The sequence below is a fragment of the Bartonella sp. CM120XJJH genome, assembly GCF_042194715.1.
Lineage (GTDB): Bacteria > Pseudomonadota > Alphaproteobacteria > Rhizobiales > Rhizobiaceae > Bartonella.
The window spans coordinates 1-57,671 of record NZ_JBHINE010000006.1; the positions used below are offsets into that span (position 1 = coordinate 1).

Genomic DNA, 57,671 nt, shown 5'->3' on the forward strand with positions numbered 1-57,671 from the left:
AAAAGTTCTACATCATCAACCTGATCAACTTTATTAAGAAAAACAACAATTGCTGGAACACCAACCTGACGTGCAAGTAAAATATGCTCACGTGTCTGAGGCATTGGCCCATCAGCCGCTGAAACAACTAAAATAGCACCATCCATCTGTGCTGCCCCTGTGATCATGTTCTTAACATAATCAGCGTGTCCTGGACAATCAACGTGCGCATAGTGACGATTTTCCGTTTCATACTCAACGTGTGCTGTAGAAATAGTAATCCCACGTGCGCGTTCCTCTGGGGCAGCGTCAATTTGGTCATAGGCTTTAAATTCACCAAAATATTTCGTAATCGCTGCTGTCAACGAGGTCTTCCCATGATCAACGTGACCAATCGTACCAATATTAACATGCGGTTTTGTTCGTTCAAACTTGCTCTTCGCCATTGCTATTAATCTCTTGTTTTATTCCCTATTTTTGTTAGCACCTAGGGACAGTTCTGCAAAACCTAAGTCTGACTAGACTGTAAACAGCCCAATCACCACAACTCTTAGACGGAAAACCCCACCCAATTTATAAATGGAATATCCTCCATCATACCTATTTGCCCAATCATCAACAACCATTTGGAGCGGGTAGCGGGAATCGAACCCGCATATTCAGCTTGGAAGGCTGCTGCTCTACCATTGAGCTATACCCGCATGACCCACGTACTAACTCTCCTTCGATGGATGGTGGAGGGGGTTGGATTCGAACCAACGTAGCATACGCAACGGATTTACAGTCCGCCCCCTTTAACCACTCGGGCACCCCTCCATTACACCGATAAAGTCGCGCAATGAGACATCACGACAACCATCTTGAATACCCATTCAATTCAATCTGATTGCGAAGTCGTTATGACGATTACTATTGTATCTGTCAACAGTATAAATACAATTCTGTACAAATTTCCTGCTCATAATTTTAAATCATAGATTTTTTCTCTCTATTTTTCTTATTAACACGCTATAAAGAAGCTATGAAAGAAAAAACATCACAAAATTCTCATTATGCTCGTTTGCGTCGCCGATATCGCGATACAAAAGGCTCTCCTTCTCGATCTTTTACACACCCAAAGAAGAAAGCTGTTTCTTTACAGCAAGGGTTCATTCATCTTTACGGCATTCATTCTGTTCAGGCCGCTTTAGAAAACCCAAAAAGAATTTTAAAATGTCTTTACGTTACACAAAATGCCTTAAAACGATTGAATATATCCGAATCAGATTATCCTTGCTCTGTTACATTATGCACCCCCAAATATCTTGATTCGCTTGTTGGAAGTGAGGCTGTTCATCAAGGTATTGTTTTGGAAACTCTCCCCCTCAAACCATGCAAACTATCGGAACTAACTAATACTGATCTGGTCATTGTCATGGATCAAATTACCGATCCACATAATGTTGGCGCTATTATGCGCTCTGCAGTTGCATTGAAAGCTAAAGCACTTATTACAACTTGCCGTCACTCTCCCCACGAAAGCGGTGTTCTTGCGAAAGCGGCATCTGGAGCTCTGGAAATGATTCATTATATTACCGTACGAAACCTCGCTGAAGCTCTGCAAGAACTTCATCAAACAGGTTTTACAAGCTTTGGTCTCGATTCAGAAGGTGACCAACCTTTAGAAACAGCATTAACAGGGAATAAAATTGCTCTTGTTTTAGGAGCAGAAGGTAAAGGTTTACGTAAAAAAACACGCGAAACTGTTTGCGCTTTAACACGCCTTGATATGCCTGGAAATATTAAATCATTAAATGTTTCAAATGCAGCAACAATAGCGCTTTATGTGGCACATAAATATCTTAGATTCTAGTTTTTATTTTTTTGTGAAGCATCAAAAAAACCAACAAACAAAAAACCCGCAAGAAACCCGCCAATATGAGCTTCCCATGCTATTGAGGTGCCATTTTCTTCAAACAAAATAGAAGAAATACCTATGATAAAATCAGCCGTCAGCCATACACTCATATAAACAAGGACGCCCTTAGAACACAGAGCTTTTTTGACGGACAATAAAGGTCCCAAAAAATTTTCGTTCTGCGCATTAACAGCTGGATAGCCACTAGAAAAACCGTAACGTGCAATAGCTCCCATCATTCCAGATACGGCACCTGACGCCCCAATAAGTGATATGGTACTTTCTTGATGAAATGTAAAATAAGTCAAAACAGAAATAACTGCCGTTAACACCCAGAAAATTAAAAAACGTAAAGCACCAAAATGTCTTGCTAAAGGAGAGCCAAAAACCACAAGCCAAACCATATTAAGAGCAACATGTTTAAAACTACTATGCATAAACGAATAACTCACCATGGTATAACAGAGTGCTACAGGATCCCTCTTAAACAATGCTGGTATAAATGAAAAAAACTCAAGACTTTCAACATAAAGCTGATGAGAAAAAAAATATTGAGAAATGCAATAAAGACAAAAACAAAATGCTATCAAAATAACTATAATAAATGGAACATTCAACAAGGGTTCTTTAGGTTGTTTCGGCAATCGTGAAACATCATTATGTTGGTGACTAGAAACTTTCATTGTATAAAATCTCATATTCTTTAGAGAGTGGGATATTCTTTATACAAAATAAATATACCACTCCCAGTGATGCAGAATCTTTTTAACGCCTCTTCGGAGCCCCTTTTTAAATTTTCAATAGCTCTACATGAAAACACGTGTATTTTATACAAAAGATTTTAAAAAGCATGGATATCAAGCATATGATTTACAAACTGATGGGTATCCGCTTATTTAAATGTGAAGTTATCATGCACTACACAAGAACTTGCGAATAGATAAACTCATTTATGAGGTGGTGTATAATAAAAATATACAAACATTGTTTTCTTACTAGAAATATATTGATCATTGCATTTTTTAACTAAGCTATACTTCGATTGATAAACTTGAAATAATCTTAAATCTCAATTTTTCTATTAATATAGCTTGTATTGCTTCTACTCTTTGAATGAAAAACGACATCTCTATAAGAAAAGAACTACCAACAGCATTCTCTAGATATACTCATTGGTGTTTCATGATGAACTACTCTCTTGATAGTCTGTTTTCCCTATAAATGCAAAAGCGTCTGTCTATCTCTTTAACAAATATAAACAAACCTTTCATTTCAATCTCTAACAGATAAATTCAAGAACTGTCTCCTATGAAACACTGGAAAAAATTATTGATTTTAATGATGCATTTTTGAATTTAAACAGCTCATGAAGGAAATTTTTATTCCTTATCTTAGACAGTCTTATCTACACATCCGCCACTTGTAATGCGCAAGAGAATAGTTTGGATTAATTCAATATAAAAAAAATTTAAAGGAGGAAATCATAGGGATTTGAACCTCTTATTAAGTTGTAAAATGATAAAGGACCATTATAAATCAATATATAATAAATAGATAATACATTCATCATTGAAGAGGAAGATCTTGAGAATCCTGCTTGCAATCTTTTAACCATACATCATAAATAGGATGCTCAACAGCGTTCAAACCAGGACTATCTGCAAACATCCATCCTGTAAAAATACGCCGTATTTTTTTATCTAATGTCACTTCATTGACTTCAACAAAACCAGTTGTACGCGTTGGTTCATCTTTAGAGCTCGTATAACACGCACGTGGTGTTACCTGTAATGCACCGTACTGATAAATTTTACCAAGAGGAACTTCAAAACGTGTGGTCCGCCCCGTGATTTTGTCAAGACCTGCAAAAACAGCAACTCCATTGCTAATACGCTCAGCCCGCACCCCACTATTTAAGGATAAAAACACTAAAATTCCCATAAAAAAAATATAAAAAAAATGCCTCACCCCTAACAATAAAAAAAATCTCATCATATCAAAATCAATCGTACCTAAAAAAATAATTCTTTCCATAACATAGAGTCAAACAAGACAAAAATATACGAGCGCATTAAAACATTTTATTTTTTAGGTGACCACGCATCATAATCTTCATGCACACAAGAACGCTCTCCACTGGCGGTGATAGCTCCCTTTGGTCGATAGCTCTCACTTGTTCCTGTCATATTTGCAACATGGGGCTTTTCCCATTCATAAGAACGATAATCCTCCTGTGTTGGTGGACACTCACAACGATGATGAATCCAGCCGTGCCAACCTGGTGGAATAGTAGAGGCCTCAGAATAGTCTTTATAGATAACCCAACGGTGCGGATAACCATCCTTATGAAGTCCTCCTTCATAATATATATTTCCAAATTGATCTTCCCCTATCCGCTTACCTTTGCGCCATGTGAAAAAACGCGTACCAATGGTATTGCCATTCCACCATGTGAAGATTTGCTTAAAAAAACGAGCCATCTGCTATTCCATTCATTTAGTGCGCTCATGAAATTCATTGTTGGAATAAAAATGCTAACGATTGAAATTATCGAAAAAGTTACTAGTAAATTCAACTACAATTCCAATTGATAGGATAACGTGCTATCCCTTAATTTCAAGAAGATATCATATGTATGGCTTCTTCTCCACCCCATAAAATTAATCTATGCCAAGTTTCATCTTAACCAATTCATTAACAGCTTGGGGATTTGCCTTACCACCTGTTGCTTTCATTACCTGTCCAACAAACCAACCAGCTAAAGCAGGTTTATGCTTTGCTTGCGCAGCTTTATCAGAATTATTGGCAACGATCTCATCAACAGCTCTTTCAATAGCCTTTGTATCCGTTACCTGCTTCATATTTCGCTCTTCTACAATTTGGCGCGCATCCCCTCCCTCATTCCAAATAATCTCAAAAAGATCTTTGGCAATTTTTCCAGAAATAACTCCTTCTTTTATGAGATCAATAATGCTTCCCAATTGACTTGGCGATACTGGTGACTCTTCAATCTCACGATTATCCTTATTTAAAGCCCCTAAAAGGTCATTAATCACCCAATTGGCAACTATTTTTCCATCACGCCCACGCGCTACTTCTTCAAAATAATCAGCAATAGCCTTTTCTGTCACAAGAATGGAAGCATCATACACTGTCAATCCCATTTCCTTAACAAAACGTGCTTTTATAGCGTCAGGTAATTCTGGTAAGTCTGCTGCCAAAGCATCTACAAATGCTTGATCAAACTCTAATGGTAAAAGATCAGGATCAGGAAAATAACGATAGTCATGCGCTTCTTCCTTTGAGCGCATAGAGCGCGTTTCACCTTTAGCGGCATCAAAAAGCCGAGTCTCTTGATCTATGACGCCTCCATCTTCTAAAATTGCAATCTGACGACGCGCTTCATACTCAATTGCTTGACCAATAAAGCGAATAGAATTAACATTTTTAATTTCACAGCGCGTTCCAAAATCTTCACCAGGACGACGAACAGATACATTGACATCTGCACGCATAGAACCTTCATCCATATTGCCATCGCAAGTGCCCAAATAACGAACAATCGTACGCAATTTTGTCATATAGGCTTTGGCTTCATCTGATGAGCGCATATCAGGTTTGGAAACAATTTCCATAAGAGCAATACCAGAACGATTAAGATCTACAAAAGACATCGTTGGATGTTGATCGTGCATCGATTTTCCAGCATCCTGTTCAAGATGCAATCTTTCAATTCCCACTTCAATATCCTCAAATTGGCCATTCGAATCTGGACCAACAGATATGATAATCTTTCCCTCTCCCACAATGGGATAGCGAAATTGAGAAATCTGATACCCCTGCGGTAAATCTGGATAAAAATAATTTTTGCGATCAAAAATAGATTTTAAATTAATATGCGCCTTTAATCCTAACCCCGTTCGAACCGCTTGACGAACACACTCTTGATTAAGAACAGGCAACATACCCGGCATGGCTGCATCAATAAGTGATACATGATTGTTCGGCTCTGCACCAAATTTGGTTGATGCTCCTGAAAAAAGTTTCGAATTTGATATGATTTGCGCATGAACCTCCATGCCAATGATGACTTCCCAATCACCTGTAACGCCAGAAATAAAACGCTTAGAATCAGGAGTACGCGTATCAATGATGCTCATTGCCAATCCACTACCAATATTTTAAAATATACTCATGGCTTATCTAAAACCATTCTCTTAAGTGCAATCCTAGGATATAAATCTTACAAAAAGCCCGATTCTATCGGGCTTTTTCTGTTTGCATAAATATTAAGCTTTTTTAGGAGCCTTTTTCTTAGCTGATGTTTTCTCTGTAGACGTTTCTTTCACTGCAGATTTTTTCTTTGCCGGCTTTTCTTCAGGGACATCTGATTCGTCATATTCTTTCATCAACTCTTCAACCGTCACTTCTTTATCTGTGACTTTTATCTGTGCTAATAAATGATCAATGACCTTTTCTTCAAAAATCGGAGCACGTAGATTTTCAACAGCTTCCGGAGTCCTACGGAAAAAATCCATAATCTCTTTCTCTTGTCCAGGATACTGGCGAACCTGATCAAAAACGGCTGCTTTTAGCTCATCCTCACTAACTTTAACACCAACCTTCATTCCAATTTCAGAAAGCACCAAACCAAGACGAACACGACGTTGCGCAAGAACACGATATTCCTCCCGTGCCTTTTCTTCTGTAATACCTTCATCTTCAAAACTGCGCCCAGCCTTTTTCAAATCATCATTAACCTGAGCCCATATATTATTAAACTCAATCTCTAAAAGTTCTTCAGGAATCTCAAAATTATAATCAGCATCTAAAGCATCAAGAATTTGACGCTTAACTTTTTGACGTGTCACTGAACCATATTGGCTTTCAATCTGCCCACGAACGACCTCACGTAAGCGATCTAGAGACTCTAAACCAACTTTTTGCGCTGCTTCATCATCAATTTTTAATTCATCTGGTTTAAAGACAGCTTTGACAGTAATGTCAAACTCTGCTTCCCGTCCCGCCAAATGTGCCGCACTGTAATTATCTGGAAATTTAACAAAAATCGTTTTTGCATCCCCAGCTTTCACACCAACCAATTGTTCTTCAAAACCAGGAATAAATTGTTTTGACCCAAGAATCAGTTGTGCATCACTATCTGCCCCACCTTCAAATGGAACGCCTTCAAGCTTACCTTGATAATCTATGGTAATACGATCACCTTCTTCAGAATCCCCCTCTTTTAGGGAATAATTACGCGTAGAAGAAAGGACGCGTTTGACTTGATCATCAATATCCTGTTCAGGAACAGTTGCAATTTCACGGATAACCGTAATATGTTCAAAATCTTTAATTTCAATTTTTGGTAAAACTTCATACTTTAAACTAAAAGTAAAATCGGCGTTACCATCTAGAATTTTTTCATCTTCATCTATATCAATTTTTGGCTGCATCGCTGCACGTTCATTGCGGTCTGCTAAAATAGAACGTGGTGCATCACTAATTATCTCATTGAGAATCTCCGCCATAAAGGATTTACCATACATTTTTCGCAAATGCCCACTAGGCACTTTACCGGGACGAAAGCCATTAAGCTTGATTTTTCCCTTGGTATCATCCAATCGTTCATTCAACTTTTCTTCTAAATCTTTCGCTGGGACCACGATCTTAATTTCGCGCTTCAGTCCTTCATTAAGCGTCTCGGTAACCTGCATTAAACACCTTCATTTTTCTAAGGAGAGGGATAAACCCACTCTAATAATCATTACATTCTAACACTTCGAGTGTTACATTTACCATGAAGCGGAATTTCAGACACGTAGAAATCCGTAGCACTTAAGGGATTGCTTTGGTGCGGATGGAGGGACTCGAACCCCCACGGTCTCCCGCCAGAACCTAAATCTGGTGCGTCTACCAATTTCGCCACATCCGCTCAAACTTACAAGCTAATAACCTTATACAAGCGGCGTTTCTATACCATTAATTACAGAAAAAAAGCAAACAAATATATTAAAAAAAACAAAATCTATGCTTTTCATACATAACTGCTTACGCTAAAAGCCAATTATGTTAAAGACATTTGATATCCCAATTCATATCATCGGTGGCGGTCTTGCGGGGTGTGAAGCAAGCTGGCAAATCGCTCAGTCAGGAATTCCTGTTGTTTTGCATGAAATGCGACCCGAAAAAAAATCAGATGCCCATAAAACCGATAAATTGGCAGAACTGGTTTGTTCAAATTCATTCCGTTCTGATGATTCATTAACAAATGCCGTAGGGCTTTTACATGCTGAAATGCGATTAGCAAAATCGTTAATTATGAAAGCTGCTGATGCCAATAAAGTTCCCGCAGGTAGTGCCCTTGCTGTTGACCGTGATGGATTTTCAAAAACTGTCACGACAGCACTCGAAAACCACCCTCTTATAACAATCCAACGTGAAGAAGTTCAAGAAATTCCTAAAGCCTGGAAACATGTTGTCATTGCAACAGGCCCCCTTACATCGCCTGCACTTGCTCAAGAATTACAAGCAATAACCGGTATAAAAGCTCTTTCTTTTTTTGATGCGATTGCACCTATTATCCACACCGATAGTATTGATATCAACATTTGTTGGTATCAGTCTCGCTATGATAAAATTGGTCCTGAGGGAACAGGTAAAGATTATCTTAATTGCCCCCTCAACAAAGAACAATATGAAACATTCGTTGCAGCATTAAAAAATGCTGAAAAAACAGAGTTTCGTGACTTTGAAAAAACACCCTATTTTGATGGATGCCTCCCCATTGAAATTATGGCTGAGCGCGGACTTGAAACGTTAAGACATGGTCCTATGAAACCTATGGGCTTAACCAATGCCCATAACCCTACAGTTAAACCCTATGCTGTCGTTCAATTACGCCAAGATAATAAACTTGGAACGCTTTACAATATGGTTGGCTTTCAAACAAAACTGAAATATGGAGAACAAATTCGCATTTTTAGAATGATTCCCGGTCTTGAAAAAGCAGAGTTTGCGCGCCTTGGGGGGCTTCACCGTAATACCTACCTCAACTCGCCAATCATTCTTGATCAAACCCTTCGTTTAAAACAAAAAAAACAACTACGCTTTGCAGGACAAATTACCGGATGTGAAGGTTATGTAGAATCAGCGGCAATAGGGCTTCTTGCTGGACGTTTTGCTGCTGCCGAATATCATCATATTTCTCCTTGCCTGCCCCCACAAACTACAGCATTCGGAGCCCTTTTGAATCATATTACGGGGGGACACATCATAGATGAAAAAGCAGAAACACTGTCTTTTCAACCAATGAATATCAATTTCGGACTCTTTCCCCCTATTGCTTCTATTAAACATTCAGGAAAACGCTTACCAAGTAAAGAAAAAAAATTAGTAAAAAAACAAGCCATAACAGCGAGAGCTCTCAATGATTGTACTCAGTGGTTAGCAGATAAAGAATCAAAGAATTCCTGTTTATAAAAAGCACACGATTCGCCTCTCACCTACTGAATAGATCTTTATGACTCTCGTGAAAAAATCATTCCAAAGCCTTTTAAAGACTGCCTTCCCCTAGCAATAAATATTATCCTACGTTTCATCATTTATTCAATTATGTAGGTGCTGTGAAATAACTTTTGGCTATAAAAAACCTTTACCGCTATAAACAATGTAATATGATTTAATGACTAAAAATAAAATAAATCATATAAATAATCAAAAAAATTAAATAGATGAAAAATACATAAGCAATACTGTATTATTTCTATTAATAGTTTTTATATTACGTAATACATATTATTTTATAAGAATAATTTTTCTGTTTTTTAACTTCCTCCCTTAAAATTTATGATATTCTCTCATTTTAACTCTTGTGTGATGAAAAAAAGCGCTCGCTTGCATATCAGAAAGTGAAATAAAGATATGGAAAAAATATTTGTAGAATAGAGCTGGATCTATCTCTCCCCTCTCAAATGCTAAGAAAAATCACAATACTGAAAGCGAAATCTGAATATCATAAGATTCTTTCATTTTAGTCCCTCTTATAATAAACCAATAAAAATTATCCTCTTGGTACGTCACAAGCAAGGTTGGTGTATAAGTAAAAGAATAAAACTACCCCTTATGCACTCGTCTCAGACATCGAGGGCTAGTCGCAACATTATAGGCAATGAGAAAAACAGTGCGGTGGCACCAACATATGCTTTTATTAAGCGTAAATGGCAATATATAATACCTTTTATACACTTCATAGAGTTTTTCGCATCATACTATTTACGGGTCTTATTTTGAAATAAACACCGTAACACTTCAGTGTAATAAAAGTTAACATTATATTTAATAAGCCATACCAGTACTTCATTAATACAGTGCGATATTCTATTGAAAAGAGTAAAAAGAATATATTTTAAGCTGACAGTACTTTATACAACACTTAAAATCATTTTCAAAAATATCAGCAATGCATGAAAATAAAAAATATAGCAAAGATGTCAAAGTTTTATATGAAAAACACACATAATACATGTGTTAAAAAAACCCGCTTATAAATAAACCGGGTTTTTTTAATGTAACTTAAATTATTTTTTATTAACTGCTTCTTTAAGGCTTTTTCCTGCAGAAAATTTGGGTACAGAACGTGCTGGAATATCGATTTCAGCACCAGTTGAAGGATTACGCCCCTTTGTTGCAGCACGATGAGAAACTTCAAAAGAGCCAAAACCTGGAAGACGAACATCTCCCCCTGAAGCCAAAGCTTCTGTTACAGAAGCCATAAAAGCATCAACAACAGCACCAGCTTGCGCTTTTGAAACACCTGCCTTTTCAGCAACGGAGCTAACCAATTCACTTTTATTCATAAAATATTTCCTTTCCCTATATTACCTGAACATGACTTAATCATGTTATTGGTCAGTTTATTGAAAAGTACAGCAAACAGAAGTCTTATTTTTATCCAAAACATTGTTTTTTTAGTAATAATCACAGTTATTCACGGAATTTTTCACTTTTTCCAACAAAAAACAGAATAATAACCTCACCAACGCCTTCTGCCACCTAAAAAATGCCGTTATAAATGAGATACGTGAATCAGTGCGCAATCTGTATTCCTTCACTATCACTGCTCTCTGACCGGATTGGGACAGCCACTGTAGAGGGTTCTTTCCATTCAATAGTGTCTGGAAAACGAACCAAAGCGTGCTTCAAAACTTCACTCACATGATTTACCGGAATAATTTCCATATTATTTTTGACATCGTCAGGAATATCAACCAAATCTTTTGCGTTTTCTTCAGGAATAAGTACCTTTTTTATCCCTCCTCGAAGAGCTGCTAGGAGTTTTTCTTTTAATCCACCAATTGGTAAAACGCGTCCACGTAAAGTAATTTCACCAGTCATTGCAATATCTTTATGCACAGCCACTCCTGTAAGGACCGAAACAATTGCTGTCACCATTGCAATCCCAGCAGATGGTCCATCTTTTGGCGTCGCCCCCTCTGGAACATGAACATGGATATCGCGTTTTTCAAAAAGTGGAGGTTCAATACCAAAATCAACAGCACGAGAACGCACATAAGATGCTGCCGCTGAAATGGACTCTTTCATAATATCACGTAAATTTCCAGTTACAGTCATCTTACCTTTGCCGGGCATCATAACTCCTTCAATGGTCAATAACTCTCCACCAACTTCTGTCCACGCAAGTCCTGTCACAACACCAATTTGATTTTCTCCTTCAATCTGATTGTAATGATAACGTTTAACACCCAAGAAATCATGAATATTATTTTCTGTAACTTTTACAGATTTTTGATGCGTTTTGAGAATTTTTGTAACAGATTTGCGGGAAATTTTCATGAGTTCACGCTCAAGGTTACGAACGCCTGCCTCACGTGTGTAAAACTGAATAATTGACCGTAGTGCTCCATCAGAAATACTGAGTTCTTTTTTAGACAAACAATGATCTTTTAGTGCCTTTGGTAAAAGATGCTGTTTAACAATTTCCATTTTCTCACATTCAGTATAACCAGCAATACGAATAATTTCCATACGATCCATTAACGGACCTGGAATATTAAGCGTATTGGCAGTTGTGATAAACATGACATCAGAAAGATCATATTCAACTTCCAAATAGTGATCAATGAATGTACTGTTTTGTTCAGGATCAAGAACTTCTAATAAAGCGGATGAAGGATCTCCACGAAAATCTTGTCCCATTTTATCAATTTCATCAAGCAAAAAAAGCGGATTAGATTTTTTTGCTTTTTTCATAGACTGGATAATTTTTCCAGGCATCGAACCAATATATGTTCGACGATGTCCGCGAATTTCTGCTTCATCCCGCACGCCTCCCAATGAGATACGAACATACTCGCGCCCCGTCGCCTTTGCAATAGAGCGCGCTAATGATGTTTTCCCTACTCCAGGAGGACCTAACAAACAAATAATAGGACCTTTTATCTTTGACGCGCGACTTTGTACAGCCAAATATTCAATAATTCGCTCCTTAACTTTTTCAAGACCGAAATGTTCATTATTCATGACCTTTTCAGCAAAATCTAAATTGTTCTTAATTTTAGATTTTTTACCCCAAGGCATTGCTAATAACCAATCAAGATAGTTACGGACAACTGTCGCTTCTGCAGACATAGGAGACATATTCCGTAATTTTCTCAATTCTGCCCCAGCTTTTTCCTGTGCTTCCTTGGATAGTTTTGTATTCTTGATACGTTCTTCTAATTCAGAGAGTTCATCTCGGCTATCATCACCTGCTCCTAACTCTTTTTGAATAGCCTTCATCTGCTCATTGAGATAATATTCTCGTTGGTTTTTTTCCATTTGCCGTTTAACATGCGAACGAATACGTTTTTCAACCTGCAAAACAGAAATTTCCCCTTCCATGAAGGACAGAACACGTTCAAGACGGGCCCGTACAGGTAAGAGCTCTAATATTTCCTGTTTTTCTGCAAGTTTAATCATCAAATGAGAAGCAATCGTATCGGCAAGCTTAGAAGAATTATCAATCTGGCCAATCGCATTGACAACTTCAGGAGAGATTTTTTTATTAAGCTTTACATAGTTTTCAAAATAAGCAATCACTGACCTTGAAAGAGCTTCAATCTCAACATCACTCTCTCTAGGTTCTTCTGTAACAGTTGCAAAAGCCTGATGATAACCTTCACTTAAAGAAAATTGACTAATTTTTGCACGTGCAGTTCCTTCAACCAAAACCTTTACAGTACCATCCGGAAGCTTTAAAAGTTGAAGGATATTAGCAAATGTACCAATATGATAAATATCCTCTGATTTTGGATCGTCATCAGAAGCATTTTTTTGTGTCACCAATAGTATTTGCTTGTCAACCGCCATCGTCTCTTCAAGAGCACGAATTGATTTTTCGCGGCCCACAAAAAGTGGAACAATCATATGGGGGAAGACAACAATATCACGAAGAGGTAAAACAGCATAAACCCCATCTCTTACTTCATCTGTCTTTTCATCAATATATTGCATAACTCTCCTTTCTGGAGCCTATGAGCTATCTACAACAACCAGCCCACCTTTAGAAAACATCAGCTCTTCACAGTACATGAAGTGGTAATTACTCATACATAAATCAAGCATTATAATGATATTATTAGAAACACCCATCAAATACCATTCATTACCACCTTTTATATTGTGCATCGCACAATGTCATGCTGATACATTTTCTTTATCTTCTGCTCGTTCTGAGTAAATATAAAGAGGACGCGCTTTCCCATCAGCGACATCACTCGAAATAACCACTTTTTGAACGCCTTCAAGAGCCGGTAGCTCAAACATCGTCTCAAGAAGAATCTTCTCCATAATGGAACGTAAACCACGAGCACCAGTTTTACGTTCAATTGCTTTCTTTGCAATAACACGTAAAGCATCTTCATGGAATGCTAATTCAACATTCTCCATTTCAAAAAGACGCTGATATTGCTTTACTAACGCATTTTTAGGTTGTGATAAAATTTGCATGAGGGCATTAACATCTAAATCTTCTAAGGTAGCAACTATAGGAAGGCGCCCAATAAATTCTGGTATTAAACCAAATTTTATAAGATCTTCAGGTTCTAAATCACGAAAAATTTCACCGACACAACGCTCATCAGGAGCCTTAACGGTCGCAGAAAAACCAATAGAAGTTTTTTCACCACGTCCTGAAATAATCCGTTCTAAACCTGCAAAAGCTCCCCCACAAATGAATAAGATGTTTGTGGTATCAACCTGAAGAAACTCTTGTTGCGGATGCTTACGTCCACCTTGAGGAGGAACAGAAGCAATCGTTCCTTCCATAATTTTTAATAACGCTTGCTGAACTCCTTCTCCCGAAACATCCCTTGTAATAGAAGGATTATCTGCTTTACGAGAAATCTTATCAACCTCATCAATATAAACAATACCACGCTGCGCACGTTCAACATTATAATCTGCTGCTTGAAGAAGCTTAAGAATAATGTTTTCAACATCTTCCCCCACATAACCTGCTTCAGTCAAAGTGGTCGCATCTGCCATCGTAAAAGGTACATCAATAATACGTGCTAATGTTTGTGCAAGATAAGTTTTACCACAGCCCGTTGGACCAACAAGAAGAATATTTGATTTAGCTAACTCAATATCATTGCTTTTAGATTGATGCGCCAATCGTTTATAATGATTATGAACAGCAACAGAAAGAACACGCTTTGCATGCTGCTGACCAATAACATAATCATCAAGAACTGTTATAATTTCCTGTGGCGTAGGGACACCATCACGCACCTTAACCCCAGAAGACTTATTTTCTTCCCGAATAATATCCATGCAAAGCTCTACACATTCATCACAGATAAATACAGTAGGCCCCGCAATGAGCTTACGCACCTCATGCTGACTCTTGCCGCAGAACGAGCAATAGAGAGTATTTTTTGATTCGTTCCCGCTATTGCTAATTTTGCTCATTTTTCTTTCCTTTCACCACGATATATGAATACTTTGCCTTTTCAAAGGAAGCTTTTCATCATGAAAACTAAAAGACATATAGAAAACCATGCATGTCTCAATATTTTTAGGTGTTTCTCTTATTTTGCGATATTTTTTATAAAACTCTGTGATTTAAAGTAGCTGTTTTTTCTATAAAAATTCTTAATCTTTTTCTTCTTTTTCAGTTTCTGCACGATATTGTATAACATCATCAACTAAGCCAAACGCTTTGGCTTCTTCTGCTGTCATAAAATGATCGCGATCGAGAGTTCTCTCAATAACCTCATAATCTTGACCTGTATGTTGAACATAAATTTCATTTAAACGCCGTTTCATCTTTATAATATCTTGCGCATGTCGCTCAATATCTGAAGCTTGACCTTGAAAACCACCAGATGGTTGATGCACCATAATACGTGCATTTGGCAATGTAAAACGATGACCTTTTTCTCCAGCTGTTAACAATAAAGACCCCATAGATGCCGCCTGCCCCATGCAAAGCGTAGAAACAGGAGGGCGAATAAACTGCATAGTATCATAAATAGCCATACCAGATGTTACAACACCACCTGGAGAATTAATATAAAGACTAATTTCTTTTTTAGGATTTTCCGCTTCCAAGAAAAGCAATTGTGCACAAACAAGCATTGCCATACCATCTTCAACAGGACCATTAATAAAAATAATCCGCTCCTTTAAAAGACGGGAAAAAATATCATAGGCCCGTTCACCACGATTGGTTTGTTCAATAACCATAGGAACAAGGCTTAATGCTGTTTTCATTGGATCACTCATATTTTTACTTTCCGTTCATATAACAACCGCTCTTTACACATTCAATGTTTTTATCCATATGTTAACATTACTCTCTTGTGCAAGCTACAATCAAGAGCTGTTTAAGGTAGATTAAAATCTCAATAGTTAAAATAGCAATAATAACTCTACCTAAACAAATGATGAACATCAGGAATGCGAGATACCGCCCAATGGTAAAAACTTCCTTCCTGAGGTCTTTCCGTAGTCTTTGTCTTTCTGTGAATATGAAAGCCTATCAAGCGTGAATCTGTAAGCGGCTTTACGCCAAAAGCTGGTTCAAAAATACGTTCAGTTTTTCGCCCAGTCCAATAATAAAAAGTTTCCTTTTCCTTTGCTTCATGAAAAAAACCATATCGTTTTGCTAATCGTGAAATACCATCATTGCCAAATATCGTAACACCAAGACTTCCCGGTAAAATCGGCATTTTTTTTCTCTTTAACCAGAATGGTCTCCAAACACGACGCTTAAATCCAAGCCAACTCGGCACCATTTCTGTGCCTGCCCAATAATCTTCAAATGTTTTTATAATAGGGTTATTGGGCGGAAAATAAAGTGCAGAAACACCTACTCTTGTATTATTTTCTCTTGCCAACCAAACCTTATCCGCATCGGGATGAAATTGTTTAACAAGGTAAACATCTGTATCTAACCAAACACCTTGTTGATATTTCATCAGCATAACACGAAAAAAATCCGAGAATTGAACAATTGTACACCCTGGTTTATCATCAGAAAAATCGGGATCAAGGCGATAAATAGCTGAGCGTGGTAAAATTGATTCGGCTTTATGCAACTCAACACCAGCAGGGAGATTATCTATTTTTTTATCATAACTAAAAAGCTTAACGCGCTGTCCAGTTTTAACCATTGAGGACAAGCAAAGCCTATCCACCAATCTTAATTGTCCACTATACCAAAAAGTACAAATATCCATAGATAATATATCAAAAATATTCTAAACTTACGCGAAAGAGTTGTTCAACATCACGCACCCTATCAGCAAGAGCGAAAATCACTATTCTATCACCAGACAAAATACGCGTATCTGCCGAAAGCTGTATTATTGTCTTATTGCGATAAATTGCGCCAATTCTCAAACCATCTGATAAATTGAGCTCTGATAATGACTTACCAACCAATGAAGATGTTTGCATCACTTCAGCTTCAATAATTTCTGCTCGGCCATTAAAAACTGAATGAACAGAACGTATACGCCCACGGCGCATTTGTTGCAAAATTCTCGATATTGTAACACTATGGGGATTAAGATATGCATCAACACCAACAGCACGACTAAATTCTTGGTAAGCAACATTATTAATCAATACCATATTGGCTTTGCAGCCCAATCTTTTAGCAATAATAGCGCTTAAGAGATTAACCTGATCTTGATTGGTCAATGTAATCATTAAATCGGACTGATCAATTCCCGCATCTTGAAGAATCACTGGATCTAACACGTTACCGTATAAAACTGTTGTTTTTTCAAGCTGATCAGCAATTGTGAGAGCTCTTTCTCTATGCGATTCTATAATCTTCAATTTTAATTTATGAAAACGCTTTTCAATAGCCTGTGCAACATAAAGACCAATGTGACCACCCCCTGCAATAATCATGCGGTGGGCATCTTGTTCTTTATGACCAAAAAGCCCAACAGCACGACGCATCTGTTCACGAGAAACAACAAGATAGGTTATATCACCAACGCGTAATTGCGTTTCTGAATGCGCAACCAATAATTCCGCGCCACGTTTAATAGCGGTAACCGTCGTATGAAGATCTGGAAAAAGCTCTGTTAATTGACGCAAAGGTGTATTAATAACTGGACAATCTTCCATGCATTCCAAGGCTAGCGCAACAATATCATCATTACAAAAATAAAGAACATCTATTGCACCAGGTAAAGCAATACGGCGCAAAACCATTTCACCAACTTCAACTTCTGGCGAAATAACCACATCAATGGGAATATTCTCTCTGGAAAAAAGCGTCTTATAACGTGGTTCTAAATAAGATTGTGAGCGAATACGAGCAATTTTTGTGGGCACATTAAATAATGAATGTGCTACTTGGCAAGCTACCATATTGACTTCATCAAACAAAGTGACAGCAATCAACATATCAGCTTTGTCTGCATCTGCAGCCAAAAGAACTTCAGGACGTGAACCGTGACCAACAAAACCTCTCACATCCAATGTATCGCGAATCTTTTCAATTAATCTCGTTTCAATATCAATAACAGTAACATCGTGATTTTCAGCAGCAAGACGCTCTGCTATCCCATAACCAACCTGTCCTGCTCCACAAATAATAACACGCATCGCTTTAAGAAACCCCAAGCGCTTTAAGTTTACGGTGCAAAGCTGAACGCTCCATGCCTATAAATTCAGCAGTACGTGATATATTTCCACCCAAACGCCCAATCTGCGCCACTAAATATCTCTTTTCAAACAATTCTCGTGCTTCACGTAACGGCAAATCCATTATACTTTCATCTGAATCCATTTGAAGACGTGGCAAAGAATCACTTACTTCACTAGGAAGAAAGTCCGCTGTTATAGGACCATCACCATCCCGCACAAGAATAAGAAGACGCTCAATATTATTACGTAATTGCCGCACATTACCCGGCCAAGCTTGCGTTTGCAAAATAGCAATCACATCATCACTAATTGCACGTGGTTTAATCCCAACCTGCTGTGATATTGTTTTCACAAAATGATGTACAAGTTCTGGAATATCTTCACGACGCGCTGAAAGAGGCGGAACAGCAATAGGAACAACGGAAAGACGGTGGAAAAGATCTTCTCTAAAGCGCCCATCGGAAATGAGGTTTTCAAGATTTTGCGCTGTCGAAGAAATAATACGGACATCCACCTTAACACGTTTTGTGCCGCCAACTCTCTCAAATGTCTGCCCCGTTAACACCCGAAGAATCTTACCTTGAGTCTCACGTGGCATGTCAGCAATTTCATCAAGATATAATATACCGCCATGAGCTTCCTCTAAGGCACCAATCTTGCGCTCTCTTCCTTCCATTTCGCTGCCAAACAGCTCTATTTCCATTCTTTCCGGAGTAATCGTTGCAGCATTTATTGTAACAAATGGTCCATTCGAACGCGTTGAGAGCGCATGAATAGTACGTGCAACAGTCTCTTTTCCTGCCCCTGAAGGACCTGTTATCATGATTCGACTATTGGTTGGTGCTACTTTTTCTATGATTTGACGTAAATTTTTTATAACAGTCGATTTTCCGAGCAACTCTAATGTCTCGTTCGAACGCTTTCGCAATTCTAAAAGCTCACGTTTTAAATTTGAATTTTCAAGTGTTCTCTCTGCAACCAATACAAGTCTATCAGCTTTAAAAGGTTTTTCAATAAAATCATATGCCCCTCGCTTTATAGCGGAAACAGCCGTCTCAATATTACCATGCCCAGAGATCATAACGACCGGAAGAGCCGGATATTGTGTTTTAATTTCATCAAGCAGTGCTAAACCATCGAGGCGACTACCCTGTAGCCAAATATCCAAAAAAATGAGCTTTGGAATACGTTCACTAATTTGAGCCAATGCTTCATCAGAGTTACAAGCAACACGCGTTTCATAACCTTCATCATCTAAAATACCAGCAACAAGCTCACGAATATCTGCTTCATCATCAACAATCAAGATATCTGATACCATACTATTCCCCTATCTTATGATTTATGGCTTGTATAATATTACCCTGCTTACCCTCATCCGCCGGAAATATCAAACGGATCATCGCACCACGACCTTCATAAAAACTCACCGGTGCATCATGAAGCTCCATGAAACCACCGTGATCTTCAATAACTTTGCGCACAATGGCTAACCCCAGCCCTGTTCCTTTTTCCCGTGTTGTTATATAGGGTTCTAATAACTTTTGTCTTTGCTCTTTAGGAAGTCCTTTCCCGTTATCAACAACATCCACAACCAGCCATTCTTCCTGACGATAAGAACGGACAAGAATATGACCGTGAATATTTTCCTCTCGCATAACTGAATCTATGGATTCGCTCGCGTTTTTGATAACATTGCAAAAAGCCTGTACAATGAGACGGTTATCAAATGCACCCATAAGTGGTAGACTTCCTAAATCTTGCTCAAAATGAATATCATGTCGCGTTACTTCTATCAAAAAACATGCTTCGCGCAACAATTCTCGTATATCTAAAATATGCATTTGTGGTTTGGGCATACGTGCAAAAGAGGAAAACTCATCAACCATACGCCCAATATCTCCAACCTGTCGAATAATTGTCTCAATACACCGATCAAAAACCTCTCTATCTTGTGTAATAACTTTGTTATAACGTTTACGAATACGTTCAGCAGATAACTGAATGGGTGTGAGAGGATTTTTGATTTCGTGTGCAATACGCCGCGCAATATCCGCCCACGCCGCTGTACGTTGCGCTGCAACAAGGTCTGTAATATCATCAATTGTTAGAACCCAAGATTGCCCCTGTCCATCATCCTCCTCCATCGTAACTTGGACATTACAGACACGCTCTTTTCCTGCAACGTTTAAAGTGACCTGCTCACGATGATTTTTACGATCCAATGAACGCACAAACTGAAAAACCTGCCAAATTTCAGCGCTTAAAGATAAAAGACTTTGGCCAACAACGTGCTCAGAGCGAATATCAAACATCGCTTCAATAGATCGATTGATAATTGTGATATCACCATTATCATCTATACCTGCGACTCCCGCTGTTACACCCGATAACACAGCTTCAGAAAAACGCCGTCTCTCATCAATTTGATCACGCACTGCAATCAACTCATTGCGCCGACTTTTCAATTCACTGACCATGTAATTAAAAGTTTTGGATAATTGCCCAATATCTCCATCTTTTGCTCGTACTGGCACGAAAATTTCCATATTTCCAGTAGCAACATCATCAGCAGCACTAATGAGAAGACGAATAGGACGTACTAAGCGATCAGCGACAGCAATAGCAGCCCAAATGGCTGATAAGAATAAACTAAAAAAAAGACACAAATAAAGCATACCAAATGCAATTTGCGTCAGCAGGCGATTTTCATTTAAATCGCGATAACGATCTGTATTGACTTCTGTCAAACGCAAAGCAGATAAAACACCTTTATCAACGTCACGCACCAAATATAAAAATGTGTTTGGAATGTTGGTAAATTTTAAAATAATACCAAAATAATCATGAACGCCTGGTTGAAAAGAAAAAGGTCTCGCACTGGTTGCTCGTTCAATAAGATGAGAAGGAGGAATTGGCAGTTTATCTTCATCACCAAGAGCACTCGATACAAAAATAGCTCCGCTAGAACTTAACAAAAATGCACCACGCAAATTGCGTCCTATAGCATGACGTGTCAATTGCATCCTATATTCAGCTGGATTACGTTCTAAGAGTTTTTTGTTATCAAGTGCAAATGCCATCGCGTAGGATAAATTTTTTAAATTTTGAAGCATTTCATCTGCATAAGCATTTGCTAAATCAATAGAAGAACCCACAATCTGCCGCGTTGTTGTATCAAACCATCGATCAAGTCCCAAATTTAGTGCTGGACCCGATACAAGAGCTACAGCAACAGCTGGCATTGTCGCAACAAGTGCAAACAATGAAATAAGGCGCACATGAAGACGCGATCCTGCACGTCTTGAACGCCAAGCACGAATGATCGGAATCATCTCATAAAAAACGATGACAATAAGCCCTAAAACCCAAAAACTATTAATCCCTATAAGAATAAGGGTTACTGTTCTACTGGGAACAACAGGAGTTAATCCAATAAGAATAATAAAAGAAACAGAGGCCGTAAGTAAAGCCAATACAATAATTGTAATCCCTAAAAAAATATATACCTTACTTAAACGATACAACTCATCGTTATAAGTATTTTTATCTATGTCTTGAAGATACGTCACAGATGTTATATTCGTCATGAGCTTACATACCCTTATCCCATTATTCTCATATAACCTTTTGTAGCAAAAATTGACAATACTAATACTACATTTAAAATAGGGCAAATATAGTCAATGAGAAAGAACTTCTCCATTTTGCAAAATATCTTTAAAATAAACTGTGTTCGACGATACTTTACGAAGGAAATGAGATGCGATTAACAAAACAAACAAATTATGCTCTTCGAATGCTCATGTATTGTGCAGATAATCAGGGAACTCTCAGTCGTGTTCCAGAAATTGCTAAAGCATATGCCGTTTCAGAACTTTTTTTATTTAAAATCCTTCAGCCGCTTGTTCAAGCCGGTTTTATACAAACAGTGCGTGGACGCAATGGTGGTGTTAAATTGGCTAAACCCGCAGCAGAGATTTCAGTCGCTGATGTTGTAAAAGTAACAGAAGACAACTTTTCCCTCGCAGAATGTTTCGATACTGCAGAGCCGACTTGCCCATTAATCGATTTTTGTAGTTTAAATACCGCACTTCAAAAAGCATTAAATGCTTTTTTTGAGGTGTTATCCGTGATATCCCTTGCTGATCTAAAACAACCATCCTTTCAAAATCATTTCAAAATTAATGATAAAAAAGCAAACTAAGCTTATAACATAAGGAGATTAAGTATTTCTATCGCAGCAATAATATTAGCCGCTGGACGCGGTGAAAGAGCAAGATCTCCTCATAAAATTCCAAAACAGTACCGGCTTCTAGGACAAAAGCCGATTATTTATCATACAGTGAATTGTTTTTTGCAACATCCAGCTATCACAACAATTATCCTCGTTATTCATCCAAAAGATCGTCAAATCTGTGAACAAGCACTTGGCGATTTTAAAGAGCGCCTTATTATCGTTGAAGGAGGCAATACACGTCAAATCTCTACCTTACATGGACTTCAAGCACTCAAAAAAATAAATCCCCAATATGTGCATATTCATGATGGTGCACGCCCCTTTATCGAAAACAAGCTTCTTGATAACATTCACAACACGATCACGCCTCAAGAAGGTGTTCTTCCTGTTTTGCCCATCTCTGATACCCTTAAACGTGTAAATAATCAGCATGTTTTAGAAACAATTCCCCGTGCCTATCTTTATAGTGCACAAACTCCACAGTGTTTTCCCTTTGAACATATCTTAGCGGCCCATAAACAAGCAAAACAAGCTTGCAAACAAGAATTCACTGATGATTCTGCGATTGCCGAATGGTTTGGAATTCCTATGCGTACCGTCCCTGGAAATCCTAACAACATAAAAATTACATGGCATGAAGATTTTAATACTGCACATTTATATCTCCAAAAGAAAATGCAGATGTTTCCTGATATCCGCACTGGCAATGGTTATGATGTTCACTCTTTCGAGGATGGTGATTTTCTTATTTTATGTGGCATAAAAATCCCTTTTTATAAAAAATTAAACGGACACTCTGATGCGGATGTTGCTCTTCATGCATTAACAGATGCCCTGCTCGCTACACGAGGTGCTGGAGATATCGGTACACATTTTCCTCCCTCTGATCCTCAATGGAAAAATGTATCATCAGAAATTTTTCTCCGTCATGCTCTTGATATTCTAAAAAAAGCAGGTGGTCGTATCGCCAATGTTGATATCACAATTATCGCTGAAAATCCTAAAATTGGTCCCTATCGTCATGCCATGACAGAAAATCTTATGACAATACTTGCAATAACACCTGATCGAATCTCTATCAAAGCAACAACAAATGAAAGGCTTGGATTTATTGGTCGTGGTGAGGGAATTGCTGCTTTTGCAACAGCAAGCGTTCTTTATTCAGGAGAAATTCCCCAATGACATATCTTTGTGAAAAACAAGCACATGAAGTCCTTAATACCTTTCGCCAAAAAGGTTTACTATTAACAACTGTAGAGTCTTGTACAGGAGGGCTCATTGCTGCAAGCCTCACAAATATTGCAGGATCGTCAGATGTTCTCGATTGTGGATTTGTTGTTTATTCAAATGAATCCAAAACACGCCTTGTTGGCGTTTGTGCTGAACTTATAAGAACCTATGGTGCCGTTTCAAAAGAAGTTTCTCTTGCAATGGCTGAGGGTGGATTAAAACATTCACAAGCTGACATTGCAGTTTCTGTAACAGGAATTGCTGGTCCAGGAGGTGCAAGTCTTGATAAACCTGTAGGACTTGTACATTGCGCAGTTGCTTACAAAAATCACTCCCCCCTGCACAAAGAAATGCACTTTGGTCATCTTAATCGCAATGCTATTCGCCATGCAACTGTTGAAAGTGTTTTTAAAATGATTCTGGAATTGCTTCACTGAATTCCCCATACTAATTTCAAAATTCTCTATTCCACATTGAGTCTATAATCATTCACATCTTGAAAAAATAATTTATTGTATCATAACTTGAAATTGAAAGATCTGAATACCGTAAAGTTATCTCACTTCAATCCTGTGTAGGTTTAATTAATCAAATTTATTCACTTGCACGCCACAAGAGAAAAAACTGTATAAATAAAATAATTAAAGAAGGGACACTTGTACCTCTCTCAAGTGCTAAAAGCTGACGCAACATCTTGAGAGATGATCAATAAATAGTGCAAGCTTACTTCTTCATAAGTGTAAAGATGTTGATTTTATATACTTTTACGAGAATCTATACTATTTATTATGAGCACTATTATGAAATGGGTATGACGCAAGCATGTTCTATTTGGGCGTTTTGTTTAACGGATGTGCCTCCATTAAAAAGAGAGAAACAAAAGCGTGAAGCTGTGCATCATCTTCACCATTTAAAATGATATTCCTTCAATATGCTTTTGAAAGCTGAATTAAAAACAAATAGTAAAGATGGAAACCGGTTTTCATCTTCACGCTGTTATAAGCAATACGTATTATTAAAAAATAACAGAGTAGACTATGTTTCCGTAGAGCCATAAATCTGATGCGCCCGCTTCTCAAAAGCCTCGGTAAATTTACGAAATGCAATATCAAACATTGAGCCCATCACTAATCCAAGCGTTTTACTTTTAAATTCATAATCAATAAAAAACTCTACATTACATGCATTGGTATTTTCAATATCATGAAAGGCCCAACGATTTTCAAGATATTTGAATGGACCATCAATATATTTAACTTCTATAAGATTTTTTTCCGGCTGTAGAAATACTTGAGTCGTAAAAGTCTCACGGATAATCTTATAGCCAACGGTCATATCCGCAAGAAGCAATATTTTTTTTCCATATTCTTTTCGAGAACGTAATGTTAAAGACTCACACATTGGTAAAAATTCAGGATAACGCTCAATATCTGAAACCAGATCAAACATTTCACTGGCACTATGGGTGATCTGCCGATGTATTGTAAAAATCGGCATAATTATCTCTGTAAGGAAAATTTTTCTTCACGCGCTTTTTGCAAAATGGCAAAATCATCTCCAGCATGATGAGATGAACGCGTCAGAGGATTGGAGGCCATATGTAAAAATCCTTTTACTTTACCAATCTTGGCAAAAGACTCAAATTCTTCAGGAGGCACAAAACGAACAACTGGATGATGTTTTCGGGTAGGCTGCAAATATTGTCCAATTGTCATAAAGTCAACATCAGCAGAGCGCAAATCATCCATCAATTGCAAAATTTCATTTCGCTCCTCCCCAAGGCCAACCATAATTCCCGATTTTGTAAAAATTGTTGGATCAAGTTCTTTAACGCGTTGTAATAAACGAATTGAATGAAAATAACGTGCCCCTGGACGAACCTTCAAATATTTAGAAGGAACTGTTTCTAAGTTATGATTAAAAACATCAGGCTTAGCAGCAACAACAACCTCTAAGGCGCCATCCTTATGACGAAAATCAGGTGTCAGAACTTCAATTGTTGTTTTAGGAGTTTTTTGACGAATCGCATAAATAACTTTTGCAAAATGCTCAGCACCACCATCAGCAAGATCATCACGATCAACAGATGTAATGACAACATGTTTTAATTCCATCCGTGCAACAGCATCGGCTACACGTTCTGGCTCATTATCATCAACGGCAAGTGGAATACCTGTTGCAACGTTACAAAAAGCACAAGCACGCGTACATATTTCACCTAAAATCATAAAGCTAGCATGCCGCTGGCTCCAACATTCGCCAATATTAGGGCAACCAGCTTCTTCACATACAGTCACTAACTTATGCGTACGTACAATACCATGTGTTTCCTTATAAATTGGTGATGTTGGCGCTTTTACACGAATCCAATCTGGCTTTTTTTGAACGCTTGTATCAGGACGATGTGCCTTTTCAGGATGACGCAAACGTCTATTTGTAACTTTATCAACAACCGTAACCATTTAAGCCTTTGCCTTATAAATACGAAGTAACAATCAAAAATATAAAATTTTTCATATAATCCAATCATCAAGCGTTTAAAACTTGACCATAAGCATCCAACACACTTTCTTTCATCATTTCCGACAAGGTCGGATGTGGGAAGACAGTATGCATTAATTCTTCTTCTGTTGTTTCAAGATTCATGGCAATAACAAAACCCTGTATCAATTCTGTTACCTCAGCCCCTACCATATGGGCCCCAAGAAGCTGTCCTGTTTTTTTATCAAAAATTGTTTTTACCAACCCCTGATCTTCACCCAAAGCAATCGCCTTGCCATTCGCAGTAAAAGAATAACGACCAATACGTATATCATAACCTGCTTCTTTTGCTGTAGCTTCTGAAAGCCCTACAGAGGCAACCTGTGGTGTACAATATGTACACCCTGGAATTTTTCTTTTATCAAGCGGATGAGCACTTTCCAAACCTGCAAGATGCTCAATACATATCACACCTTCTTCTTCTGCTTTATGTGCTAACATAGGAGGACCTGCTACATCACCAATAGCATAAATGCCTTCCACCCCCGTCCAACTCCATTCATCAGTTACAATGCAGCCGCGATCGGTTTTTATTCCCAAAGCTTCTAAACCAAGATTCTCAATATTACCTTGCACCCCAACAGCGGAAATCAACCGGTCAACAGTCATTGACTCTATTTTACCTTGAACATCAATATGTACAGTCACAGAATCGGAAGATTTTTCAACCTTTGTTACTTTTGCTTGACGAAGAATGCGTAAACCTTTTTTCTCTAACTGTTTACAAGCAAACGTTGAAATTTCAATATCTTCAGCAGGCATGATGTGAGGCATCATTTCAACAACAGTTACTGTCGCCCCCATATCACGATAAAAAGAGGCAAATTCAATGCCAATAGCCCCAGACCCTATAACCAAAAGCGATTTTGGCATTGCTGGCGGTATCATAGCTTCAAAATAAGTCCAAATGAGTTTTCCATCTGGCTCAATACCAGGAAGGACACGAGGACGTGCACCCGTTGCAATAATGATATGCTTTGCTTGATAAGTTCCCTCCCCTAACGTCCCTTTAGGGACTGGATTTTGCGGTTGCATAATCGGTTTGGAGGATGAAGAAACCATAATTTCCGCAGGATGGCTTCCCCTCGCTTCTTTAGTAAGCTTTGCTTCACCCCAGATAATATCAATCTTGTTTTTTTTCATTAAAAAATCAACACCAGCATTTAAACGTGCTGAAACACCGCGTGAACGTGCCACAACATCTTTGATGTTTGCCTCAATTGAACCATTAATTTTTAGTCCATAATTTTTTGCATGTTCAGCAAAATGTTTCATTTCCGCTGAACGTAGAAGGGCCTTTGTTGGAATACATCCCCAATTTAAACAGATCCCTCCCAAATGTTCACGTTCAACAATCGCAGTCTTAAAGCCACATTGTGCTGCACGAATTGCGGTTACATATCCGCCTGGACCTGATCCAATCACAATTACATCATAAAGATTTGCCACAGTAATTCCTCCATGGATATATATAAAATGGATATGCATTTTTTGAACTTAAGACAGCAAAACAACGTAACAGAATTATCTTATGTCTTTTGCTTTAAGCTTCACGTAAATGCTTTACCCAAACCAGAAATGGCAATAACATTGCTCTTCAAACTCTTTAAATTTGTTTTTATTCTCTTAACACACTCTCTCACAATTTACGTGAAGAACTGTTAAACAGTTCAAACCAACATTGCTAATGGATTTTCAATCATCTTCTTAAAAGTCCGCGCAAGCTCTGCTGCTAAAGCACCATCGACAGCTCGATGATCCGCAGAAATTGTGACCGACATCACCGTCGCAATCCCTAATGCATCATTTTTAACAACGGCGCGTTGCTCCCCTGTACCAATCGCAAAAATCGTCGCATGCGGTGGATTAAGGATAGCGGAAAAACTTTTTATACCATACATCCCCATATTTGATACAGCTGTTGTTCCACCCTGATATTCTTCCATTTTTAACTTTCCTTCACGCGCACGCTTTGCAAAATCCTTCATCTCTTTAGAAATAAGTGATAACGGCTTTTCCTCTGCATGGCGAATAATCGGCGTAATTAATCCATTGGGAATAGAAACAGCAACCCCAACATCACAATGTTTATGATGAATCATCCCACCTTCAAGCCAAGAGACATTCGCATCAGGAACCGATTTCAAAGAAAGTGCAACAGCTTTGATCACCATATCATTAACAGAAAGCTTGTAAGTAGGCTGAGTTTCTTCCTGCCTTTTAACCATTGGTGCAGCAGCATTCAGTTGTGTACGCAGTGCTAATAGCGCATCAAGTTCACAATCTACCGTTACATAGAAATGTGGGACTTTCTGTTTTGATTCCACCAAACGTGTCGCGATTGTTTTACGCATATTATTATGGGGAGCGAAGCTATATTCATCCTCTTTGAAGAGTTTTAATATCTGTTTATCCGAAGCACCTGTAGCTACTAGCTCCCCTATCTGTGATGAATAAGACACTTTAGAAATATCACTGCTCGCAGCTTTTTCTACATCGCGCTTGATAATACGCCCATGCGGACCACTTCCAGAAATAAGGGATAAATCAAGACCTGCCTGAGATGCTAATCGCCGCGCTAAAGGAGAGGCAAAAAGACGCCCTTCCTTTTTATCTTGCTGTATTAATTGCTGAGCTGATGATTCATGAGACATTTTTGTACCCTTTGAGTCCGTCTGTTTCAGAGTATCTGTCTGTTTTATGCCCTCTGGTTCTTGGCTTGTAGAAGAAGAGATTTCTTCTGCAACTTTTGCAGCTTCAGCTAAATCTTCACCTTCTTCTGCTAAAACAACAATTAAAGCATTTACTTTAACGCCTTGTGTTCCAGCAGGAACAACAATTTTGGCAACCCTACCTTCATCAACGGCTTCGACTTCCATTGTCGCTTTATCCGTCTCAATCTCAGCAATAACATCACCAGAGGAAACCTTATCTCCCTCCTTAATATTCCATTTTGTTAAATTTCCCTCTTCCATCGTAGGGGAAAGCGCTGGCATTGTAATTTTAATGGGCATTATGCTTTCCTCCGTTATGCTCTGTACGTCACAGCCTTAACGGCCTCAATAATTTCAGCAGTATTAGGCAAAGCCAACTTCTCAAGATTAGCGGCATAAGGCATCGGAACATCTTTGCCAGAAATCGTAGCAATTGGCGCATCAAGATAGTCAAAAGCCTGCTGCATAACACGCGTTGCTATTTCAGTTCCCACGGATGACTGAGGAAATCCCTCTTCAATTGTTACCAAACGACCTGTTTTTTTAACTGAAGAAAGAATTGTTGGAAGATCCATCGGGCGAATGGTTCGTAAATCAATCAATTCAACATCAATACCAAGTTGTTCAATTTCCGGCAACGCTTGAACGGCATAATGCATTCCAATCCCACACGCGACAATCGTCACATCTTGTCCAGACTTATGGATGCGCGCCTTACCAATAGGCAAAACAAAATCATCCAGTTGAGGAACTTCAAATTGATGCCCATACAAAATCTCATTTTCAAGAAAAATAACAGGATTATCATCACGAATAGCAGCTTTCAGCAAACCTTTTGCATCTGCAGCACTATAAGGCATGACAACTTTCAAACCTGGCACATGACTATACCATGCAGCATAACATTGAGAATGTTGAGCACCAACACGGGCAGCCGCGCCATTGGGACCCCGAAAAACCATAGGAGCGGTCATTTGTCCACCAGACATATAACGTGTTTTGGCTGCTGAGTTAATAATTTGATCCATCGCCTGCATCGCAAAATTAAATGTCATAAACTCGACAATGGGACGTAACCCTCCAAAAGCAGCCCCGACAGCCAGCCCAGCAAAGCCGTGCTCCGTAATTGGGGTATCAATAACTCGGCGTTCTCCGAATTCTTCCAACAAACCTTGACTAACCTTATAGGCACCTTGATATTGCGCGACCTCTTCCCCCATGAGAAAAACTTTTTCATCACGCCGCATTTCTTCAGCCAAAGCCTGATTAAGCGCTTCACGAACTGTCATTGTAACCATTTGTGTTCCCGCTGGAATATCAAAATTAGGAGATGTATCAAAAGTAGGAGCAGCCTGCGGAACTGACGATGCCAGAGAAAGAGGAGATTCCTTAGTTTTTTGTGCTATATCAGTAGGTTGCGAAATATCCTCAGCACGCTCACCTTCTTCTAACAAAATCGCAATAACAGTATTAACCTTTACGCCTTCAGAACCTTCAGGCACAAAAATTTTACCAAGAGTACCTTCATCAACGGCCTCTACTTCCATTGTAGCCTTATCCGTCTCAATTTCAGCAATAACATCGCCAGAGCTAACCTTATCACCTTCTCTCTTGAGCCATTTAGACAGTTTACCTTCTTCCATAGTTGGTGAAAGCGCCGGCATCAAAATATCAATAGACATACTTGCTTCCCTCGCATCAAACTAAAATATCAGTATAGAGCTCAGAAGCATCTGGCTCTTGATCACTTTGTGCAAAATCTACCGCATCAGCAACAATTGCACGGACCTCTTTCTCAATAGATTTTAAATCATCTTCGTTCGCCCAATTTTTTTTAAGAATCCGACTTTTTACTTGATCAATCGGATCGTGCTCCTCTTTTATTTTTTGGACTTCTTCTTTTGAACGATATTTTGCTGGATCAGACATGGAATGACCACGATAGCGATAGGTCTGCATATCAAGAATGATCGGTCCTTTACCTGAGCGTGCCCAAGAAATTGCTTCATCAGCAGCTCCTTTTACTGATCGAACATCCATACCGTCAACAACAATACCTGGAATTTCAAAAGAAAGACCACGTCGGGAAAAATCAGTTTCTGCAGATGCACGTGAAACTGACGTTCCCATAGCATACTGATTATTTTCAATAATATAAACAACGGGAAGCTTCCAAAGTGAAGCCATATTAAAACTTTCGTAAACCTGCCCCTGATTTGCGGCACCATCACCAAAATAAACCAATGTCACATTATCTTTACCAAGGTACTGATTCGAAAATGCCAAACCTGAACCAATGGAAACCTGCGCACCAACAATACCGTGTCCTCCATAAAAGTTCTTTTCTTTAGAGAACATATGCATCGAGCCACCTTTCCCTTTGGAAAAGCCACCTTGACGTCCCGTTAATTCTGCCATGACACCACGCGGACTCATCCCAACGGCTAACATATGACCATGATCACGGTAAGACGTAATAACTTGATCACCTTCTTTGGCCGCTTTCAATGTTCCTATAACAACGGCTTCCTGACCAATATAAAGGTGACAAAATCCCCCAATAAGCCCCATACCATAAAGTTGTCCTGCTTTTTCTTCAAAACGGCGAATTAAAAGCATTTCACGATAAGCATCAATTTCTTCTTCTTTTGTAAAGTCTGCTATTGGTGCTTTCTTTGTGGTGCTTGATAATGCAGTGCGCGCCACCGACGCAGAATTTTTTTTAAGTCGTTCTGCCATATTAAACTCCCTTTTATGATTATTTAGGAATAACCTTTACGAACAAAAGTTACAAGCCTTATCAATCGGCTTAAACAATATCATTGCTGATTATCGTTTAAAGTAAGCGATTTTTCATTTACCTTTGGTATCATTTCAAGGTATTAAGATTGTCAGTTCATTTGGCTTAGAAAAGTTCAAATTCTTTCGGACATACTCATCCAACATATCTTTTTCTATATGCCCGTTGCGTAAAAGAGAAATACGCTTTTCCATGAATATCCGCTCAGCTTCTATTTTATGAAGCTCCTTTTCTAATTCGCTAATATGCTGATTAACTTCACTGCGTGAATACAATCCATACTCACCATGATAAATGTGATAACTGAAATAGCTTAAGACTCCCACCGTCATAAGAGGTAGTACAAAGCGTACTTTGATTGATCGACGTTTCTGCTTTGTCCACATAAAATAGCACAGTCTCTACAGCACAAATTTTTTAATATTTTGCCCAACTATGCACGATTTTGATTAACACCTCATTACTCAATCTACACATGCAAACAATTTGTTACCACCAAAGTCCCCCCCCTTAATACAATTAAAGTAAGCTGAATAACCCACTTTTTATATTATAAATATTGGATATCCTCTAATTTGTAGTTTTTTTCCTAAAATTCCCTATTAAAATAAGGATAAAATCAATCAATACCCAAGGTATAATTATAAAAATAATCCCTATAAGCCCTATCCCCATAAATAGTAGACCTATTGTACTTAGTATAGTTATAAGAAGCATTACAATGCCTGTTATAATTTTACCGACCATAAAACGATGAATCCCCAATGCACCAAAACACAAGCAAACGATTGCTAACAACATTTTTGATTGCTGTGACTGACCTTCAGTCAAGATAGGGAAAATAGATTTAATGGTATCCCCTTCACAGACAAAATCAACCATATCACCAACCTTTGGTGGCTTTTTTCCTGACCAATTCCTACTCAAGAACTGATAACGCTTACCATCACCACCTGAAACGAAATAATTTCCTTGATCCTGACTAATAATTTTACCTTTCATCTTCACCACCTATAAAATTGTTATTCATAAAGAAGCTTTTCTTCTAATATGATAATATGTTGAATAAACCTCACTGCATGAATACGATCTGTACTCACCGTGATATACGACATTTTAAAAAGCTAAAAATCCCCCAACAACTTAAAATTCCCGCATTTATAAGTGGTAATACAAAGCACGCTGTTCGATTTGCACTTTTGCTTTTCTCATATGAAATAGTACAGTCTTTTTCAATAGTTTTATTTAAATATTCATAATTTTCTTTAATATTTCACATTTAAAAACATATATCAAAGTAACTCGACATTATTAAATAAATATATTGATAAATAAATAAAATTATTTATTTATTTATATTTAAATTTTGTCGAGTTGCTATAACTTGGTAATTTTATTGCCATCTGCATCTCTAAAATATCCAGATAAAATAACTATAAAATCAATAAATGACCACAGTATATTGATAAGAATTCCTATACCTGTTACATTTATGAGAAGCATTACGATACCCGTTCCAATTTTACCAGCCATAAAGCGGTGAATACCCAACCATCCAAAAAAAAACAAATAACTGCCAGACCTAATCTTGATTGCTCTGATTCTTTTTTACTCAAAAGAGGGAGAACAGATTTAACAACATTATCTTCATATACAAAATCAACGGTATCCCCTACCTTTGGTGGTTTTTTTCCTAACCAATTCCAATCCTCAAATTGATAACGCTTATCATCACCTCCCGAAACGAGATAAACTCCTTGATCTTGACCAATAATTTTACCCTTCATCCTTGCCCACCTATAAAGCTGCTCCTCATGTGTTATTCATAAAGAGATTATTTCATTTGATGATATATCGATTAACCTCACGGCGTAAATAAAAGTAAATAAAATTTGTAGCAGCCGTGATAAACGTAAAATTAAAACAGTTCTGATCCCCCCCAATGATCTAATGTTTCTGCTGCTATAAGCAGCAATACAAAACACACCTTAGTGGATTTACGTTGTTGTTTTACCCATATAAAACAACACAGTCTTTTTCAATACTTTTATTCAACTGTGCATATATTCAACTGTGCATATTTCTCTTAATATCTCACATTAAAGAAATAGAGTACAATAATCTTGCATTATGCAACTCAATATTGATCGAAATAAAAAGTAAACTTAATTATTTTCTTTTTATTGTAAATTTTTACAAATCTGTAATTTTATTCCCATCTTTATCCGTAAATCTTCCACCAAGAATGACTATAAAATCAACAATTGCCCAAATACCGGTAATTATCAATCCAAACAATGATAAAGATAGAACCAGCATTAGAGCACCAGTCCGAACTTTACCAACCATAAAGCGATGGACACCAAAGATACCTGCACACCAACAAAGAAGTGCGAACATTATCTTTGAATTCTCTGTACCTGGTCTCAACAATGGAAAAACAGAACTGACAACACCCCCTTCACAGACAAAATCAACAGCATTACCAATCCTTGGTGGATTCTTTCCCAACCAATCCCAAGTCGCAAACTGATAACGTTTACCATCATCACCCGAAACAAGATAAGTCCCTTGATCTTGACTAATAATTACGCCTCTCATATTAATCCCTATAAATTTGAACACTTAAAAATTATTGCGTATATGCCTTTAATAAAAATCTCAATTTTATAATCTAAATGATCTTATACTTTCATATTTTGTGCTCACAACAATCAACGATATACATCACCAGCATAACGTGCTTGGGATCCTAGCATTTCTTCAATACGAATAAGTTGATTGTATTTTGCTAATCTATCCGAACGAGCAAGAGAACCTGTTTTAATTTGTCCACAATTTGTTGCAACAGCAAGATCTGCAATGAAAGAATCCTCTGTTTCGCCTGAACGATGAGATATAATGGCACGATAACCTGCTTTATGTGCTACTTCTACAGCATCAAGTGTTTCACTCAATGTACCAATTTGATTAACTTTTATGAGAATAGAATTGGCTACCCCCATTTTGATACCATCACGCAAACGCGCTGAATTCGTTACAAACAAATCATCACCAACAAGCTGACATTTTTCTCCAATTGTGTCAGTGAGAAGCTTCCAACCTTCCCAATCATCCTCTGCCATTCCATCTTCAATTGTAATAATAGGATAATTTTTCACAAGCTGCGCTAAATAATCTACCTGCTCTTGGATGTCACGGCATTTCCCCTCACCTTTATAAAAATACGAACCATTTTTATAAAATTCGGTTGAAGCACAGTCTAAACCAATGGCAATTTGTTCACTTGGTTTGTAGCCACATGTTATGATAGATTCCATAATAAAATCAATGGCTTGATCAGCACTTTTAAATTGAGGAGCAAAACCACCTTCATCACCAACATTGGTATTATAACCTGCATCTTTTAAACGCTTTTTCAATGCATGGAAAATCTCAGCGCCATAACGGATGGCTTCTCTTACAGTAGGGGCTCCTATAGGAATAATCATAAACTCTTGAAAATCAATCAAATTATCAGCATGAACGCCACCATTAATAATATTCATCATAGGAGTTGGAAGAATATGCGCTTGTGTACCACCAATATAACGATACAACGGTAAATTTAATGAATCCGCAGCTGCTTTTGCAACAGCTAATGAAACACCAAGAATCGCATTAGCTCCAAGACGGGCTTTGTTTGGCGTTCCATCCAAAGAAATCATTGCTTGATCAATAGCAATTTGATTTGTTGCATCCCGCCCACCAAGTTCTTCAAGAATTTCGCCATTAACTGCAGCAACCGCTTTTTCAACACCTTTCCCTTGATAGCGCAAACCACCATCACGAAGCTCTATAGCCTCGTGTGCTCCTGTTGAAGCTCCCGAAGGAACCAGAGCGCGACCAAAAGCTCCATTCTCCAAATGAACATCAACTTCTACCGTTGGATTACCACGGCTATCAAGAACTTCACGCCCAATGATATCGACAATTATAGTCATATGTGCTTCCTTATCCAATAAAAGTCTCGATTCATTTCTAATGTCCTATTAATGAAATGTTTTTTCTCTTCTCAATTCAACTTCTTTGACAGATAATCAAACTCCATTAGTGTCTCAAGCAATCTTTGTAAATTATCAAGTTTAACCATATTGGGTCCATCAGAAGGTGCATTATCTGGATCTTGATGTGTTTCTAAAAAAATACCAGCTACCCCAACAGAAACAGCCGCACGCGCTAAAACTTCAACAAATTGACGCTGTCCACCAGATGAAGCACCCTGCCCCCCAGGTTCTTGAACAGAATGCGTTGCATCAAAAATAACAGGAGCACCAAATGAACGTAAAATAGGCACCGAACGCATATCAGAAATAAGCCGGTTATAGCCAAATGACGTGCCTCGCTCACAAAGCATAACATTCGGATTACCACTGTAAACAACCTTTTTTAAAACATTTTCCATGTCCCAAGGCGCTAAAAACTGACCTTTTTTAATGTTAATAACACATTCTGTTTTGGCGGCTGCTACCAAAAGATCTGTTTGACGACATAAAAAAGCCGGTATTTGTAAAATATCAACCGTAGAAGAAACAATTGTACATTGCTCTTCTGTATGCACATCAGTTAGTATAGGGCAATTAAACTCCTTTTTTAAATCAGAGAAAACAGCCATTGCTTTTTCAAGACCAACACCACGTGCCGCACCCAAAGAAGTTCGGTTAGCTTTATCGTAACTCGATTTATAAACAAACCCGATACCAAGCTGATCGGTAATTGTTTTAATACGACCAGCCATTTCAAAAGCATGATCGCGACTTTCCATCTGACACGGCCCTGCAATTAATGAAAGAGGCATTTCATTTGAAAAAATAATATTTCCAACTTTCACACGGGAATTTGGTTTAGTCATTTTATCCCTCAAAAGCAAAGTAACCCAATTTATGCATTAAACTAATCGACTTTGTTCTACAGCGGCTTCAATAAAAGAAGAAAAAAGCGGGTGAGGATCAAAAGGACGAGATTTTAGTTCTGGATGATATTGAACACCAATAAACCATGGATGATCTGCATATTCTATCGTTTCTGGCAAAATACCATCAGGAGACATCCCAGAAAAAATCAAACCACACTGTTCTAACTTATCCTTATAATCAATATTGACCTCATAACGATGACGATGTCGCTCAACAATCTTGGTCATTCCATAAATTTGAGCAATATGACTCTCTTCTTTTAATTCAGCAGCAAAAGCACCAAGACGCATTGATCCGCCAAGATCACCATTTCTTGTACGTTTTTCAAGAACGTCTCCTTTAAGCCATTCTGTCATTAAACCTACAATTGGATTTTCTGTTTCGCAAAACTCGCTTGATGAAGCATTCTTAATCTGTGCAATATTGCGCGCAGCTTCTATACAAGCTAATTGCATCCCAAAACAAATCCCTAAAAATGGAACTTTACGCTCTCGTGCAAATTGAATTGCTCGAATCTTTCCTTCTGCCCCTCGTGCCCCAAAAGCACCTGGAACCAAAATTCCATGGGCTTTTTGTAAAGCTGAAACAGAATCTTCTTTTTCAAAAAGTTCCGAATCAATCCACTCAATATTAACTTTCACTTTATTCGCTAAACCACCATGCGCAATCGCTTCAATAAGAGATTTATAAGCATCCTTTAAGCCCGTATATTTTCCTACAACAGCAATCGTAACTTCTCCTTCAGGATGGTGGATACGATGCGTAATATCTTCCCACCGATCCATCTGAGGGGCAGGTGCCGAATCGATTCCAAAAGCGCAAAGAACTTCAGAATCCAAACCCTCCTTATGATATGCCATAGGAACATCATAAATTGTTGGCATATCTAATGCCTGAATGACTGCATTGGAGCGAACATTGCAAAAAAGTGATAATTTGCACCGTTCTGTTTCTGGAATAGATCGATCTGCACGTACAAGCAAAATATCAGGAGAAATACCAATTGCTTGCAATTCTTTGACAGAATGTTGTGTTGGTTTCGTTTTTAATTCACCTGCCGAAGGAATATAAGGCATTAATGTAAGATGGACATAAACGACATTTTTTCTCGGTAGCTCATTGCGAAGCTGACGAATCGCTTCTAGAAAAGGCATTGCTTCAATATCACCAACCGTTCCACCTATCTCACACAAAACAAAATCAAATTCCTCATTTCCCATCGTAATGAATCTCTTAATTTCATCCGTAACATGAGGAATAACTTGGACTGTTGCCCCCAAATAATCACCACGCCGCTCTCTTTCAATGATATTGCGATAAATACGCCCTGTTGTAATATTATCTTGGCTATTTGCAGAACGCCCAGTAAAACGCTCATAATGACCAAGATCAAGATCCGTTTCTGCACCATCATCAGTCACAAACACTTCACCATGTTGATAAGGTGACATCGTACCTGGATCAACATTTAAATAAGGATCAAGCTTGCGAAGACGTACGCGATAGCCACGAGCCTGTAATAACGCTGCTAACGCCGCCGCTGCGATGCCTTTTCCAAGGGAAGAAACCACACCACCAGTAATAAAAACATAACGTGCCATGGGCTTATGGTGATAAGCAATTTATAATGATTTTTCCAGCAAAAAATGCAAAAAGAAACAATTTTTCTTCTAAAATAAAAAAGGTGAAAAAATCACCTTTTTAAAAAGTCTATATTTTCTTAAAAAACTATTTTGTACTGTTATCCGGAACTGTATTTTCAAGAACCTGTGGAACTGGACTTTCTGCTTCAGGTTTTGTGGACTGTTTCTGTTCCTGCGGAGAATTCGAAGTGCCTCCTAGCTGTTCAAGAATAGAAGGGGAAGACTCACCATTTGATAATGGGCCATCTGATGATGGGACTGATTCTGAACCTTTATTGGTAGAATTCTTCTCTGAATTAACCGGTATACGCTTTAAAATATCAGAACTAGAATTTGATATATTACTCACCACAGTAAGTCCAATAGACACAACAAAAAAACAACAGGCTAAAATAGCAGTCAAACGTGTTAAAGGGTTTCGAGATCCACGCGTTTTCATCAACCCTGAGCTATTACTCACACCTAGCCCACCACCTTCTGAAGGTTGGATTAATATAACACCAACCAAAGTAATCACAATCAACAAATGAATAACTATAAGTACTGTTTGCATAAACCCTGCTCTTCAAATAACTTTTTAATAGCTATTTACACATAAATAGCACACAATCCAAGGGGAAACTCAAATTTCTCTGCTATAGTTTACGGCAAACAGCACAAATAGTTAAAAAATCAACCGCTTTTAAGCTTGCTCCACCTATCAAAACACCATTAACATGAGGAATGCTTAAAAGCTCAAATGCATTGGAGGGCTTTACAGATCCACCATAAAGCAAACGTATCTTCTTGCCTTCATCACCAAAACGAGAGCGCACCTTATCACGAATGAAATGATGTATTTTTGCAATATCTTCTAGAGTTGCTGTATTGCCGGTTCCTATCGCCCAAATAGGTTCATAAGCGATAATGGTATTCTCTGCTGTTGCATCATCTGGTAAAGATTCTTCAAGCTGCTGCGTGAGAATATCCAGCACTTTGTTATTATTACGCTCCTCCAATGTTTCACCAATACACACAAGAGCCACAAGACCTGCTCGCCACGCAGCTTGCACTTTGGCGCAAACAATCGCATCGTTTTCCTGATATACTGTACGACGTTCTGAATGGCCAATAATGACATGACTTGCTCCTGCGTCTTTAAGCATAAAAGCTGAAATATCTCCAGTATAGGGACCGTGATCATCAAAATGACAATTTTGTCCTCCCAAAAGGATATTTTCACTATCCAGCATATCAGAAGCACGAGATAAAAGTGTTGCTGGGACACAAATAAGTGCCTCAAAAAGATGACTAAGATCAGAGCTAACGCCTGTGGCAATAGCACGCAACTCTCCCAGCGATTCACTCGTTCCATTCATTTTCCAATTTCCAGCAAGAAAAGGCCGAATATTTGGAGACATATTTTTACCTCAAGAACTTTTATAATACTTTGTTTATCTGTACTACCAAATTATAAAACGAAAGCAAGTCTTTAAAAGCTTGCATCTTTCGTCTCTTTATTGCAAATTCCACTACAGCTTTGATAATAATTTATGTTAAAAATGGGATTGAACAATGCTTGACGTCATAAGAAATGCTACAAATTCTTGGATTTTCAGAGTTTTCCTTGCTATTTTAGTCTTATGCTTCATTCTTCTATGGGGGGTGCCGCAATTACACAAAAAAAGTGAAAGAGATCTCATTACGTCTGGAAAGTCCACAGTAACTGTTGATGATTATCGTCTTGCACTTGCCGATCAAAGCGCACGTTTAGCATATGCTGCTCATCTTGGACGAATGTTTACAGCAAATGAAATGCAGCAATACCGAATTCCTGCTTTTGTGTTTAATCAATTACAACAAAATATATTGCTTGATGAACAAGCACGTAAAATGAAAATAAGTCTTTCAAAAGATACAATAGCTCATACGATTGGTTCTGATAAGATGTTCCAAGTAAATGGCACTTTTGATAAAAATTTGTTTTACAACTATCTTCAGCAGTTACGTATTAGTGAAAGTGCTTTTCTTAATTACTACACCAAACAAGAAAAGCGTAACCAACTTATTTCAGCTTTACTTTCTGATATGAAAGCACCAAATCTCTTTTATAAAGCACTTGCTCTTTATCAAGGAGAAATGCGTGTTGCTGATTATCTCGTTATTGATCTAAAAGAAAAGGAATCAATTGCTGATCCTGATCACGAAACACTACAAAAATGGTTTAAAACACATCAAAGTCAATTTCGTGCTCCAGAATACCGCACTGTTTCTTTACTATCTATGGAACTTAGTGATTTTGTAAAACCTAAAGATATCTCAACAGATGAGGCGAAAGCCTATTATACACAAAATGCTTCACGTTTTGTAACGCCTGAAAAGCGTACATTCGAAGAACTGCGCTTCCCCTCACGCGAAGAAGCCGATAATGCAGCAAAAAAAATAGCTGATGGATTGAGTTTTGATGAACTGGTAAAAGCTGAAAAAAAGACTCTTAATGACATAAAAAAAGGGCCTATCGCAGAAAATGAACTTCCTAATCATCTAGCATCTGAAATTTTTCAACTTCAGCAAGGCCAAGTCAGTCCTGTGATAAATGACTTACAGGGACCTGTTATCATTCGCGTCACGCATATTGAACCATCAAGCTCTCTTCCTTTTGAAAGTGTAGAAGAAAATATTCGTCAAACACTTGCCAAAAATCGTGCTACTGATGATATCCGTAACAATTATGTAGCCATTGAAAATGCTCGTTTTGAGGGTGCTTCTCTCAAAGAGCTAGCTGACAAATATAAGTTATCTTTGCGCACAATTACCATCGATAAAACGGGAAAAACGCTTGAAGGTGCAATACTCACAGATTTACCTCAAAAAGATATTTTACTGAATGCCATCTATCAATCAAACGAAGGAGTTGATCTTGATCCTCTCTCTTTTCAAAATGGTGGATACCTCTGGTATAAGGTCGATAAAATTATTCCTGCCCGCGATAAGACACTTGAAGAGGCTAAGCTAGATGTTCTTTCTCAATGGAAACGTGAGGAAATCCAACGCCTTCTTGATGAAAAAGCCCAAAATGCTCTCAAACAGCTCACGGAAGGAAAAAGTCTTGTTGCTCTTGCTCATACCCTTGGTGTTACAAAACAAACAACACCAGCCCTCCGGCGTCAAGACTCATCTGAAACCCTTGGCGTTGAAGGGATTAAAGCATTATTTACTGCTCCCAAAGGTCATTATGGCATCATAAAAGGTCCGGTTGCAACAAACCGTATCATTTATCAAATAAAGACTGTAACCATGCCTAAAGATATCACGTCTCGTACTCTTTCAACTGAGGTTCGCGCCAGTATAGATATGATGATAAGAGAAGATCTCAAGCTAGAAATGCTACAAGTTGCCAATAAAGAACATCCTTTGGAAATTAATGGCACAAATTATAATCAGATCTTTAACGCTCTCCAATAAGAAGATTGTGCATAATTTAAAGAACTTATTGATAAAGTTTCTATCAGCTCTTCGTCTATAGTTGAAGAGGCAAGATAGATCTCTTGTCTGCATATCTTAGGATCAGCATTTGTATAATGATTAATTCTCTCGCAAATCAGTACATGTATGGATTTGCGAGAAAATAGTCAATGGAATGTAGAGTCGTTTTTGCAACGCATTAAAAAATATTATCCATCCACAGGTTGTAAAAGTTGTCGCACACTAAGCTATAAATGTCATCCCTATCGTCATTCATTTATAGCTTATCATATTGCTACTCTTAATATTCATTCATACGGAGCGTATTGTCTCTTCCTGAAATGATTTCGTTTACACACCCGACTTATAATATACAAAAAAACTATTTTTAAAATTCAGTATAAAAATGAAAAAATCTTTTTCTATTCAAGACTCTTATTCAATATAAGAAAAAACGAATTATCATTATCAATCAATATATTCATAAATCATAAAAGTTATCAATTATGATGTTATAATTTCTCAAAAATGAGAGTTTTTTATAGTCTCATAGACTGCCAAGACAACTTCTCTCATAAAATAGAAATTTTATTTCATTTGCAAATGAGATATAATCAATACATTCAGAATACTTAACAGTTCTTCATCAAACAAAACAATGTATTGAGCTTTATCCTATGTTTTTCTTTCTCTGCATCTCACCCATCTCACACACTGAATAAAACATTTTACTGATAAAGAAATACACCGTATTTTCAAGATCATAAAATTTCTTATTCTTTTGCACTCATAACAACCAAAGCATCAACATTTTTATAACAAAAAAATGGTTTGGAATCACAATAGCGCCTTTTATTTTCATATGAGAAAATCAGTCTATATGTTACGCATTCCAACGTGGTAATATTCTTTTACAATATCTTTGGAAAATTGCCGCTTATTGCTGCTCTTGTTATCAACCAATAGCGATATATCAATGGTAAAGTTGCACTCTCTTGAAAAATTGCAGCCCCCAGCTGTATAGCTTTTTTAAGAGAAGCCGGTACAATGACCAATGGAAGAAAAGCTGGCTTAAGAACTCTAGGTAAAGCACAAGAATACTCGTAAAATTGGGTATAATGATCGCGCGATAATGCTACCATAGCTTCAACAATACGACCCTTTTGTTGATCACTGAGACGGTGAGATTCCAAATCTTCCCTATTCACTCCTACAGCCTTTAATATATCAGTAGGTAAATAATACTGATATCGTGATTGCATGAATGATAAAAGACGCAATACACCGCTTAATCCTTGAGAAATCCCTCCATGTTCATAGATATCTGTAAACTCTTGTGCAGTATCAGGATCCAATATCTGACAAGAAAGCTGTAAAATTATGCTTGCTGTCTCACCACAATAATGCTCGAGATCATGAAGTGTTTCTATTGGATTTTGATAAAGATCTAAAATTTGTGCATTACAATAACGTAAAAAAGCTGTCTTAGGTAAATTAAAAAGAGTTATTGCTTTCAATAAATCACTCAAAATCGGATTATTTCCACTCGTTTGCATTTCACCATGAGCAATAGAATCATACCACCAACGCAACCGTATTTCTCCTATGAGTGGATCATGTACACTTTCGCGAATACGAGAAACTTCAGCATTAAATACATAGAGAGCAGCCAATGCTTGGCGCTTTTTTTTAGGCGCAAATAAAACCGATATATAGCGATCACGATCCATGCTACGTAAAATATCAAGATAATAAGGAAGAGAGCCTATCATTCTATGAACCTATTAACATCCCTTTTTTAGCAATTAAATTAATATCCTCTTTTTATTCATATTAAGAAATGAGGGATAAGCAAATAGAGTTCAGAAAATAAGATTTTTAAATGTGTCTCTTAACTGTATTATGAATTAAAATTTCTTTTCTAGTCACTTTTCCTTTTAGAAAGAAAAAAATTAAATAAATAATTTTTCTGATAAAATTATCTTATTGGACTAAAATTTTCAGTTGCAGTAAAAAAAGCTAAAAACTAATTGTAACATGCATAGTGAAACTTAGAATAACAAACAAGGCAAAACACTTTTTCACTGAATAGATGACAATGTTATTTTATAAAATGCACTGATCACAAAAACTTCATCAAATCATTGATCTCCTCCCCCATCCTAAAAGACAAATATTTCTACCAACAGCAATTTGTAAAAAATCCAATTGCTCTCGGTGAGTTTCACTTACTATCAACACATTGATTTACAATCATTATTTATTGTTTTATATGTTAAATTAGAATCCCAAATATCGTAGAATGCTTTCATTTCAAACCAATTCCATGTTGAATCAATCAAAACTAATTCCCTTGCACGTCACAAGCGGAGCTGGCTTGTAGGTAAAAACTGTATAAGAAAGAATTAAAAATGCCTCTTATGAACTGCCTCAAGTGCCAAGAGTTGATCACTCATGTGATTCATTAAACTACGAGCGAGCTTTTTCCTGAATATTTTCTGCTATATTTAAAAACACTTAAGGTGTTAAGTTATATATATTCTATACCCTTATATCACCGCCTTAAACGACGGTATTTTACGGCGCAGAAAAATAATCACACAAGGCTTTCATACTAGAAGAGGGCATTTGTTTTATTAAACAATACTCTATTCTACCGCAAATAATAACGCCGCAACAGCGCGATCTTCAGCCAATAAAACATTAAATGTACGCACCGCCGCTCCCGTACTCATTGTATCTGATGAAATATGTTTTTCCCATAAAAGCACCCGTAACTCTTCAGGTAATCGCAATAATTCAATTCCAGTACCTATTAATAAAACTTCGATTTCAGAAGCTTCTTCTAAAATACGAGATATATCCCCTTGAGTGGGAATAGGCCCTGCCATGTCAATGCCATAAATACCTGATGGTACACAAATAATAGAACCTCTATGAGACATATCAGCAAAACGAAATCCACCATTTCCATAAGCATCAATAGGTGCACGACTTGGAAAATGTGCTTCACGAATTTGAATTGCATCGAACATGAACAAGCACCCTTTATTTTTGAATAATCCAATTGTCCTTGCTACTTCTCACCATAAAAATTAAAGTAAGGCCGATATAAACATTGGTATGTTAACCATAGCCTCGTATTGAAGTGAAAATTTTTATATAAAGCCCTAATCTTCTCATACAACAAATATACGAAAATTTGCTAATAAACCACGATAAAATGCTATACCTGCTTAAATCAATCTATCTTTTAAAAAGTTTTCTCAGCTTATTTACTCATTATAAAAACAGTGATCTTGTTTTAAAGACAGAAAAAAAATTGCGTAACATTCTACAAATAAAGCAACTATTTTAATAATCTAAAGAAAACAAAAACTCCATTTCCTGTAGCCACTATAAAAGCCACTTTTCCAATGAAATTGTTTTGATCTTGCCAATCTTTTTATAAAAATGCTTAAAACTTCCACTGCACCTTAAGATGCATTTTCCTTTGATATAGCTTTTTTCTCTTCAGAGATACTCATATCTTCTTTCGTTGTCATTTTAGATTTAGACTTTTGTGGTGTTTTTGCTTTAGTATTAAGTTTTGACTTTTTTTCTGCAATCGGCTCACCTTTAACACGCACATCAGCTAATGTTGAGCGAATAACACGAATATTCATACTCTCACCAATTTCAACCTCTAATTCACCACTCTCGTCGTGAACCTTCGTAACCTTGCCGATAATACCACCACCCGTTATAACTGTATCACCACGACGTACTGCATTAAGCATTTCTTGGCGTCTTTTCATTTGGGCACGCTGGGGACGAATGATAAACAAATACATAATTGCAAAAATTAAAATGAATGGGACTGCGCTAGCAAATGAAATTCCACCGGAAACATCGCCTGCAACTTGAGCATAAGCGTTCGTAATAAACATTTTTATCTCCTATAGTTAAACTTCAGGTATTTCCCACTCTATTAAAATAAAATTTCGATTCAGAAAAAAGTCTTAAAGAATTTATCATAAAAAGCAATAACCACATCATCTAATCACGGCTTTACAAAAATACAATAAATCCTTAAGAGACAGAATACCAAAATACAATGAGAAAAATCTTTAAAAATAGATTCATTTTCCCCTATTGTATATCCTACAATATAAATCTTTTCACTAACTCAATAAATTATACAAGATAATTTTTCTAATGAAAAAACTTTTATTTATATAGATAATTTATCGTTTTTGATATCGAATGATAGACCTAAATACAGTAAAACGCTCTCATTTTCAAACCTTCCGAATTAATCAAAACGATTTTCTTGCAGACACACATATGAAATGAGTCTGTCGACAAAAACTTTTTAAGAAAGGCGTGAAATATCTTTTTTCATGCTTCTCTCAAATGTAAGAGCAGTTGGAACACTGAAAGCTGACAAATAGTATGATGCTATTGTCTTACACTTTCATAAAAACAAAGATAGTAATATCTAACGCCCCAACGAACTACTCTCCTTAAACCAATGACTTTTTGCTGCAATATTATTGATTTAAGAAAATCAATTGTTTTTCATGAAGTTTCTATAAACTGTAAGACTATTCAAATGTAAAAGTCATCAATAAATTAGTTTTCTAAATATTTAAGGGGATCAACAGGTAATGAATTCTTACGCATCTCAAAATAGACACGTGGCGTTTTAACATTTCCTGAAACACCAGATTTAGCAATCTCATCACCGCGTCTTATCCTTTGTCCCTTGTTAACAACAAGCGTACTGTTACATCCATAAATAGTGATAATATTATTTTCATGTCGAATCATCACAACATTACCAAGCTCTTTTAACCCATCTCCCGCGTAAATAACAACACCATTTTCTGCCGCCTTTACCGAAGACCCTTCAGGCACAGCAATATCTATTCCTCGATTCATTACTGTTCCCTTTTTTTGACCGAACTGGCTTAACAAACGCCCTCGTACTGGCCAACGCATCTTAGAAATTCCTGTGGCTTGCGGAGTCGTCATATTATCTGTATTCGTAACAGTACTTGACAAACCAGTCTCATGATTTAATTGCGTCATCTGTTTAGAAAAATTTTTCTCAGAACTTGATTTGTTCATCTTTGCAGAGGGTTGCGTTGTTACAGGAGCTTTATATATAGGAGAGGACCTCTTGTTTTTTATAGAGGGCATCACTTGAGATTGGGATGCAGATTCTGTTGTTGACACTGTCCAATTGTTATTATTGTGTGCATTTGAGGCCGCTAATGTACGCCTGCTTGGAACAACAAGTACCTGACCGATATAAATGGAATTGCTGTTTATGCCATTTGCTAATTTTAATGCCTCAACACTAACCCCTATTTGTCGTGCAATACTGAGCAGTGTATCTCCACTCTGGACAATATAAGAATTCCGCCGAAAAATAGGAGACTTATCCATTTGTGAACGAGAAAGTGTCCCAAGATTACGTGGAGGGGAGCCCATAACGCGACCATCAGAAGAAGTTATCCTACCTTGATGTGAAAAATTATAGGGAGAATTGTCATCTCCCCACGAATCATCACTTGATTCTACAGGTGGCAATTCAGTGCTTTGTATCATACCACTACCGTATGATAGCATTCGCGGATCTGTAGACATAGTGCTCGATATATTTGATTGAGATGATACCGTACGATGAGAAGACATATTGGAAAAACGCTGTGTACCAGAACTACAACCAGCAACAATAGTTACCACCGCTAAAAAAGTTATTTTCTGAAAATTATGCTGGAAAATATTATCCAAAGCTTTTAGACACATCGTTTTGCTCACTCATCAATAATCAACTCACTCCATTAAAGCTTTTTTAAATTACCGAAGAGTTAAAATGAGATGTTTTATTCATAAATATCTTTATATAAGATCAAAATGAATTTAACGCAGACAATTTGCAGCAATTTCTTAACTTTTAAAAATTAAAGTATCTCCGCAATGCCTTTAATAAAAGGTTGGTAACGCACTTGGAACAGTTCTAAACACTCAAATCGACTACCAATTTTTGTATAGCGCGTCACCGTTTGTACCCCTTCGTCAGGTCCTATCGCCTGAATGAGAATTCCATTTTCAGCTAAAAGTTCTAAAAATTCCTTGGGTTCATCAAAACGTGATGGCCAAATAAGAATACGATCAAATGATCCTAAGCCTGTCACACTATGACTTCCATCAATCTGCCGTATAACAATATTTTCAATGCCTAAAGTTTGAAATTTTTGGCGTGCCAAATCAACCAGCGTTTTATAACGATCAATCGTTGTCACACGGTCACTCAGACATGCCATAAGAGCAGTACAAAAACCAGATCCTGTACCAATTTCTAAGACGCGATGCCTTTTTTTCAACGATAATGCCGAAAGAATTAAGAGTTGTTCTTCCAAACGTTCCATATATTCACCACACTCAAGGGGAATAACTTTATTATCATAAGCACTATTAAACCAAGGAGCAGCAACAAACTGTTGACGCGGAATTTTCTCTAATGCCGAAAAAAATCGCACGTCATCAATGCCTTTGCTACGCATTTTCAGTACAAGAGCGGCTAACTCCTCACGAAATTGTAAAATACCCTTTTGCCCCATAGTATCATTCAATCTCCAATGGAGGTGCACTTTTATCATACTGACAAACTGCTTCTTTTAAAATGGCAAAAACTTGCGTTTGCATATCATCACCTCTTGGCAATAAACGCATATTGTCTCTCCTTTCGTAAAATTAAGCAGTAATACAACGCATGCCTCCCATATAAGGTTGTAAAACATCTGGAACAACAATTGATCCATCAGCCTGCTGATAATTTTCAAGCACGGCAATAAGACAACGTCCAACAGCTGTACCAGAACCATTAAGGCTATGAACAAAATGTAATTTTTTATCGCTTTCTTTACGATAGCGCGCATTCATACGACGACCTTGGAAATCTCCACAAACTGAACAGCTAGAAATTTCACGATAACATTCTTGACCAGGAAGCCAAACCTCGATGTCATAGGTTTTACGCGCTGCAAACCCCATATCACCCGTAGAAAGAACCACTGTGCGAAAAGGCAAACAAAGCCGTTTTAATATATCTTCTGCACATTCCGTCATACGTTCTAATTCAATTAAAGACTGCTCTTCACTGGTAATCGAGACCATTTCAACTTTCCAAAATTGATGCTGACGCAACATACCACGCGTATCACGACCGGCTGCTCCCGCCTCTGAACGAAAACAGGGAGATAAGGCAGAAAATCGCAGTGGTAAATCTGATATTTCAAGAATTTCATCGTTGACCAAATTGGTTAATGGCACTTCTGCTGTAGAAATAAGCCATCGACCATCTGTTGTACGAAAAAGGTCTTCAGCAAATTTCGGCAATTGTGCTGCCCCGTAAACAATCTCATCACGAACAAGAAGAGGTATTGAGACTTCTGTATAACCATGCTCATTCACATGTACATCAAGCATAAATTGGCCTAATGCTCGTTCTAGCCGTGCTAACGCCCCTGAAAGTACTGTAAAACGTGTTCCAGACAAACGACTCGCTCGTTCAAAATTCATCTGCTTGAGATCTTGACCAAGATCAAAATGTTCCTTTGGTGTAAAATTAAATGTTGGAGGTGTACCAAAATGTCGAATGACGACATTATCACTTTCATCTTTACCTTCTGGAACATCATCTAATGGAATATTTGGCAGTGCTGAAAGAATTTTCTCAAGATTCTCCGTCAGCTGTTTTTCTTCCGCTGTTGCAGAGGAAAGAAAGGCTTTAATCTCTTCAACTTCAGCTCTAAAGCGTTCAGCCATTTGCTGATCAGATACCGCTAAAGCCTGTCCTATTTCCTTTGAAACAGCATTGCGACGTTCCTGGGCCAACTGCACCTTAGCAATATGCGACCGACGTGCAAGATCAAGTTGTATTAACCTTTCAGCTTGTGGCTCAAGACCTCTACTTACGAGTGCTTTATCTAATTTCTCAGGATTGTCACGAATCCACTTAATATCAAGCATAAAAATTCCTCATTTATATTGTTTTTATTTATTTCTTATCGCATAAGCTTATACACTGTTCTTAAGCGGATTTTCTTCTCTTTTCTATACTGTAAGCAATTAAAATTGAAATCTCGTAAAGTGCTATCGTTGGTAAAGCCACGGCAAACATCGTAAAAAAATCCGACGGCGTTATGATTGCCGCAATAATAAAAGAGAGCAAAATAGCCCATTTTCGTTTAGACACCAAATCATGAGACGTTAAAAATCTAACTTTTGTTAAAAGACTGATTATAAGAGGTAATTGAAAAATCAAACCAAAAATTAGGATAAACGATGTCATAAAGCCCAAATAATCAGAAATACGCACTATAAACTCTATTTTTAAATGAACATCTGGAAGAAATTGTTGAGAAAGGCTAAACCATAGTATTATTGGCGCTAATAGACCATAAACAAACGCTCCCCCAATACAAAATAAAATAGGCCCTCCAATGAGAAATGGTAAAAAAGCCATACGCTCATTTTTATAAAGCCCTGGTGCAATAAAACTATAAAACTGAAAAGCCGTATAGGGAAAAGATAAAATAATTCCCCCAAAAGCAGAAAGCTTCATCTTCGTTAAAAAAGTTTCCCATACTTGCGTTGATTGCAAACGAATACCCTCAGGATTACCCCCTGCTATTTTCATTGCCCACTGATATGGCCATAGTAAAAAATTTAAGATATAATCTTTAACAAAAAAACACATCATAAAAGCGATCATAAATGCAACCAAGGCAGCAATAATTCGCTGACGAAGTTCAATTAAATGTTCTAAAAATGGTACCGTATGGGCATCAACTTCATCTTTCTTAACATTCATGGCACATCTTCTCTATCTTTAGAAGGAATTTATACTGTCGTATCTTTATTGGTTACGTTTTGATCGCATTCCAAAATTTCTTTACCTTTTTCTGATTTATGGTGTGTTGCCTTAATATCCAAATTATCGTGGATATTTTCTAATGTATTTTGAATGGGATCAAAAGTCTCTGTCACCTTCTTGCTTGAATCGCTAATATTCGAACATGTTTTTTGCAAATCATCGAGCTCGATTTGTCTTATTGCATCATCAAACTGATGACGAAGTTCATTTGCCATTAAACACATATGAGCTCTTACCTTTGCTATTGTCTTTAATATTTTAGGTAAATCTTTCGGTCCAACGACAATGATGAGAACAAGTAAGATTACGACAAACTCTAGTCCATCAATCCCAAACATCTCTTAATTCAACTTTCTCATCAAAAAATAATGCACAATGATGATTGCGTTTTTTGTTACTGTTTTTTTGCAACAGATGTTTTTCTTTTTTTAGAAGCAGAAGAAGCCTTTCTGCGCGCTGTTGTACGTTTTACTGATAACGGCTGAGATTGTTGAGATTCTACATCAATTATTTGAGAAGTAGTCGCCATTTCAACTTTGTCCTTAATGCTGTCATCTTCTTCCTTCATATTTTTTTTGAAGGCTTTAATTCCCTTAGCAACATCGCCCATTAATTCAGAAATTTTACCGCGCCCAAAAAGCACAAAAATAAGCAATAAAATTATAATTAAATGCGTTGGTGAAAAAATATTACCCATTACTCTCTCTAACTTGATGCTTTTAAATTTAATTCATTTATTTATGCTTCCTCTGAAGAATGTATCAAATATAATATCTTAATTATATATTTTCTTCTTAACTTAAAAGCAATCACACGCTTTTTATTGCAAAAAAACTTTTTATCCTTTTACCCCTTTTTAGCGTATTATAACATCAACCATTCAAAAATGATAAACCGCTTCATACAAAATTCAAAAGGCTCAAAAACTTTTCTAAAGTAACTTCATCTGATCTCTTAGGTTACTCATCTTCCTGGAAACACTATAGCTCATGTCTTTCCTTTTAAACAATGTTGTACATATCATTACAAACATTTCCTCAAAATTACCCGTCGCTGATAAAGATCATACCATACTGTAAAAAATTTTTATGGTTTCAATTAAAAAAAATCAGAAAGAAAAGTCTCTACAAAACTTTCTTAACACATCATCAGTCTCTTCAAAAACTATCATCTTACGTACAACATTTATTCTTTGCGTTGGTAGGAATTTTATCATCCATTATTCCATATACAATACGAAATATGAGCCATCATCGCATTCAATTAAATATCTATCGTGTAAATAAAAACTATTAGCGGAAAGAGTAAAAATGCACTTTATGAACCAGCTCAAGTGCTAAGAGATATGGCAATACTGCTAAAAAATAAAAATGGGACCAGCTTGCGCCTTTATTCAGATACCTCTATATAACCAGCTCTCTGAGCCGCTGCATGTCCTAACTATTACAATTCTCCGGATCTTGGGCATGCGTTCTCATAATATCATGTGCTTAACCTATCTCAGTATTGAAAACAGAATGGGCATTAATGGAAAATTACATTCAATCAAAAGCATGGTATCGAAGCATAATCCATGTAAAAAGAATTTCTTATCCTTGTCTTTTCATAAGATTATCTCATAAAGCCGCTCGATAATACAGTGTTAGAGATAGATAAACCTGTTTACTTTAGTTAAAAATCCCTCATTTTATTGAGATCGCTTGCAGAGCACATATCACTTTTCAAAAGTTTTATTTTAGCATCATACACAATAACCAAGCCATTTAGCGTGTATATTGTAAAGCTTTGGCTCTGCTTAAACCAATGAGATTCATTCACACTTTTACAAAAATCTATCACTATAATACCAGTACTTTATTGCCCTATCCATAATTTTACGCTCGTTAAAAAACTGATAAATGTAACAATGTTTTTATCAAGCATTTGAAATTCTTTAATCTTTAAGCAAGCAAATTTATGAATGAATTTGAAAGATACCCTTCAATTTTTAACAAACTTCACTAATATCCTCGTTAATTGCTTGTCTTTTATCGTTTTCCTGAAAGAATCCGCGATCATAAGAAACTTCTCTTACAACATAACTATCTCTATTGAAATGTTTGCCCTCTTCCTATCTATTTTTCATATAAAAAAATTTAAAATCTTAACGATTAATCTCATAATATAAAATAGCCCAGTGGAATAAATGCTCTTATGCCATTAATATTTTTTCTATATGTGTATAATTTGGGAGTGAGAGCATTATTTAATTTCTACACGAGAATTTTTATGGATATCAATTCTATTATTCTATGCTAATAATCCGGTACAGTTATACATATGATAGAGTTTACTCCATGAATTATCGGCATATTTATCATGCTGGCAATTTTGCTGATGTTTTTAAACACATTATTGTCACTCGCATTGTAGAATATCTCAAACGCAAAGAAAAAGCTTTTCGCGTTATAGATACGCATGCTGGAATCGGTATTTATGACCTTTCTTCTCTAGAAGCATATAAAACAGGAGAGTGGCGCGAAGGTGTCCAACGACTTTTTTCAACTCCTATCCCAGAAGATTTAAGAACTCTCCTTTGTCCATGGTGTGATATCATTGATGCCCTCAATAAAGAGGAAAAAGAAATTGTATTTTATCCTGGATCTCCTGTTCTTATTCGTCAATTATTACGGAAACAAGATCGCCTCACCGCAATAGAATTGCACAATGAAGATTATCATATTTTAGCAAAAAACTTTGCAGGAGATTATCAGACAAAAGTTCTGCATTTAGATGGCTGGCTTTCCTTAAATGCTCATGTACCACCAAAAGAAAAACGTGGCTTTATCCTTGTTGACCCTCCCTTTGAAAAAGCTGGAGAATTTTCCCGCCTTATTGAGGGATTAACGAAATCCTATCGTCGCTTTTCTGGAGGGATCTACGCTTTATGGTATCCTGTTAAATATGACAAAGAAATTGAAAGTTTTCTTCACGCGCTTTATCAAACCGGAATTCCTAAGATTCTACAGCTTGAAATGCGTATCCGAAAAAGTTCAAATCCACCAACAATGAATGGAAGTGGTATGATTATTATTAACCCTCCCTACCTTTTGGAAGAAGAAATGAAAAAACTCAGCCCCTTTCTTATCAACCGTCTGGGACAAGATGAAAATGCCCAAATAACGCATAAGTGGCTTCAAAAAGAACATCTATTATGTTAGGTTTTTCTCTATATTTTCCTAAATCAAATATCATGTTGTAAGATACAAAGGCATTAAATGATAAAGTTCTTTGATTTTTGGGATAATATCAACATATTATAATGATAAGATGATAACGATCAGCGTGAATTAATTTCTTCCCTTTTAGAAAGTCTATCCTCTTAATCATCATGGATTTCCTATTCCAATCATTTTAATGGATAAATTAGGCACATTCATAAAGCTGTCTTAGAATAACAACTCTCATATTTTTTATGAAAGATCGGCTCTCTAAAATCATACTCTTATGCTATAAGATTATATTTATAAAAAAATTATAAAGACATAAATAATCATTATTTAATAAAAAAGAATATTTCATATATTAAACAAACAACATATTCTTAATAAACGGAATGGTCCTGAGAAATAATACAAATTGTCCGCAAAATGAAGGGGAAAAGCTTTCTTTTCTCTCTAATATTACATGGCATAATGCCAATCAAAGCAATGAGAAAAATCAATTCCAAGGTGTCAAAGTCATACAAGAGTTTGTTAGACACCTTCCGCATAAGCCAGGGGTTTACCGGATGATTGGTGAAAATGGTGATATTCTCTATGTTGGCAAAGCCCGTAATCTCAAAAAACGTGTTTCAAACTATACACGTGAACAAGGACACAATAATCGTATTACCCGCATGATTCGTGCAACATATCATATGGAATTTATCGTTACCCATACAGAAACAGAAGCACTCCTTTTAGAAGCCAATCTCATCAAAAGATTGCATCCACATTTTAATGTATTACTACGTGATGATAAAAGTTTCCCTTATATTATGATTACAGATGATCATCGAGTGCCTGCACTTTACAAACATCGTGGTGCGCGAACACGAAAGGCTCACTATTTTGGTCCTTTTGCTTCTGCTGGTGCAGTGACACAAACAGTTCATGTTTTACAACGCGCCTTTTTATTACGAACCTGTACTGATTCAGTTTTTGAAAATCGTACACGCCCCTGTTTGCTTTATCAAATTAAGCGATGTTCTGCACCTTGTACCCATGAAATTAGTGACAGTGATTATAAAGAACTGGTGAATGGAGCAAAAGCGTTTCTTTCTGGAAAAGATCAATCTGTTAAAAACGATATGGTTCAAGCTATGCATAAAGCCGCAGAAAATCTTGATTTTGAACAAGCAGCTTCCTATCGTGACCGCTTATCAGCCCTTTCTCATATACAAAGCCATCAAGGTATTAATCCTCAAACGATAAAAGAAGCGGATGTATTTGCAATTGCGCAAAAAGAAGGAATAACCTGTATTCAAGTGTTCTTTTTTCGCATGGGGCAAAATTGGGGAAACCGCGCCTATTTTCCTAAAGCAGATCCCTCTTTTTCCCGTACTGAAATTTTAGCGAGTTTTCTTGCCCAATTTTACGATGATAAACCACTTCCAAAAAGCATCCTTTTATCTGAAGAAATTGAAGAAAAGATACTTCTTATAGAAGCGTTGAGTCTCAAAGCAAATCACAAAGTGTCCCTCTCTTTACCCAAACAAGGTGAACGGAAAACTCTTGTTAATCATGCCTATCTCAATGCTCATGAAGCACTTGAACATAAGCTTTCTGAAACAGCCACTCATACAAAATTGCTTCAAGGTCTTGCTAAAACATTCAAACTACCTTTTCCTCCACGCCGGATAGAAGTCTATGACAATTCTCATATCATGGGAACAAATGCTGTAGGAGCTATGATTGTTGCTGGTCAAATGGGATTTGTTAAAAATCAATATCGCAAATTCAACATTCGCTCAGCAGATATCACACCTGGCGATGATTTTGGCATGATGAAAGAAGTAATTAAGCGAAGATTTTCACGCCTTATCAAAGAACATGATCAGCCAAATAAAAGTCCTGACATAAAAGATGATGATCTTTTTCCCATTTGGCCTGATCTTATCTTAATCGATGGTGGTGAAGGACAAATCAACAGCGTACATGCAATACTTTCTGAATTACAATTAAATGACCTCTTCACAGTTGTTGGAATCGCCAAAGGTGTTGACCGTCATGCGGGACGTGAACGATTTTTTATAAAAGGTATCCCCTCCTTTACACTTCCTCCACGTGATCCTATCCTCTATTTTTTGCAACGTCTGCGTGATGAAGCACACCGTTTTGCGATTGGAGCTCATAGGATAAAACGAAAAAAAGCAACATTCACAAACCCACTTGATGAAATCGAAAATATCGGTCCGACGAGAAAGCGTGCGTTGCTTCATCATTTTGGAAGTGCCAAAGCTGTTGCTAGTGCCTCACTTGAAGATTTAAAAAAAGTTACAGGAATCTCTATGACAATTGCACAAAAAATTCATAACCATTTTCATGAAAAATAGGCTTGTTTCATAACCTTCGCCTTGTTACGTTTAGGAAATATATTCTCTTTCACAAGAATTAAAAATGGCTCCATGAAAAATCATACTTTTTCTTTTCCAAATATTTTGACTTATGCACGAATTGTTGCCGTTCCAATGGTTGTTGCATGCTTTTTTTTAGAAGGGCGACTACAATCAAGTGATATCACTCGCTGGATTGCTGTTTCCATTTTTATTGTTGCATCCATTACTGACTTTCTTGATGGTTACCTTGCTCGTATTTGGGAACAAACATCCAATATTGGTCGCATGTTAGATCCAATTGCAGATAAACTTCTCGTCTCTGCCTGTTTGCTCTTGCTTGCTGCAGACAGTACTATCGCTGGGTGGACACTATGGGCAGCTATTATCATTCTTTGCAGAGAAATTCTTGTATCAGGATTACGTGAATATTTGGCTGAGTTAAAAGTGAGTGTTCCTGTCTCTCGTCTTGCAAAATGGAAAACTTTTGTCCAGATGATCGCTATTGTATTTCTTTTAGCTGGACCAGCCGGTAATAAAATTTTCCCTTACACAGTAGAGTTTGGCATTACTATGCTGTGGATTTCTGCCCTCCTTACATTGTGGACAGGATGGGATTATTTTCGTGCAGGTTTAAAACACGTTATCCTATGAATAGTATGGGGATTTATAATGACAATTTATCTTTTTGCACTTAAATAAGAGATGCGAATAGCATAAGATTGATTGATTTTAAATCTATTAATGATAAATCAATAAAGTTCTTTTTTGCACATTACAAGTAAGGGTGGAATGTAGATAAAAACTCTTTAAAAATTGATATTCTCACAAAAGAAGTTGTAATATTAAAAGCTAAAAAAAACGATTAACGCTCCCTATGCTTCCCCAAAAGTCTATAATCTTATAAGCAAAAAACCGAAATATTGTGTTTCGGTTTTTTGCTTTCTATATACGCTTTATTATTATAAAAGCTTTATTAACCAACAATTTCTACCTCAGAAAACCAAAAGGCGATTTCTGTTTTTGCCGTGTCAGCACTATCGGATCCATGGACAGAATTTTCGCCAATCGATAAAGCATGAACCTTACGAATTGTCCCTTCTTCTGCATCACTAGGATTCGTCGCCCCCATTACTTCACGGTTTTTAGCTATTGCATTTTCGCCTTCCAAAACTTGTACAACGGTTGGACCAGAAGACATGAATTCAACCAATTCACTAAAAAAAGGGCGTTCTTTATGAACAGCATAAAAATTTTCAGCCTCACGTTTGCTCATCCAGACACGTTTAGACGCAATAACACACAAACCCGCATCCTCAAGCATTTTAGTAATTGCGCCAGTCAAATTACGACGGGTTGCATCTGGTTTAATCATCGAAAAAGTACGCTCTAAAGCCATTTAACCACCTTTATTTCATTTATAATATTCTCTAGCCATTTCTATAGCGAGCAAGGAGCTCTTTGCCAAGTGACTCTGCAAAAATCTACACAAATTCTCAAAAATATAGAATGAATTATAAAGAAAACTTTAACAGAAATACCTGTAATTGC

General features: G+C 37.2%; 47 protein-coding genes, 3 tRNA genes and 1 pseudogene. 9 read left to right on the plus strand and 42 right to left on the minus strand.

Translation table 11 applies throughout. From position 1 onward, the window contains the following. The 3 genes from ACFIKU_RS03895 to ACFIKU_RS03905 all read right to left on the minus strand — a co-directional run. A partial coding sequence (locus tag ACFIKU_RS03895) for a GTP-binding protein (protein ID WP_375656741.1) occupies positions 1-425 on the minus strand: 425 nt, incomplete at its 3' end. Positions 426-606: 181 nt separating this feature from the next. After that, a tRNA-Gly gene (locus tag ACFIKU_RS03900) sits at positions 607-680 on the minus strand. Positions 681-711: 31 nt separating this feature from the next. Continuing rightward, a tRNA-Tyr gene (locus ACFIKU_RS03905) sits at positions 712-795 on the minus strand. 205 nt (positions 796-1,000) lie between these two features. Here ACFIKU_RS03905 and ACFIKU_RS03910 point away from each other — a divergent pair. Then, positions 1,001-1,831 carry a TrmH family RNA methyltransferase gene (locus tag ACFIKU_RS03910; RefSeq protein ID WP_375656742.1) on the plus strand — a complete coding sequence of 277 codons (831 nt, stop codon included), beginning with the start codon at positions 1,001-1,003 and terminating at the stop codon, positions 1,829-1,831. On the opposite strand, the gene ACFIKU_RS03915 is transcribed toward ACFIKU_RS03910, so the two are convergent. The 6 genes from ACFIKU_RS03915 to ACFIKU_RS03940 form a co-directional block, all read right to left on the minus strand. Further along, positions 1,828-2,559, minus strand: coding sequence for a rhomboid family intramembrane serine protease (locus ACFIKU_RS03915; RefSeq protein ID WP_375656743.1), 732 nt, complete (start codon positions 2,557-2,559; stop codon positions 1,828-1,830). The genes ACFIKU_RS03910 and ACFIKU_RS03915 overlap by 4 nt on opposite strands. 883 nt (positions 2,560-3,442) lie before the next feature. Continuing rightward, positions 3,443-3,868, minus strand: a complete 426-nt coding sequence (locus ACFIKU_RS03920) for a DUF2155 domain-containing protein (protein WP_375641553.1) — start codon at positions 3,866-3,868, stop codon at positions 3,443-3,445. An 89-nt stretch (positions 3,869-3,957) separates the two neighbouring features. Next, complete coding sequence (locus ACFIKU_RS03925) at positions 3,958-4,356, minus strand: NADH:ubiquinone oxidoreductase subunit NDUFA12 (protein ID WP_375641447.1); 399 nt, start codon at positions 4,354-4,356, stop codon at positions 3,958-3,960. A gap of 180 nt (positions 4,357-4,536) precedes the next feature. Beyond that, positions 4,537-6,036 carry an Asp-tRNA(Asn)/Glu-tRNA(Gln) amidotransferase subunit GatB gene (gene gatB, locus ACFIKU_RS03930; RefSeq protein WP_375641448.1) on the minus strand — a complete coding sequence of 500 codons (1,500 nt, stop codon included), beginning with the start codon at positions 6,034-6,036 and terminating at the stop codon, positions 4,537-4,539. A 129-nt stretch (positions 6,037-6,165) separates the two neighbouring features. Beyond that, the gene (gene tig / locus ACFIKU_RS03935; protein WP_375656744.1) at positions 6,166-7,593 is read right to left on the minus strand and encodes a trigger factor; all 1,428 of its coding nucleotides are present in this window, start codon (positions 7,591-7,593) and stop codon (positions 6,166-6,168) included. Between the two features lie 135 nt (positions 7,594-7,728). Then, positions 7,729-7,811: transfer RNA gene (locus ACFIKU_RS03940), tRNA-Leu, on the minus strand. A gap of 134 nt (positions 7,812-7,945) precedes the next feature. Between ACFIKU_RS03940 and trmFO the strand changes: the two genes are divergently transcribed. Then, positions 7,946-9,358: a methylenetetrahydrofolate--tRNA-(uracil(54)-C(5))-methyltransferase (FADH(2)-oxidizing) TrmFO gene (gene trmFO, locus ACFIKU_RS03945; protein ID WP_375641450.1), complete on the plus strand. Its 1,413-nt coding sequence runs from the start codon at positions 7,946-7,948 to the stop codon at positions 9,356-9,358. A 1,097-nt stretch (positions 9,359-10,455) separates the two neighbouring features. Here the strand turns inward: trmFO and ACFIKU_RS03950 are convergent. The 8 genes from ACFIKU_RS03950 to ACFIKU_RS03985 form a co-directional block, all read right to left on the minus strand. Continuing rightward, positions 10,456-10,734, minus strand: a complete 279-nt coding sequence (locus ACFIKU_RS03950) for an HU family DNA-binding protein (RefSeq protein ID WP_012231443.1) — start codon at positions 10,732-10,734, stop codon at positions 10,456-10,458. A gap of 229 nt (positions 10,735-10,963) precedes the next feature. Continuing rightward, positions 10,964-13,390: an endopeptidase La gene (lon, locus tag ACFIKU_RS03955; protein ID WP_375656745.1), complete on the minus strand. Its 2,427-nt coding sequence runs from the start codon at positions 13,388-13,390 to the stop codon at positions 10,964-10,966. A 183-nt stretch (positions 13,391-13,573) separates the two neighbouring features. After that, positions 13,574-14,848, minus strand: coding sequence for an ATP-dependent Clp protease ATP-binding subunit ClpX (gene clpX, locus ACFIKU_RS03960; RefSeq protein WP_375641452.1), 1,275 nt, complete (start codon positions 14,846-14,848; stop codon positions 13,574-13,576). Positions 14,849-15,031: 183 nt separating this feature from the next. Next, the gene (gene clpP, locus ACFIKU_RS03965; RefSeq protein WP_375656746.1) at positions 15,032-15,664 is read right to left on the minus strand and encodes an ATP-dependent Clp endopeptidase proteolytic subunit ClpP; all 633 of its coding nucleotides are present in this window, start codon (positions 15,662-15,664) and stop codon (positions 15,032-15,034) included. Positions 15,665-15,810: 146 nt separating this feature from the next. Beyond that, the gene (locus tag ACFIKU_RS03970; RefSeq protein ID WP_375656747.1) at positions 15,811-16,620 is read right to left on the minus strand and encodes a hypothetical protein; all 810 of its coding nucleotides are present in this window, start codon (positions 16,618-16,620) and stop codon (positions 15,811-15,813) included. A 10-nt stretch (positions 16,621-16,630) separates the two neighbouring features. Then, the gene (gene trkA, locus ACFIKU_RS03975) at positions 16,631-18,007 is read right to left on the minus strand and encodes a Trk system potassium transporter TrkA (protein ID WP_273791154.1); all 1,377 of its coding nucleotides are present in this window, start codon (positions 18,005-18,007) and stop codon (positions 16,631-16,633) included. 4 nt (positions 18,008-18,011) lie between these two features. Next, positions 18,012-19,370 carry a sigma-54-dependent transcriptional regulator gene (locus ACFIKU_RS03980; RefSeq protein ID WP_375656748.1) on the minus strand — a complete coding sequence of 453 codons (1,359 nt, stop codon included), beginning with the start codon at positions 19,368-19,370 and terminating at the stop codon, positions 18,012-18,014. A gap of 1 nt (position 19,371) precedes the next feature. Continuing rightward, entirely contained in the window at positions 19,372-21,639 is a 2,268-nt protein-coding gene (locus tag ACFIKU_RS03985; RefSeq protein ID WP_375656749.1) for an ATP-binding protein, read from the minus strand. Between the two features lie 173 nt (positions 21,640-21,812). On the opposite strand from ACFIKU_RS03985, the gene rirA reads away from it, so the two are divergent. The 3 genes from rirA to ACFIKU_RS04000 are packed head-to-tail and all read left to right on the plus strand — an operon-like array spanning position 21,813 to position 23,956. Next, entirely contained in the window at positions 21,813-22,256 is a 444-nt protein-coding gene (gene rirA, locus ACFIKU_RS03990) for an iron-responsive transcriptional regulator RirA (protein ID WP_375641456.1), read from the plus strand. 24 nt (positions 22,257-22,280) lie between these two features. Next, positions 22,281-23,471, plus strand: coding sequence for a bifunctional 2-C-methyl-D-erythritol 4-phosphate cytidylyltransferase/2-C-methyl-D-erythritol 2,4-cyclodiphosphate synthase (locus ACFIKU_RS03995; RefSeq protein ID WP_375656787.1), 1,191 nt, complete (start codon positions 22,281-22,283; stop codon positions 23,469-23,471). Continuing rightward, entirely contained in the window at positions 23,468-23,956 is a 489-nt protein-coding gene (locus ACFIKU_RS04000; protein ID WP_375656750.1) for a CinA family protein, read from the plus strand. Before ACFIKU_RS03995 ends, ACFIKU_RS04000 begins: the two co-directional genes overlap by 4 nt. Before the next feature lie 598 nt (positions 23,957-24,554). Here the strand turns inward: ACFIKU_RS04000 and ACFIKU_RS04005 are convergent. From ACFIKU_RS04005 to tpiA, 15 genes and pseudogenes are all read right to left on the minus strand, one after another. Then, complete coding sequence (locus tag ACFIKU_RS04005; RefSeq protein ID WP_273723361.1) at positions 24,555-25,016, minus strand: type II toxin-antitoxin system RatA family toxin; 462 nt, start codon at positions 25,014-25,016, stop codon at positions 24,555-24,557. A gap of 2 nt (positions 25,017-25,018) precedes the next feature. Continuing rightward, positions 25,019-25,981: a lipoyl synthase gene (gene lipA, locus ACFIKU_RS04010; protein ID WP_375656751.1), complete on the minus strand. Its 963-nt coding sequence runs from the start codon at positions 25,979-25,981 to the stop codon at positions 25,019-25,021. 67 nt (positions 25,982-26,048) lie between these two features. Then, on the minus strand, positions 26,049-27,509 hold the full coding sequence (lpdA, locus tag ACFIKU_RS04015) for a dihydrolipoyl dehydrogenase (RefSeq protein ID WP_375656752.1): 1,461 nt from the start codon (positions 27,507-27,509) through the stop codon (positions 26,049-26,051). Positions 27,510-27,730: 221 nt separating this feature from the next. Beyond that, positions 27,731-29,074, minus strand: a complete 1,344-nt coding sequence (locus ACFIKU_RS04020; RefSeq protein WP_375656753.1) for a pyruvate dehydrogenase complex dihydrolipoamide acetyltransferase — start codon at positions 29,072-29,074, stop codon at positions 27,731-27,733. 14 nt (positions 29,075-29,088) lie between these two features. After that, entirely contained in the window at positions 29,089-30,456 is a 1,368-nt protein-coding gene (locus ACFIKU_RS04025; RefSeq protein ID WP_375656754.1) for a pyruvate dehydrogenase complex E1 component subunit beta, read from the minus strand. 16 nt (positions 30,457-30,472) lie between these two features. Continuing rightward, a complete protein-coding gene (gene pdhA / locus ACFIKU_RS04030) occupies positions 30,473-31,513 on the minus strand; it encodes a pyruvate dehydrogenase (acetyl-transferring) E1 component subunit alpha (RefSeq protein ID WP_375656755.1) in 1,041 nt (346 codons plus the stop codon). Positions 31,514-31,648: 135 nt separating this feature from the next. After that, positions 31,649-31,960 carry a septum formation initiator family protein gene (locus ACFIKU_RS04035; RefSeq protein ID WP_012754998.1) on the minus strand — a complete coding sequence of 104 codons (312 nt, stop codon included), beginning with the start codon at positions 31,958-31,960 and terminating at the stop codon, positions 31,649-31,651. A 184-nt stretch (positions 31,961-32,144) separates the two neighbouring features. Further along, complete coding sequence (locus tag ACFIKU_RS04040) at positions 32,145-32,576, minus strand: hypothetical protein (RefSeq protein WP_375656756.1); 432 nt, start codon at positions 32,574-32,576, stop codon at positions 32,145-32,147. 375 nt (positions 32,577-32,951) lie between these two features. Then, positions 32,952-33,361, minus strand: a pseudogene (locus ACFIKU_RS04045) (TM2 domain-containing protein). 406 nt (positions 33,362-33,767) lie between these two features. Further along, positions 33,768-34,175 carry a TM2 domain-containing protein gene (locus ACFIKU_RS04050; protein ID WP_375656757.1) on the minus strand — a complete coding sequence of 136 codons (408 nt, stop codon included), beginning with the start codon at positions 34,173-34,175 and terminating at the stop codon, positions 33,768-33,770. A gap of 113 nt (positions 34,176-34,288) precedes the next feature. Beyond that, positions 34,289-35,557 carry a phosphopyruvate hydratase gene (gene eno, locus ACFIKU_RS04055; protein ID WP_375641467.1) on the minus strand — a complete coding sequence of 423 codons (1,269 nt, stop codon included), beginning with the start codon at positions 35,555-35,557 and terminating at the stop codon, positions 34,289-34,291. A 71-nt stretch (positions 35,558-35,628) separates the two neighbouring features. Continuing rightward, positions 35,629-36,465, minus strand: a complete 837-nt coding sequence (gene kdsA, locus ACFIKU_RS04060) for a 3-deoxy-8-phosphooctulonate synthase (RefSeq protein WP_375656758.1) — start codon at positions 36,463-36,465, stop codon at positions 35,629-35,631. A 36-nt stretch (positions 36,466-36,501) separates the two neighbouring features. Further along, positions 36,502-38,130, minus strand: coding sequence for a CTP synthase (locus ACFIKU_RS04065; protein ID WP_375641469.1), 1,629 nt, complete (start codon positions 38,128-38,130; stop codon positions 36,502-36,504). A gap of 127 nt (positions 38,131-38,257) precedes the next feature. Further along, positions 38,258-38,725, minus strand: coding sequence for a preprotein translocase subunit SecG (gene secG / locus ACFIKU_RS04070; protein ID WP_375641470.1), 468 nt, complete (start codon positions 38,723-38,725; stop codon positions 38,258-38,260). An 82-nt stretch (positions 38,726-38,807) separates the two neighbouring features. Further along, entirely contained in the window at positions 38,808-39,572 is a 765-nt protein-coding gene (tpiA, locus tag ACFIKU_RS04075; protein WP_375656759.1) for a triose-phosphate isomerase, read from the minus strand. Between the two features lie 154 nt (positions 39,573-39,726). Here tpiA and ACFIKU_RS04080 point away from each other — a divergent pair, with 154 nt between their 5' ends. Further along, positions 39,727-41,616 (plus strand): peptidyl-prolyl cis-trans isomerase, encoded by a 1,890-nt coding sequence (locus ACFIKU_RS04080; protein WP_375656760.1) that lies wholly within the window; start codon positions 39,727-39,729, stop codon positions 41,614-41,616. Positions 41,617-42,527: 911 nt separating this feature from the next. Here ACFIKU_RS04080 and ACFIKU_RS04085 read toward each other — a convergent pair. The 9 genes from ACFIKU_RS04085 to tatA form a co-directional block, all read right to left on the minus strand. Beyond that, entirely contained in the window at positions 42,528-43,388 is an 861-nt protein-coding gene (locus tag ACFIKU_RS04085; protein ID WP_375656761.1) for a phytoene/squalene synthase family protein, read from the minus strand. Between the two features lie 876 nt (positions 43,389-44,264). Further along, positions 44,265-44,651: an Mth938-like domain-containing protein gene (locus ACFIKU_RS04090; RefSeq protein WP_375641474.1), complete on the minus strand. Its 387-nt coding sequence runs from the start codon at positions 44,649-44,651 to the stop codon at positions 44,265-44,267. 441 nt (positions 44,652-45,092) lie between these two features. Beyond that, positions 45,093-45,545: a preprotein translocase subunit YajC gene (gene yajC / locus ACFIKU_RS04095; RefSeq protein ID WP_375656762.1), complete on the minus strand. Its 453-nt coding sequence runs from the start codon at positions 45,543-45,545 to the stop codon at positions 45,093-45,095. 685 nt (positions 45,546-46,230) lie between these two features. After that, a complete protein-coding gene (locus ACFIKU_RS04100) occupies positions 46,231-47,412 on the minus strand; it encodes a peptidoglycan DD-metalloendopeptidase family protein (RefSeq protein ID WP_375656763.1) in 1,182 nt (393 codons plus the stop codon). 155 nt (positions 47,413-47,567) lie between these two features. After that, a complete protein-coding gene (locus ACFIKU_RS04105) occupies positions 47,568-48,227 on the minus strand; it encodes a protein-L-isoaspartate(D-aspartate) O-methyltransferase (protein ID WP_273791164.1) in 660 nt (219 codons plus the stop codon). A gap of 133 nt (positions 48,228-48,360) precedes the next feature. Next, a complete protein-coding gene (serS, locus tag ACFIKU_RS04110) occupies positions 48,361-49,638 on the minus strand; it encodes a serine--tRNA ligase (RefSeq protein WP_375641477.1) in 1,278 nt (425 codons plus the stop codon). A 61-nt stretch (positions 49,639-49,699) separates the two neighbouring features. Beyond that, positions 49,700-50,482 (minus strand): twin-arginine translocase subunit TatC, encoded by a 783-nt coding sequence (gene tatC, locus ACFIKU_RS04115; RefSeq protein ID WP_375656764.1) that lies wholly within the window; start codon positions 50,480-50,482, stop codon positions 49,700-49,702. Between the two features lie 29 nt (positions 50,483-50,511). Beyond that, entirely contained in the window at positions 50,512-50,883 is a 372-nt protein-coding gene (gene tatB / locus ACFIKU_RS04120) for a Sec-independent protein translocase protein TatB (RefSeq protein ID WP_375656765.1), read from the minus strand. 56 nt (positions 50,884-50,939) lie between these two features. Continuing rightward, positions 50,940-51,242, minus strand: coding sequence for a twin-arginine translocase TatA/TatE family subunit (tatA, locus tag ACFIKU_RS04125; RefSeq protein ID WP_375656766.1), 303 nt, complete (start codon positions 51,240-51,242; stop codon positions 50,940-50,942). 1,639 nt (positions 51,243-52,881) lie between these two features. On the opposite strand from tatA, the gene ACFIKU_RS04130 reads away from it, so the two are divergent. From ACFIKU_RS04130 to pgsA, 3 genes are all read left to right on the plus strand, one after another. After that, a complete protein-coding gene (locus tag ACFIKU_RS04130) occupies positions 52,882-53,745 on the plus strand; it encodes a 23S rRNA (adenine(2030)-N(6))-methyltransferase RlmJ (protein WP_375656767.1) in 864 nt (287 codons plus the stop codon). A gap of 395 nt (positions 53,746-54,140) precedes the next feature. Continuing rightward, the gene (gene uvrC / locus ACFIKU_RS04135) at positions 54,141-56,120 is read left to right on the plus strand and encodes an excinuclease ABC subunit UvrC (RefSeq protein ID WP_375656768.1); all 1,980 of its coding nucleotides are present in this window, start codon (positions 54,141-54,143) and stop codon (positions 56,118-56,120) included. Positions 56,121-56,192: 72 nt separating this feature from the next. After that, positions 56,193-56,774: a CDP-diacylglycerol--glycerol-3-phosphate 3-phosphatidyltransferase gene (pgsA, locus tag ACFIKU_RS04140; protein ID WP_273723320.1), complete on the plus strand. Its 582-nt coding sequence runs from the start codon at positions 56,193-56,195 to the stop codon at positions 56,772-56,774. A gap of 322 nt (positions 56,775-57,096) precedes the next feature. On the opposite strand, the gene ndk is transcribed toward pgsA, so the two are convergent. Further along, the gene (gene ndk / locus ACFIKU_RS04145; protein WP_375656769.1) at positions 57,097-57,519 is read right to left on the minus strand and encodes a nucleoside-diphosphate kinase; all 423 of its coding nucleotides are present in this window, start codon (positions 57,517-57,519) and stop codon (positions 57,097-57,099) included. Between the last annotated feature and the right edge of the window lie 152 nt (positions 57,520-57,671).

Bases quoted from the DNA above. Each gene is read 5' to 3' on its own strand.
- tpiA (WP_375656759.1), bottom strand. From the start codon at position 39,572: ATGTCTCCAAATATTCGGCCTTTTCTTGCTGGAAATTGGAAAATGAAT.
- clpX (WP_375641452.1), bottom strand. From the start codon at position 14,848: ATGAGCAAAATTAGCAATAGCGGGAACGAATCAAAAAATACTCTCTAT.
- ACFIKU_RS04105 (WP_273791164.1), bottom strand. From the start codon at position 48,227: ATGGGGCAAAAGGGTATTTTACAATTTCGTGAGGAGTTAGCCGCTCTT.
- trmFO (WP_375641450.1), top strand. From the start codon at position 7,946: ATGTTAAAGACATTTGATATCCCAATTCATATCATCGGTGGCGGTCTT.
- uvrC (WP_375656768.1), top strand. From the start codon at position 54,141: ATGGTCCTGAGAAATAATACAAATTGTCCGCAAAATGAAGGGGAAAAG.
- ACFIKU_RS04005 (WP_273723361.1), bottom strand. From the start codon at position 25,016: ATGCCGATTTTTACAATACATCGGCAGATCACCCATAGTGCCAGTGAA.
- lon (WP_375656745.1), bottom strand. From the start codon at position 13,390: ATGCAATATATTGATGAAAAGACAGATGAAGTAAGAGATGGGGTTTAT.
- ACFIKU_RS04050 (WP_375656757.1), bottom strand. From the start codon at position 34,175: ATGAGAGGCGTAATTATTAGTCAAGATCAAGGGACTTATCTTGTTTCG.
- ACFIKU_RS04025 (WP_375656754.1), bottom strand. From the start codon at position 30,456: ATGTCTATTGATATTTTGATGCCGGCGCTTTCACCAACTATGGAAGAA.
- ACFIKU_RS03920 (WP_375641553.1), bottom strand. From the start codon at position 3,868: ATGAGATTTTTTTTATTGTTAGGGGTGAGGCATTTTTTTTATATTTTT.
- ACFIKU_RS04090 (WP_375641474.1), bottom strand. From the start codon at position 44,651: ATGTTCGATGCAATTCAAATTCGTGAAGCACATTTTCCAAGTCGTGCA.
- eno (WP_375641467.1), bottom strand. From the start codon at position 35,557: ATGACTATAATTGTCGATATCATTGGGCGTGAAGTTCTTGATAGCCGT.
- ACFIKU_RS04020 (WP_375656753.1), bottom strand. From the start codon at position 29,074: ATGCCCATTAAAATTACAATGCCAGCGCTTTCCCCTACGATGGAAGAG.
- ACFIKU_RS03915 (WP_375656743.1), bottom strand. From the start codon at position 2,559: ATGAAAGTTTCTAGTCACCAACATAATGATGTTTCACGATTGCCGAAA.
- ACFIKU_RS03925 (WP_375641447.1), bottom strand. From the start codon at position 4,356: ATGGCTCGTTTTTTTAAGCAAATCTTCACATGGTGGAATGGCAATACC.
- tatA (WP_375656766.1), bottom strand. From the start codon at position 51,242: ATGGGTAATATTTTTTCACCAACGCATTTAATTATAATTTTATTGCTT.
- ACFIKU_RS04085 (WP_375656761.1), bottom strand. From the start codon at position 43,388: ATGATAGGCTCTCTTCCTTATTATCTTGATATTTTACGTAGCATGGAT.
- ACFIKU_RS03950 (WP_012231443.1), bottom strand. From the start codon at position 10,734: ATGAATAAAAGTGAATTGGTTAGCTCCGTTGCTGAAAAGGCAGGTGTT.
- pdhA (WP_375656755.1), bottom strand. From the start codon at position 31,513: ATGGCAGAACGACTTAAAAAAAATTCTGCGTCGGTGGCGCGCACTGCA.
- trkA (WP_273791154.1), bottom strand. From the start codon at position 18,007: ATGCGTGTTATTATTTGTGGAGCAGGACAGGTTGGTTATGGGATAGCA.
- yajC (WP_375656762.1), bottom strand. From the start codon at position 45,545: ATGTTTATTACGAACGCTTATGCTCAAGTTGCAGGCGATGTTTCCGGT.
- ACFIKU_RS04000 (WP_375656750.1), top strand. From the start codon at position 23,468: ATGACATATCTTTGTGAAAAACAAGCACATGAAGTCCTTAATACCTTT.
- ACFIKU_RS04130 (WP_375656767.1), top strand. From the start codon at position 52,882: ATGAATTATCGGCATATTTATCATGCTGGCAATTTTGCTGATGTTTTT.
- tig (WP_375656744.1), bottom strand. From the start codon at position 7,593: ATGCAGGTTACCGAGACGCTTAATGAAGGACTGAAGCGCGAAATTAAG.
- pgsA (WP_273723320.1), top strand. From the start codon at position 56,193: ATGAAAAATCATACTTTTTCTTTTCCAAATATTTTGACTTATGCACGA.
- lipA (WP_375656751.1), bottom strand. From the start codon at position 25,981: ATGGTTACGGTTGTTGATAAAGTTACAAATAGACGTTTGCGTCATCCT.
- ACFIKU_RS04035 (WP_012754998.1), bottom strand. From the start codon at position 31,960: ATGTGGACAAAGCAGAAACGTCGATCAATCAAAGTACGCTTTGTACTA.
- ndk (WP_375656769.1), bottom strand. From the start codon at position 57,519: ATGGCTTTAGAGCGTACTTTTTCGATGATTAAACCAGATGCAACCCGT.
- tatC (WP_375656764.1), bottom strand. From the start codon at position 50,482: ATGAATGTTAAGAAAGATGAAGTTGATGCCCATACGGTACCATTTTTA.
- ACFIKU_RS04100 (WP_375656763.1), bottom strand. From the start codon at position 47,412: ATGTGTCTAAAAGCTTTGGATAATATTTTCCAGCATAATTTTCAGAAA.
- ACFIKU_RS04065 (WP_375641469.1), bottom strand. From the start codon at position 38,130: ATGGCACGTTATGTTTTTATTACTGGTGGTGTGGTTTCTTCCCTTGGA.
- serS (WP_375641477.1), bottom strand. From the start codon at position 49,638: ATGCTTGATATTAAGTGGATTCGTGACAATCCTGAGAAATTAGATAAA.
- ACFIKU_RS03970 (WP_375656747.1), bottom strand. From the start codon at position 16,620: ATGGATATTTGTACTTTTTGGTATAGTGGACAATTAAGATTGGTGGAT.
- ACFIKU_RS04040 (WP_375656756.1), bottom strand. From the start codon at position 32,576: ATGAAAGGTAAAATTATTAGTCAGGATCAAGGAAATTATTTCGTTTCA.
- ACFIKU_RS04080 (WP_375656760.1), top strand. From the start codon at position 39,727: ATGCTTGACGTCATAAGAAATGCTACAAATTCTTGGATTTTCAGAGTT.
- secG (WP_375641470.1), bottom strand. From the start codon at position 38,725: ATGCAAACAGTACTTATAGTTATTCATTTGTTGATTGTGATTACTTTG.
- ACFIKU_RS03985 (WP_375656749.1), bottom strand. From the start codon at position 21,639: ATGACGAATATAACATCTGTGACGTATCTTCAAGACATAGATAAAAAT.
- rirA (WP_375641456.1), top strand. From the start codon at position 21,813: ATGCGATTAACAAAACAAACAAATTATGCTCTTCGAATGCTCATGTAT.
- ACFIKU_RS03980 (WP_375656748.1), bottom strand. From the start codon at position 19,370: ATGGTATCAGATATCTTGATTGTTGATGATGAAGCAGATATTCGTGAG.
- gatB (WP_375641448.1), bottom strand. From the start codon at position 6,036: ATGAGCATCATTGATACGCGTACTCCTGATTCTAAGCGTTTTATTTCT.
- ACFIKU_RS03910 (WP_375656742.1), top strand. From the start codon at position 1,001: ATGAAAGAAAAAACATCACAAAATTCTCATTATGCTCGTTTGCGTCGC.
- tatB (WP_375656765.1), bottom strand. From the start codon at position 50,883: ATGTTTGGGATTGATGGACTAGAGTTTGTCGTAATCTTACTTGTTCTC.
- clpP (WP_375656746.1), bottom strand. From the start codon at position 15,664: ATGAGTGATCCAATGAAAACAGCATTAAGCCTTGTTCCTATGGTTATT.
- kdsA (WP_375656758.1), bottom strand. From the start codon at position 36,465: ATGACTAAACCAAATTCCCGTGTGAAAGTTGGAAATATTATTTTTTCA.